The sequence below is a fragment of the Collinsella sp. AM44-11 genome, assembly GCF_003467145.1.
In the GTDB taxonomy this organism is placed as follows: domain Bacteria; phylum Actinomycetota; class Coriobacteriia; order Coriobacteriales; family Coriobacteriaceae; genus Collinsella.
This window is the reverse complement of sequence record NZ_QSFE01000014.1, coordinates 1-54,980: the sequence shown is the minus strand read 5'-3', so window position 1 is coordinate 54,980 and position 54,980 is coordinate 1. Positions and strand designations below refer to the sequence as shown.

At 60.6% G+C, this 54,980-nt stretch carries 42 protein-coding genes and 2 tRNA genes; 36 read left to right on the top strand and 8 right to left on the bottom strand.

What is annotated here, in order from left to right; translation table 11 throughout:
- Window positions 1-7 precede the first annotated feature (7 nt).
- From DW943_RS08780 to DW943_RS08760, 6 genes are all read left to right on the top strand, one after another.
- Window positions 8-84, top strand: a tRNA-Met gene (locus tag DW943_RS08780).
- A gap of 230 nt (window positions 85-314) precedes the next feature.
- Window positions 315-461: a hypothetical protein gene (locus DW943_RS10520; protein ID WP_158563771.1), complete on the top strand. Its 147-nt coding sequence runs from the start codon at window positions 315-317 to the stop codon at window positions 459-461.
- Entirely contained in the window at window positions 404-781 is a 378-nt protein-coding gene (locus DW943_RS10815; protein WP_158563772.1) for a restriction endonuclease, read from the top strand. Before DW943_RS10520 ends, DW943_RS10815 begins: the two co-directional genes overlap by 58 nt.
- Window positions 782-789: 8 nt before the next feature.
- Window positions 790-915, top strand: a complete 126-nt coding sequence (locus tag DW943_RS10750; RefSeq protein ID WP_233509096.1) for a hypothetical protein — start codon at window positions 790-792, stop codon at window positions 913-915.
- Window positions 916-1,058: 143 nt separating this feature from the next.
- The gene (locus tag DW943_RS08765) at window positions 1,059-1,364 is read left to right on the top strand and encodes a PTS sugar transporter subunit IIB (RefSeq protein WP_117778683.1); all 306 of its coding nucleotides are present in this window, start codon (window positions 1,059-1,061) and stop codon (window positions 1,362-1,364) included.
- A gap of 14 nt (window positions 1,365-1,378) precedes the next feature.
- On the top strand, window positions 1,379-2,641 hold the full coding sequence (locus tag DW943_RS08760; RefSeq protein ID WP_117862785.1) for a PTS sugar transporter subunit IIC: 1,263 nt from the start codon (window positions 1,379-1,381) through the stop codon (window positions 2,639-2,641).
- A 254-nt stretch (window positions 2,642-2,895) separates the two neighbouring features.
- Here DW943_RS08760 and DW943_RS08755 read toward each other — a convergent pair whose 3' ends face one another.
- The 3 genes from DW943_RS08755 to DW943_RS08745 all read right to left on the bottom strand — a co-directional run bounded on the left by DW943_RS08755 (window position 2,896) and on the right by DW943_RS08745 (window position 6,678).
- Window positions 2,896-3,255 (bottom strand): PTS lactose/cellobiose transporter subunit IIA, encoded by a 360-nt coding sequence (locus DW943_RS08755; protein ID WP_158566023.1) that lies wholly within the window; start codon window positions 3,253-3,255, stop codon window positions 2,896-2,898.
- Between the two features lie 96 nt (window positions 3,256-3,351).
- Complete coding sequence (locus DW943_RS08750) at window positions 3,352-4,764, bottom strand: family 1 glycosylhydrolase (RefSeq protein ID WP_117756952.1); 1,413 nt, start codon at window positions 4,762-4,764, stop codon at window positions 3,352-3,354.
- 15 nt (window positions 4,765-4,779) lie between these two features.
- Window positions 4,780-6,678, bottom strand: a complete 1,899-nt coding sequence (locus DW943_RS08745; RefSeq protein WP_117862784.1) for a transcription antiterminator — start codon at window positions 6,676-6,678, stop codon at window positions 4,780-4,782.
- A gap of 230 nt (window positions 6,679-6,908) precedes the next feature.
- Between DW943_RS08745 and DW943_RS08740 the strand changes: the two genes are divergently transcribed.
- From DW943_RS08740 to DW943_RS08675, 14 genes are all read left to right on the top strand, one after another.
- Window positions 6,909-7,664: a ChbG/HpnK family deacetylase gene (locus tag DW943_RS08740; RefSeq protein ID WP_117862783.1), complete on the top strand. Its 756-nt coding sequence runs from the start codon at window positions 6,909-6,911 to the stop codon at window positions 7,662-7,664.
- Between the two features lie 92 nt (window positions 7,665-7,756).
- The gene (locus DW943_RS08735; protein WP_199572860.1) at window positions 7,757-9,001 is read left to right on the top strand and encodes a glycoside hydrolase family 1 protein; all 1,245 of its coding nucleotides are present in this window, start codon (window positions 7,757-7,759) and stop codon (window positions 8,999-9,001) included.
- Between the two features lie 69 nt (window positions 9,002-9,070).
- Window positions 9,071-10,498, top strand: a complete 1,428-nt coding sequence (locus DW943_RS08730; protein ID WP_158566145.1) for a DUF4038 domain-containing protein — start codon at window positions 9,071-9,073, stop codon at window positions 10,496-10,498.
- Window positions 10,499-10,598: 100 nt separating this feature from the next.
- Window positions 10,599-10,675 (top strand) — tRNA-OTHER (locus tag DW943_RS08725).
- Window positions 10,676-11,157: 482 nt separating this feature from the next.
- Window positions 11,158-12,600, top strand: coding sequence for an ATP-binding protein (locus tag DW943_RS08720; protein ID WP_117862780.1), 1,443 nt, complete (start codon window positions 11,158-11,160; stop codon window positions 12,598-12,600).
- 337 nt (window positions 12,601-12,937) lie between these two features.
- Window positions 12,938-14,968: a bilirubin reductase, long form gene (gene bilR, locus DW943_RS08715; RefSeq protein WP_233543641.1), complete on the top strand. Its 2,031-nt coding sequence runs from the start codon at window positions 12,938-12,940 to the stop codon at window positions 14,966-14,968.
- Between the two features lie 448 nt (window positions 14,969-15,416).
- Entirely contained in the window at window positions 15,417-15,812 is a 396-nt protein-coding gene (locus tag DW943_RS08710; protein ID WP_089573462.1) for a helix-turn-helix domain-containing protein, read from the top strand.
- A gap of 287 nt (window positions 15,813-16,099) precedes the next feature.
- Window positions 16,100-16,603 carry a hypothetical protein gene (locus DW943_RS10710; protein WP_233543640.1) on the top strand — a complete coding sequence of 168 codons (504 nt, stop codon included), beginning with the start codon at window positions 16,100-16,102 and terminating at the stop codon, window positions 16,601-16,603.
- 36 nt (window positions 16,604-16,639) lie between these two features.
- Entirely contained in the window at window positions 16,640-18,982 is a 2,343-nt protein-coding gene (locus DW943_RS08705; RefSeq protein ID WP_233543639.1) for a proton-conducting transporter membrane subunit, read from the top strand.
- Between the two features lie 12 nt (window positions 18,983-18,994).
- Entirely contained in the window at window positions 18,995-19,579 is a 585-nt protein-coding gene (locus tag DW943_RS08700; RefSeq protein ID WP_089573464.1) for an NADH-quinone oxidoreductase subunit B family protein, read from the top strand.
- A complete protein-coding gene (locus tag DW943_RS10510; protein WP_089573465.1) occupies window positions 19,579-20,295 on the top strand; it encodes an NADH-quinone oxidoreductase subunit C in 717 nt (238 codons plus the stop codon). Before DW943_RS08700 ends, DW943_RS10510 begins: the two co-directional genes overlap by 1 nt.
- 5 nt (window positions 20,296-20,300) lie before the next feature.
- The gene (locus DW943_RS08690) at window positions 20,301-21,389 is read left to right on the top strand and encodes a nickel-dependent hydrogenase large subunit (protein ID WP_117862778.1); all 1,089 of its coding nucleotides are present in this window, start codon (window positions 20,301-20,303) and stop codon (window positions 21,387-21,389) included.
- A gap of 7 nt (window positions 21,390-21,396) precedes the next feature.
- Entirely contained in the window at window positions 21,397-21,738 is a 342-nt protein-coding gene (locus DW943_RS08685; protein WP_117862777.1) for a 4Fe-4S dicluster domain-containing protein, read from the top strand.
- Between the two features lie 467 nt (window positions 21,739-22,205).
- The gene (locus DW943_RS08675) at window positions 22,206-28,760 is read left to right on the top strand and encodes a Spy0128 family protein (RefSeq protein ID WP_117862776.1); all 6,555 of its coding nucleotides are present in this window, start codon (window positions 22,206-22,208) and stop codon (window positions 28,758-28,760) included.
- A 609-nt stretch (window positions 28,761-29,369) separates the two neighbouring features.
- Here the strand turns inward: DW943_RS08675 and DW943_RS08670 are convergent.
- From DW943_RS08670 to DW943_RS08660, 3 genes are all read right to left on the bottom strand, one after another.
- Window positions 29,370-29,999 carry a response regulator transcription factor gene (locus DW943_RS08670; protein ID WP_089573468.1) on the bottom strand — a complete coding sequence of 210 codons (630 nt, stop codon included), beginning with the start codon at window positions 29,997-29,999 and terminating at the stop codon, window positions 29,370-29,372.
- On the bottom strand, window positions 29,996-30,754 hold the full coding sequence (locus tag DW943_RS08665) for a sensor histidine kinase (RefSeq protein WP_147348650.1): 759 nt from the start codon (window positions 30,752-30,754) through the stop codon (window positions 29,996-29,998). The genes DW943_RS08670 and DW943_RS08665 overlap by 4 nt, the downstream gene beginning before the upstream one ends.
- 114 nt (window positions 30,755-30,868) lie before the next feature.
- A complete protein-coding gene (locus DW943_RS08660; protein ID WP_117862774.1) occupies window positions 30,869-31,141 on the bottom strand; it encodes a hypothetical protein in 273 nt (90 codons plus the stop codon).
- Window positions 31,142-31,351: 210 nt separating this feature from the next.
- Between DW943_RS08660 and DW943_RS08655 the strand changes: the two genes are divergently transcribed.
- The 6 genes from DW943_RS08655 to DW943_RS08630 all read left to right on the top strand — a co-directional run bounded on the left by DW943_RS08655 (window position 31,352) and on the right by DW943_RS08630 (window position 39,766).
- Window positions 31,352-32,290, top strand: coding sequence for an ABC transporter ATP-binding protein (locus tag DW943_RS08655; RefSeq protein WP_089573470.1), 939 nt, complete (start codon window positions 31,352-31,354; stop codon window positions 32,288-32,290).
- A 9-nt stretch (window positions 32,291-32,299) separates the two neighbouring features.
- On the top strand, window positions 32,300-33,487 hold the full coding sequence (locus tag DW943_RS08650; RefSeq protein WP_117862773.1) for an ABC transporter permease: 1,188 nt from the start codon (window positions 32,300-32,302) through the stop codon (window positions 33,485-33,487).
- Window positions 33,474-34,679 carry an ABC transporter permease gene (locus tag DW943_RS08645; RefSeq protein WP_117862772.1) on the top strand — a complete coding sequence of 402 codons (1,206 nt, stop codon included), beginning with the start codon at window positions 33,474-33,476 and terminating at the stop codon, window positions 34,677-34,679. Before DW943_RS08650 ends, DW943_RS08645 begins: the two co-directional genes overlap by 14 nt.
- Window positions 34,680-34,968: 289 nt before the next feature.
- Complete coding sequence (locus tag DW943_RS08640) at window positions 34,969-35,682, top strand: ABC transporter ATP-binding protein (protein ID WP_117564507.1); 714 nt, start codon at window positions 34,969-34,971, stop codon at window positions 35,680-35,682.
- An 8-nt stretch (window positions 35,683-35,690) separates the two neighbouring features.
- Window positions 35,691-38,357: an ABC transporter permease gene (locus DW943_RS08635; RefSeq protein ID WP_117862771.1), complete on the top strand. Its 2,667-nt coding sequence runs from the start codon at window positions 35,691-35,693 to the stop codon at window positions 38,355-38,357.
- A gap of 203 nt (window positions 38,358-38,560) precedes the next feature.
- Complete coding sequence (locus DW943_RS08630; RefSeq protein ID WP_117862770.1) at window positions 38,561-39,766, top strand: DUF362 domain-containing protein; 1,206 nt, start codon at window positions 38,561-38,563, stop codon at window positions 39,764-39,766.
- Between the two features lie 251 nt (window positions 39,767-40,017).
- On the opposite strand, the gene DW943_RS08625 is transcribed toward DW943_RS08630, so the two are convergent.
- Complete coding sequence (locus DW943_RS08625; protein WP_117862769.1) at window positions 40,018-40,983, bottom strand: alpha/beta hydrolase; 966 nt, start codon at window positions 40,981-40,983, stop codon at window positions 40,018-40,020.
- 186 nt (window positions 40,984-41,169) lie between these two features.
- On the opposite strand from DW943_RS08625, the gene DW943_RS08620 reads away from it, so the two are divergent.
- The 8 genes from DW943_RS08620 (at window position 41,170) to DW943_RS08585 (ending at window position 50,386) form a co-directional block, all read left to right on the top strand.
- Complete coding sequence (locus DW943_RS08620; RefSeq protein ID WP_199572858.1) at window positions 41,170-41,853, top strand: hemolysin III family protein; 684 nt, start codon at window positions 41,170-41,172, stop codon at window positions 41,851-41,853.
- A 108-nt stretch (window positions 41,854-41,961) separates the two neighbouring features.
- Complete coding sequence (locus tag DW943_RS08615; protein ID WP_117862768.1) at window positions 41,962-43,335, top strand: hemolysin family protein; 1,374 nt, start codon at window positions 41,962-41,964, stop codon at window positions 43,333-43,335.
- A 24-nt stretch (window positions 43,336-43,359) separates the two neighbouring features.
- Window positions 43,360-44,193 carry a hypothetical protein gene (locus DW943_RS10705; RefSeq protein ID WP_233543638.1) on the top strand — a complete coding sequence of 278 codons (834 nt, stop codon included), beginning with the start codon at window positions 43,360-43,362 and terminating at the stop codon, window positions 44,191-44,193.
- Between the two features lie 136 nt (window positions 44,194-44,329).
- A complete protein-coding gene (locus tag DW943_RS08605) occupies window positions 44,330-44,719 on the top strand; it encodes a YtxH domain-containing protein (RefSeq protein ID WP_117778776.1) in 390 nt (129 codons plus the stop codon).
- Entirely contained in the window at window positions 44,719-45,474 is a 756-nt protein-coding gene (locus DW943_RS08600) for a PRC-barrel domain containing protein (protein ID WP_117634575.1), read from the top strand. The genes DW943_RS08605 and DW943_RS08600 overlap by 1 nt, the downstream gene beginning before the upstream one ends.
- Before the next feature lie 72 nt (window positions 45,475-45,546).
- On the top strand, window positions 45,547-46,953 hold the full coding sequence (locus DW943_RS08595) for a polysaccharide deacetylase family protein (protein ID WP_233543637.1): 1,407 nt from the start codon (window positions 45,547-45,549) through the stop codon (window positions 46,951-46,953).
- 317 nt (window positions 46,954-47,270) lie between these two features.
- A complete protein-coding gene (locus tag DW943_RS08590) occupies window positions 47,271-49,115 on the top strand; it encodes a magnesium transporter (protein ID WP_117735884.1) in 1,845 nt (614 codons plus the stop codon).
- Window positions 49,116-49,189: 74 nt separating this feature from the next.
- Complete coding sequence (locus DW943_RS08585) at window positions 49,190-50,386, top strand: Nramp family divalent metal transporter (RefSeq protein WP_099432833.1); 1,197 nt, start codon at window positions 49,190-49,192, stop codon at window positions 50,384-50,386.
- A gap of 111 nt (window positions 50,387-50,497) precedes the next feature.
- Here the strand turns inward: DW943_RS08585 and DW943_RS08580 are convergent, their stop codons facing one another.
- Window positions 50,498-52,714 carry an acyltransferase family protein gene (locus tag DW943_RS08580; protein ID WP_117817884.1) on the bottom strand — a complete coding sequence of 739 codons (2,217 nt, stop codon included), beginning with the start codon at window positions 52,712-52,714 and terminating at the stop codon, window positions 50,498-50,500.
- A gap of 187 nt (window positions 52,715-52,901) precedes the next feature.
- On the opposite strand from DW943_RS08580, the gene DW943_RS08575 reads away from it, so the two are divergent.
- Window positions 52,902-53,897: a ribokinase gene (locus DW943_RS08575; protein WP_117735886.1), complete on the top strand. Its 996-nt coding sequence runs from the start codon at window positions 52,902-52,904 to the stop codon at window positions 53,895-53,897.
- 4 nt (window positions 53,898-53,901) lie between these two features.
- Window positions 53,902-54,876, top strand: a complete 975-nt coding sequence (locus DW943_RS08570; protein WP_117564514.1) for a nucleoside hydrolase — start codon at window positions 53,902-53,904, stop codon at window positions 54,874-54,876.
- Window positions 54,877-54,980 lie beyond the last annotated feature (104 nt).

Sequence of the window (54,980 nt, the reverse complement as noted above, 5' to 3'; positions counted from 1 at the left end):
CAGACATTGCGGGGTGGAGCAGTCTGGTAGCTCGCCGGGCTCATAACCCGGAGGTCGTAGGTTCAAATCCTGCCCCCGCGACCAAGAACTTGCAGCTCGGAAGCATAATTGCTTCCGAGCTTTTTCTTTATTGGTTTACTTTGCGGGTGAATTGCGGGTGAATCCTGTGGCAGTTTATTTTGTGAAGCATATAAACCATTGATAATCGCGGGCCGGGCGGTTTGACTTGTCGACCGATAAACTCCAATTAGAAAGAGTTCCGGCGGTCCTTAGCTAAAATAGTGACGTCTGAATAACAACAAGGGAATCGCTATATGAAGACCGTCTACGATGCCCTTGATCCCATCGTCAACGGGTCGGCAACGACCAAGGAGAAGGGCGACAAGTACGAGGCGGCCTGCGTTTGCTATCTCAAGAACGACCCCTTCTACGCGCTGTTCTTTCCCGTGTCGGGACGATAGCCCAGGCACTCGAATGGGACGATTGTCCCGTCCACGACACCCAAGACAACGGAATCGACCTCATGGCCCAGACCGCCGAGGCGGGGGAATGGTGGGCGATTCAATGCAAGCGCTACGACGGCGGCGCCGTCTACATGGGGCGCGAGTGGCGCGAGGCGTGCGGGCCCGGGGTCAGGCGCTCGATGTCGAGGAGGGCCCGGAGCCCCGACAACGCGCGTGCCGAGGGGTTCTTCGGCACGCTCAAGTGCGACTTCTTCGAGGGCAGGGGCTGGACCGGCGTGCCGTTCGAGGAGTTCTCCCGGCCGCTCCTTTTGTTATAGCTGCCTATGTGGGCATTTGGCTCGCACTTGCGGTTTACGCGTTTGTTCTGTCGCGCCGCGCCAAGCGCACCGAGCGCGACCTCGGTGCGCTCAAGCAGGCCCTCGTCGCCCGCGAGGAAAAGCTCAAGCGCTAAAGGGGCCTACCCACCCTTGCCGGATTCGAACGTGGCAAGAACGGCTATGGAGTGGCCGTACTTCCCCTCATATAGTGGTGTCATCGAAGCTTCGCATGCACTTCGAACGGTTCCACGATAACGATAACGAGAAGGGGAAGCCGATGAAGAAGATTATCCTCTTGTGCAATTCCGGCATGTCTACGAGCCTCATGGTTCAGAAGATGAAGGATGCCGCCGCCACCGAGGGCCTCGAGTGCGCCATTGCCGCTTACTCCACTGATAAGGCGGCAGAAGTCGCCTCGGATGCCGACTGCATTTTGCTGGGCCCTCAGATTCAGTTCCAAGCCGATGAAGTTCGCGCGGCATGCCCGGGCGTGCCGGTTACCGTCATTGACATGGTGGCGTACGGCACGATGGATGGCAACGCTGCGCTTGCCCAGGCCAAATCCCTTATGGGTGAGAACTAGGAGGCGCGTCGCACATGGCATCCATGAACGGTATCATTGCCAAGATTTCTTCTTGGGGTAACGCTGTCAGCAAAAATACGATTCTCCAGGCGATTTCGTCGGGCATCATGTCGATGTTCCCCATCATCATCGTCGGATCGTTCGCAAGCTTGTTCTCGGGCATTCCCATTCCGGCTTATCAGGAGTTCCTTACAACGAGCGGCGTCAATGTGGCGCTTTCTGCCGTGGTGAACGCAACCACCAACATGCTCGGCCTGTTCTTCACCTACGGTGTTGCGCGCTCGTACGGTGAGAACATCGGGGTTAAGGCTCCTGCCGCCGGTGTGCTCGCCCTTGTTGTCTATGTTGCGCTGATGCCTACGTTGACTTCAGAAGATGGTGTGACGTCGCTTGCTTTTGACTATCTGGGCACTAAAGGCATGATCTTGGGCATCGTTATTGCGTTCCTTGCAACGAAGCTCTTCCACCTTATTGTTTCTAAGAACATTGTTATTAAGATGCCCACTGGCACGCCCGACTTTGTGTCCAACAGTTTCGTTTCGCTCATTCCCGCGTTTGCCATTGCGCTGTGCGCTATCGTGGTGCGCATGATCTTTGCGCTGACTCCCTGGGGCGACGCGTTCAGCTGTTTCTACGCTCTCATCCAGATGCCCATCCAGGGCCTGATTGGCGGCAACATCGCTTCCGTTGTTCTCATTAGCGTGATCATGTGCCTGCTGTGGTGCTTCGGCATTCATCCCGGCTTTATCACGAGCCTCATCGGCCCGCTCTTCATGATGCTCGATGGTGCCAACCAGGCCGCCTACGCTGCTGGCGAGGCTCTCCCCAACATCATCGGTATGAACTTCAATTACATTACGACCATCGCAATTGCCTACCCCGCCGTTCCCATTGCCATCCTTTTGGTCGCCCGTTCCGCTCAGCTGCGTACGGTCGGCAAGGTGGCGCTGGCGCCCGGTTTCTTTGGCATCAACGAGCCGATTATTTTCGGCCTCCCCATTGTGCTGAACCCCGTGGCTGCTATTCCGTTTATCGTGACGCCTCTTGTCAATGTCATTGGAATGTACGCACTGCAGTCCCTGGGTATTGTGGCAAAATGCGTCGGCATCCTGCCGTTCAACATCCCGGTGGTCATCACTGGCATGCTTTCCGGTGGTATCAGCATTGCCATCGCTGAGGTCGTGTTTCTCATCATCGATATCTTGATTTGGATTCCGTTTATCAAGGCGATGGACGCCACCAGGCTCAAGGCGGAGCAGGAAGCACAGGTGGCATAGTAACAAGTCCCCTTCATATTGCCGCGTTTGTTTTGCGAGGTGGGAGGTGCTGCAGAAGCGCTGCCCACCTCGTTTTGTATACCGACGCCGCGTATTGCGCGGGCTCGATTCGTAGCGCCGTATGGATTGGACGGCGCGGACGACACCTCCACCACAAGGACGACGCCTCCCCACAAGAAGGGCCCCGGGCTGAATGCCCGGGGCCCTGTACTTGGCGTTGCCGATTATCTCTAGCCGGTTATGGCGCACAAGATTTACGCTGCGTTGACCTTCTTCTCCAGTTCATCGATACGGTTCTGCATGGCGTCGATCATGCGGTACAGGTCAACCAGCTCGCGTGCAAAAGCCTTGGTGACCTCGGTCGCCATGAGCTGATCCTCTGCATGAACTTGAATAAGCGATGCCGGGGCATTGACTCCCTGAGCTGCGGAGGAGATCATTTCCAGATGAACGTCGTGGCTTTCCAGAAAGTTTGCATCGCCATCTGCAATGAGGGCGGGAGACTTATCTGCTCGGCCATCTTTCGCGTGCTTGATGGCCTCCATGTAGGCGCTCTTTGCAGTGCCTGCCGTGCTGATGAGCTTAAAAACTTGCAGTTCTTCATCGGGAGTCATGGTGCAATATCCTTTCTGTTGTTGTGCGAGCGCAACAAGGCAGCGTTGCGCTCGCTTGTCCATGTGACATAAACAGCCGTGTGACTGATTGGCGAATTACAGGTTCGTACCATTCGATGCGATGACGTCGCGATACCAGAAGAATGACTTTTTAGGAATGCGCTCAAGCGTGCCAGCGCCCTCGTTGTCCCGGTCGGCATAGATGAAGCCGTAGCGCTTCTTCATCTCTCCCGTGCCGGCGGAGACGAGGTCGAGCGCGCTCCAGGGCGTGTACCCCATCAGGTCCACACCGTCCTCATCGACCGCGTCGATCATGGCAGCTATGTGCGCGCGAAGGTAGGCGATGCGATAGTCGTCATCAACGCGCCCATCTACCACCTCGTCTGCTGCGCCGAGGCCATTTTCTACCACAAAGAGCGGCTTTTGGTAGCGGTTGTAAAGCAGGCGGAGTGTCAGACGCAGGCCCATGGGGTCGAGCTGCCAACCCCAAGCGCTCGTTTCGAGGTAGGGGTTCTTCACGCCGCTCACCATGTTGCCGCCTGTCTTTTCGGCGTCGGCTTCGGTGCCGCTTTGCACCATCGATGAGTAGTAGCTAAAGCCAACGAAGTCTACCGTACCGGCGCGGAGAATCTCGTCATCTCCCGCCTCGCGCACAAGGGTAACCCCGCGTCGCCCCATGGCCTTGCTTAAGAAGGAGGGGAGATAGCCGCGCACCTGCACATCCGCAAAGGCGAGCATATCGTTTTGGAAATCGTCTGCCGCCTTCGCGTCGAGCGGGTGGCAGGTTTTTGGATACACAATGCCCGCGAGTGTCATGCAACCGACCTTGAGGCCGGGATCGATCTCGTGCGCTCGGATGACCGCCTTAGCGCTTGCGACAAATTGGTGGTAGACCGCCTGATAGATGGTGGGCCAATAGCCCTCGTCTCCCGGTCGCTTATTGATGCCGGTGGGCGACCACGGATTGTACTCGGCAACGTTGATCTCGTTGAACGTGAGCCAATAGCGCACAGTATCGCCGAACTCCCGGAAGCATATATCACAGTACCTCGCGAAGAAGTCCACGAGACGCCTATCGCGCCAACCCCCGTACTTTCTCACGAGGCCAAGTGGCATCTCGTAATGCGAAAGCGTAACAACAGGTTCTATGTTGTAGCGCTTAAGCTCGGCAAATACGCTACGGTAGAAAGCGAGGCCGCGCTCGTTGGGCTCGATCTCGTCGCCTTCGGGGAAGATGCGGCTCCATGCGATGGAGAGGCGCAGGACCTTGAGTCCCATCTGGGCAAAGAGCGCTATGTCTTCCTTGTAGCGATGATAGAAATCCACGCCGTCGTGGCTCGGGTAGTAGACCCCTGCCTCAACGTCGGTCGTTATACGTCGAGGCGTATCGACCGCGCCGGCGGTCATCACATCGGCAACCGAGAGACCCTTGCCGTCTTCTTGATAGGCCCCCTCACATTGATTTGCCGCCAAAGCGGCTCCCCATAGAAAATCAGCTGGTAACGCCATGCGCACCCCTTCCTTCTAGCCGCACAGGGCGCGCATGAGGGTTTCGTAGTTGCCACCCTCTACGATGCAGCGTACCCGCTTCTCGTCGGTAAGAAGCCGTGCGGTCGTCTGATAGAATCGTTGGGTCTCGTCTGCGGTTGAGTCGCAGATCGACGTAAGGATGATGAGTTGGACGTCATTGGTTTTCCAACGGATGGGGCGCTTGAGAACACCCACGACCACGAGGTTTTCGTCGGGAAGCACCTCTACGGGATGAGGCAGAGCTGCCAGGTTACCAAAATCGGTGCTTCCATGTTTCTCACGCTCCAACACGGAGCCGAGGAAGTTGTCCGGTAGGGGTCGCACTTGTCGGACGAGTTCGCAGAGTTCGGCGAGCGCGTCGTCTCGACGCCGCGACGTGAGGCCCGTGAAAAAGAACTCTGGCCGGTAGAACCGGCGTAGATATGAGCTATCCCCCAGTTCAAGTCTACGACGTACGCGGTTCATATCGCGCGCCTCAAGGAAGCTGTTCACCTGCATGATGGGCTTGGGAACCGCTCGGTCAATGGGGACGGACGAGAAGATGTAGTCGAATGTATTGAGGTCGATGTGGTTGAGCTCAAAGACACTGCAGACGGTGAGCTCGCTGATGTAATCGCCGAATGCTTCTTCAAACTGATAAGCAAAAAAGCGCGAGCTCGATTTACCCGTCGCACAAACCAGGAGCACACGGCTCTTATGAGGAATTCGTCGCTGCATGACGAGTCCCATTTGAAACATTATGGTGAAGTAGGCAATCTCGTGCTCGGATACGGGGCGTCCGTAGTGAGCAGCGAGTGGCAATGCCGCCTGCTGCGCCAGTGCGTGGGCGAAGGGGTAGGTGCGGCGTGTTTCTGCAAGCAGGGGGTTTGTGATTTCGATGCCATAGCGCATGCGTATATCAAATGCAATGAGATGGTTTCCCAGCATAAGGCGCAGACGCAAATTATCGCTGAAGTCGACGCCGTACATATCGTAGATGGCGTCGAGCATAGGGTCGATGAGACGCTGGATATCCTCCGAGATAACGAGGTTCCCATCGAGTCCGAATGCGTCGTGGCGCACGACACCGCCGGCAACGAAGGCAGCTATGAGCTGGGCCTCGCCTTCGGTATCGTCAAGCGGGATGTCGTGTTCTTCCAGCTGTTCTATAACGACGTGCGCGCAATGTCGGTCATGCTCCGCGCTCTCCCAGGTGTTTCGCCCGGAGACGTCCTCTATGATGTGGCCACGGTGGCAGCGTGCGCTTGACACCACGAGATAGAGAATGAATGTTTCGAGGGCAGCCTCGGACATTACGACGTTTTCGGCAGCAAAGGTCTGCACGACAAGGTCTCCGATGATTGCCGCGGCTTGATCTTGTACGCTGCGGTAATCATCAAAACCGACCGTATGGAATCGCAAGCAGTGCATGATTGCCTTGCGGAAGGCAAATTCGTCTCCGATGGCTCTCATCCCGTATCCAGGGACACGCTCCACCGTGAGGCCGGAGCGTGTGAGGATAGACTCTGCATGGCGAATTTCCTGCGAGAGTGTCTTGGTAGAGACAAACAAGGCTTCCGACTCGTCCGCGAGCTTGAAGAACGATCCGCTTATGAAGCGCTCTACGAGATACATAAGACGCTCTTCGGCGGTTTCAGGCGTGTGGCGGGCAATGCGTTGTAGGCTACGCTGTCGCCAGGCATGGTAGCGCTCAGCGTCGTTCATCTCGAGGCGGTATCCGTGGCGTGGCTTGGAGACAAGCTCGGCGCCACTTTCTGCAAGATTCTGCCGGAGCGCCTTAAGGCGCGCGCGCGTCGTCTTCTCGCTCTTTTGAATGTGTTGGGCAAGTTGTTCTGCCGTTACATAGTCGCTCTGCTCGATGAGCTCAAGAAGATTGAGGAGCTCCCTATCCATGTCGCCCCCTAGGGCATCGGGGCATTTCGCCGCATTCAGATATCGTTGATAGAAATACTATACGAGCGCTGCGCCTAGCAGCTCAATTGCCTCATTTACCGGATTGCGCGCGGAAAAAGCCGTCCTTGAGCGGACGGGGACGTCCTATACCATGGGTGGCAAACGGCAGAGTACAACCGATGGCGCAAAGTGAGTCTGTTCTCGCTGTGCGCGTAAAGGAGGCGCTTGGTATGAAGGTCATTTTTAGGGCAGACGACCTGGGCATGAGCGAGGGCATCAACTACGGTATCGCCAAAGCCATCTCTTGCGGACCGATTAAGAGCGTTGGGCTCATGCCCAACATGCCTGCTGCCTCCCACGGCTTCGACCTCGTTGCTGCAAGCGGTGTGAGCGTGGGGCAACATACAAACATCTGTCTTGGTAAGCCGGTTTCTGACCCCGCGTCCATTCCCTCGCTCGTGGATGAACACGGGGAGTTCTGTTCTAGCAGAACCATCAGGGCGCGCACGGAGGACACCATCGTGCTCGAGGAAGCGGAGCGCGAAATACAGGCGCAGCTCGATCGGTTTCGTGCGCTGACCGGGCGCGACCCGGCGTACTTTGAGGGCCATGCCGTGTTCTCCCCGACGTTTTTTCAGGCGCTTCAGAACGTCGCGGAGCGCAATGGGCTCTTCTATATCAACCCCATGGATCCGGTCTGGAGTGAGAAGTGGGGTGTGGTGTGTGCAAAACCCTATCACCTCGATGATCGAGGCCTGTACGATCCGCGCAAGTACTTGTTTGACGACGAGGCCGACATTGCGCGTCACGCCTGCAGCATGCTCGTATTCCACCCGGGGTACCTGGATCAATATGTGCTCGACCACTCGTCCTTTACCTTGATTCGTCCCATGGAAACGGCGTTTCTGGTGAGTGAGGAGCTTGAGCAGTGGATCGAACAGAAACACGTGCAGTTGGTGAATTTTGAAAACTACTGCGAGGACTAGGATGTTGCGCAAGTCGCAGCTAAGAGCGGGGGCGCCATCTGGCTTCGGACGCCCGTGCTGTAACGGTGGCGTACCATAGAGAAAGGATGAATATGAATAAACCCGACCACTTCCTCTGGGGCGTGTCGACGGCGGGGCACCAGACCGACGGCGGCGACGCGGCTGCCGACACCACCTTCTTGGAGCATGTGGAGCCGACGGTTTTTAAGGAGCCCGCGGGAGACGCCTGCCGCAGCTGGGAGCGTTGGGAGGACGACCTCAACTGTGTTGCTGAGATGGGGCTCAACGCGTATCGCTTCTCCGTTGAGTGGTGTCGCATCGAGCAGGAGGAGGGCGTCATCGACCAGGCGGCCCTCGATCACTACGACCGCCTGATGGATGGTTGCCTGGCGCGCGGTATTCAGCCGGTGCTCACGCTTTGCCACTTTACCTGTCCTCATTGGTTTGCCAAACGGGGTAGTTGGCTCGCGCCCGACGCTGTCGACCTCTTTGCGGCGCATGTGCGGCGCGTTATGGAGCTCGCCCGCGGCCGCGCCGCTGCGGTGGTGACACTTAACGAGCCCAACCTCAACCAGCTCCTCGCCAACGGTGCGATGCCTCCCGAGGCGTTTGCCTTCCAGCAGGTGGTGCTGCATGCCGCAGCGGCAAAGGCGGGCGTTGCGCATTACCGTGCGGGCAACGTGCAGGACATCGACGAGTTCGACGCTATGGACGAGGCTATGGCGCGCGCTCATCGCCGTGCTGTGGAGGTGGTGCGTGAGGTAGCGCCGGGTACCCCTGTGGGGCTCTCGCTTTCAGTAGTGGACGACGACTGGGCCACACCCGCCGGCCGTGCAATTTGCGAGCATAAGCGCGAACTCTGCTATGGCAAGTGGGTTGATGCCATTCAAGGGGATGACTTCATCGGCGTGCAGAACTACGAGCGCATGGTCTTTGGCGACGAAGGGCTCATCGCACCCGATCCTATCCAGCCCATCAACGGTATGGGCACGCAGGTGGAGCCCGGCTCGCTTGCGGGTGCAGTGCTCTACATCCACGAGCTCACGGGCCTTCCAGTCATGGTTACAGAGCATGGCATCTCTACCGAGGACGATCATCTGCGCTGCGACTTCATCCGCGCATCGCTGCCCGCGCTTGCGGGGCTTGTGCGGCGCGGGCTGTCAGTGCTGGGGTACTTCCACTGGACGCTTATGGACAACTTTGAGTGGATTTCTGCTTTTGACAGTCGACTGGGGCTTTATGAGGTCGATCGTCGTGACGGTACGTACGACCGCATCGCAAAGCCAAGCGCGCGCGTGTACGCGGATGTGGTTCGCACGCTCAATGGGCGGATGTAGATACGTTCGCGCAAGGAGATGGGCACGCGGCGCCTATATCGGTGTTGCGAAGGAAAGGGGAGATGGCGTATGCAGGCGCTGCACGTAAGCGATAACGGCAGGTATCTTGTGACGGAGGACGGCGCGCCCTTTACATGGATAGCCGACACCGCTTGGACGCTGCCGCAGCGTATAAAAGCCGATGACGTGGAATACTATCTGCGTCGCCGTAAAGAGCAGGGCTTTACTGTGCTGCAGATGGTTGCCCTTGACCCCGAGCGCGATGTGCTCATGCGCTCACCCGCGGGCGAGCCGGCACTTATCAACGGTGGCCTCGAACATCCCAATGAGCGCTATTTTTCCTATCTTGATTGGGTGCTCGATCGTGCTGAACACTACGGCTTTCACGTGCTTCTGCTTCCTGTGTGGGGGCAGTTGGTGACAGGCGACAACTGGATGGGTGGCACGTTTGGTATAACGGTGACCGACGAGAACGCCTACGACTTTGGCAAGTGGATTGGCGCGCGGTATGCCTCACGAAAGAACATCGTGTGGTGTTTGGGCGGCGACCGGCAGCCGGTTCACCGCGGTGTTGATTACCGTTCGGTGTGGCGGCGTATGGCAGAGGGCCTTACCGAGGGCGTCCTCGGCAGCCCGCTGCCCGCTGATGCGCCCCGCGAGGCGTGGCGCCGGTTGCCCCTTGCCTATCATCCAAGTTGTGAAGACCAAAATCACTGCTCGTCTTCTACCTATTGGGGCGATGACGAGCGATGGCTTGCGCTAACCATGCTGCAGTCGGGTCATGGCCCAGGCGTGTGCAGTTGGAAGCTTGTCGAGGCGGAGGATGAACAGCCTGGTTCCGCGCGTCCCGTTTGGGATGGCGAGCCTGCGTATGAGGACATGCCCACGAGTTGGCCGCCGACCGGTTCACGTCACGGGGCATGGATGGTGCGACGCCGAGCGTACTGGTCGGTGCTCGCCGGGGCGTTTGGGGTTACCTATGGACACTGCTCGGTGTGGAGCTCCATTGCCGAGAAGGAACGAAATGATATGTTTCACGTGGATTGGTTTGAAGCGCTCGACGCCGAGGGAGCAAATCAGATGCGCTATCTGCGAGCCTTCCTCGATGAGTCTGGTGTTGTTGGCTCCCTTCCGTGTCCGCATGCCGTGGTTTCGCCTGAGACGGATGATTTGGCTGCGCATGTGCAGGTGAGTTGTGCGGAAGATGGCGCGCGACTTTTCGCTTACTTGCCCAGCGGCGGCACCGCGTGCCTGCAGATGCCCGAGGGCTGGGTGACAGCATGGTGCTGGTGGTACAGCCCGCGCAACGGTGATATATGTGGTCCCGTGCCGGAGATCGTAGCCGACGGGTGCGCTACTGTGCGTGCCCCGAGCGCGGGAGAAGGCGAGGATTGGTTGCTCATGGCCGATGCGGAGCGCAGCGAGGCGCCAATATATCTCGGCTCGTACGGGGGGCCTGTGGAGGTTGGAAAACTTGATAAAGTGTTCGCGTGGTAAGACTGGATGTGGAGCAACCTTCACAACCTTGGGCAGCCGGCTTGCAATCGCGCAGGCGGGAGCGTAATAACTCTCTTGCGCACATGAGGCGCCCAGACATTGCGGGGTGGAGCAGTCTGGTAGCTCGCCGTTCTCATAACCCGGAGGTCGTAGGTTCAAATCCTGCCCCCGCGACCAAGAACTTGCAGCTCGTCGGCCTAGCCGGCGAGCTTTTTTGTTATTCCGGGACTGTTCTCTCAGCCCAATTCCCAACATCTCAAACAAAATCTCGATCTGTAACATCTAGACCCGATTTGGGCGGCCAGGTGTTACAGATCGAGATATACCGGTGGGTTGGGTCCCGTTTGTCTAAATCTGTAACACGAGGGACGGATTTTGCCGAGTTGTTGTTACAGATTGAGATTTTGTTGTTGCTCTCCTTTATGAGTGAATCTTGACTCTTTTTATTATGTGAGGCGGACGGGCTATCGATAATCACGGGCCGGATGGATTGACTTGTCGATTGATAGACTCCAATTGGAAGGAGCTGCGACGACCCTTAACGATCCTTAACTAGAAACAGTGACGTCTTAAAAACAATAAAGGGGCCGCTATGTAGGGGCCGTCTATACGATGCCTTTGACTTACACTTCTTTATGGAGCCATGTAAGGAGGCGGCAATGCAGCAACCCATTGCGACAAACGATGTGATTCTATTTTCCACTCTCAGGGAGAATCAGTACTTCGATCGAAAGAGCGCCCGCAAGGATGACAAGGAGATTGCGAAGCATATTAGTGCATTCGCCAACTCGGCGGGAGGCAAGCTCGTTATCGGTATCGAGGATAATGGTGAGGTAACGGGCTTCAAGCGTAACGGCGCGCGCGACATTGAGAAATTCGAGCGCGCTGCGCTCACGACTTGCACGCCAACCCCTATTGTCCGCAAAGACCGAATCCCCGTGGTCAATTCTTCGGGCGAGGAGGACTTCGTTCTCGTTTTGGACATCGATGCCTCGACCAACCACTCTGTTGCTCGCGTGAGCGACGGCGAGGTTTTCTTGCGGCAGGACGACAAGAGCGTGAGGCTCAGCCGCGAACAGGTATTTGCCCTCGAGTACGATAAGGGGCAGAGAATCTTCGAGGACGAGCTTGTTGAGGATTCCTCCCTAGATGACGTGGACCATGAAGTGCTTGATCGCTACAAAGGGATTCTTGGAACCGAAGTTTCCGACGAGCAGGTCCTTAGAAGTCGTCGTTTTATGCGTGACGGAAAACTGACCGTTGCTGGAGCCCTGCTATTCGCGCTGGATCCGTCCGCGATGATGCCACAGGCGCGAGTCCGTGTCCTGCGCTACGACGGCGTCAAAATGGAGACGGGTGAGCGTCTCAACATCACGAAAGAGCGAAGCTTCTGTGGGCCGCTGCCTAAGGTTATCCAAGACGCCTACGAACTCATCTCGAGCATGCTCCGCGAATTCCAATTCCTGGGGCCCGATGGGAAATTCCAGACTGTGCCCGAGTATCCTGAGTTCGCCTGGTTCGAGGGATTGGTCAACGCGGTGACGCATCGTGACTACTCGTTCCGCGGCGACTACATCCGGGTCTCGATGTTCGATGACCGTTTGGAAATCATCAGTCCAGGCGCGCTTCCCAATATCGTGACGCTCGACAACATGAGGACTACTCGTTACTCGCGCAACCCACGCATCGCACGCACGCTGGTCGAATTTGGTTGGGTCCGGGAGCTAAACGAGGGCGTCAAGCGCATTTATACCGAGATGCAAAACTCCCTGCTCAATGACCCGGTCTACACGGAACCTGGTGGGGCAAGGGTCCAGCTAACGCTTGAGAACAATATCGTTGCCAGAACCGTAAGGAGAAGCGAGGCTCTCGAGGACAAGGTATCACCGGAGGTGATCGCCTCATTGGGGGAGTATGAGCTCGCTGCCGTCAGGCTGGCCTTTGCGAACGGAAGGGTGACAGCAAGGGAGCTTGCGGCGCACATCGGAAGAAACCGCCGCACAGCAAGTCGGGTGCTTGGTAAGTTAATTGAGGAAGACGGGCTGCTCGAATGGCACGGCTCATCCCATAACGACCCAAAACAGTTCTACACGATAAGGTAAGGTGGTCGATCTATTTCGCACCTCTGTCGCAGTAATGTCGCACCTCTGTCGCAGTAATGTCGCACCTCTGTCGCAGTGGCATCGACGCAGTGGCATCGATAACGCGTGAATATAGTCCCTTGGCAAATCTCAAACATAATCTCGATCTGTAACAGTAAGACCCGGTTTTTGCTGAGTAACTGTTACAGATCGAGACAAACCGACGGGCCGCCCCGCCCCATCCACCTGCCGCTACCTGCTATCTGCCGATTTCCGTTGCGTTACCGTGCTCCCATGCCATATCCTCTAGATAACTACGCGGCATCATCGCCGCCGCGCCTACAAGAGAGGAATGTCCATGACCGCACCTGCATCCAAGCTGCTCCAGCCCATTACGGTTGGCCCCCTTGAGCTCAAAAACCGCATTATGTTCCCGCCGCTTACCACCGGCTACGAGGAGCGCGACGGTTCCATCGGCGAGCGCAGCCTGGCTTTTTACGAGCGCCTGGCCCGTGGCGGCGTGAGCTACATCGTCATCGGCGACGTTGCTCCCGTTATGACCGCGAGCCCCACGCCCAAGTTGGCGACCGACGCCCAGATCCCCACGTTTAAGGCGCTGGCCGACGCCGTCCACAAGCACGGCGCCAAGGTTGCGCTGCAGCTGTTCCACCCCGAGTACGACGTGCCCGGCGTCGGCCGCATGGTCATGGGTTCCATGGCCGCCGCCAAGGCCGCGCAGGAGGCCAAGGCCGCCGGCGACGAGGAGACCTTTGCCGCCAAGATGGCCGAGTCCAACGAGATTCGCAATCAGGCCTACGCCAAGCTGCACCACGACATGCAGCACTTTGTGAACGAGGCGAGCGTGGAGCAGCTCACCCAGATCAAGGAAGCCATCGCCGCCTCGGCCGCTCGCGCACAGCAGGCTGGGATCGACGCCATCGAGGTCCACGGCGACCGCCTGGTGGGTTCGCTGTGCTCGGCCATCCTCAACCAGCGCACCGATGAGTACGGTGGCTCGTTCGAGAATCGCGTCCGTTATGCGCTGGAGGTCGTCGCCGCCATTAAGGAGGCCGCGCCGCAGCTGATGGTGGAGTACAAGCTCCCCGTGATCATGGAGAACCCCGACGGCACGCCGCGCGGCAAGGGCGGCCTGCAGCCCGACGAGGCCTGCGAGTTTGCCAAACTGCTCGAGGGTGCGGGCATCGATATGATCCAGGTTGCACAGGCCAACCACACCGGCAACATGGGAGACACCATTCCGCCCATGGGTGCCATGCCCTACAACTGGACGCTGCCCGTGGCCGAGCGCGTCAAGGCCCTGGTCTCCGTGCCGGTGGCAACCGTGGGCCGTGTCGTCTCGGTCGAGGCCGGCGAGAAGATTCTGGAAGACGGCGCGGCTGACATCATCGCCTACGGCCGCTCGCTCATGTGCGACCCCGACATTGCGCTCAAGGCCGCCACGGGTGAGCCCATCCGCGAGTGCCTCAACTGCAACAAGGGCTGCGTCGACGCGATTCAAAACCGCAAGTACATCTCGTGCGTGCTCAATGCCGAGAACGGAGACGAGGCGACCATCGCCATTAAGCCGGGCGAGGGCGACAAGAAGATCGCCGTGGTGGGCGCCGGTATCGCCGGCCTGGAGGCCGCGCGCGTGGCGGCCAAGCGCGGCTACGACGTGACCGTCTACGAGGCGAGCGATCATCTGGGCGGCCAGATTGTGCTGGCAGCCGCGCCTCCGCGCAAGGACGAGATCATGCGCTCGGTCGAGTACTACGAGAAGATTCTGCCTGGCCTGGGCGTAAAGGTTGAGCTCAACCACACCGCCAGCCCCGCGGACCTCAACGCCGCCGATGCCGCGATTGTGGCCGTGGGCGCTCACGACGTGGTCATCCCCGTTCAGGGCGCCGATTCGGACAAGGTCGTCTCGAGCTGGGACGTGCTGGCCGGCAAGGTGGAGCTCAGCGGGCGCGTCGCCGTTATCGGCGGTGGCCTGGTGGGCACCGAGACTGCCGAGTACCTGCTGCAGCACGGCTGCGAGGTGGCGATCGTCGAGATGCTCGACAAGATTGCCGCGGGCGAGTCCGAGACCATTCTGCCGCTGATCATGAGCGACTTCGCCGCCCACAACGTGGAACAGCACGTTAAGACCCGCCTGACCGCCGTTACCGACGAGGGCGTGGAGGCCGTGCGCACCACCGAGGACGGCCCCGAGGAGCCGGTGAAGATCGCCTGCGATTACGTGGTGATGGCCGTGGGCTCCAAGGCCAACGCGTTTGACCTGGATGGTGTGACGGTGCCCGTGACCTGCGTGGGCGACTGCTCGGGCGAGCGCACCGCCGACATCGCGAGCGCCATTCGCACGGCGTATCACGCGGCCAACGAGCTGTAGCTAACATCGCGGCGGGGCGGGGCGGTAGCACGGATCCGCCTCGCCCGGCTGTGTCCCGTCGGGTGTCAACCGGTGCGGGGCCTGCAAGCGCAGCAGGCCCCGCCCTTTTTGTTTTGCTCCGGTGGATGGCAATGCGCGGTAATCATGAGGAGTAAGGACGTCTACTGCCTTGCCGATTACTCAAAATTATTGGGGGAGGGGTTAATAATCATATCCGCTATAGCAAAGGACATAAAGAGGTGTCAATTTTGTTGACAGGCGAATGACGATTGGCTGCGAGTCAGCTACCAGCGTAAATAATCGATAAAGAAATGTCGTAAATTGGTGCCAAATGCCCAGATAACGCCGCGTCTATTTTAATTAACTGCTTTGAGCAAACAGTAAAATGCTACTATCTAACTTGCACGTAAGAAAGCAGATTAACGGTTAAGGCTAAGAAGTGGCAGGTATGTCGGAAGCAACTAGGACTCGCACGCATGCGCCCGAGGTTAGGCAGCGCGCCGTCGAGATCCTCCAAGAGGGGGTCGGTCATCGCGCCCTCGCCGCGGAGCTTGGCATTCCCCAGGCCACGGCTCGTCAGTGGGCCCGCGCGTATGCCGTAGGCGGTGCCGACGCCGTTCTCAACGCCGGTTCGCATCATCACACCTATTCGTACGAAGTTAAGCTCGCCGTGGTCAAGGACCGCTTGGAAAACGGCTTAACAGTTCGCGAGGCCATGATCAAGCACAAGATTCCCAGCGAGTCTTCGGTCAAGGCTTGGTGCCGCCAGTATCGCGAGAGCGGTGAGTCCGCGCTGGTTGATAAGCCGCGCGGTCGCAAGCCGCGCGTTAAAAAGGCGGAATAGCGAACGGGATGGTGCGCCCACAGGGGCGCATTTTTCTTGCCGCGCCAACTTTTTGGACCGTCGTGAGCCTACTGGAACATCCTCCAAAGTGGTTAATAAACCGCGCGCAGTGGCCCGTGCGCCCGCCGCCGCGATAGGGGGAGCGTCGCCTCTCTGCTCCAAAGCGGACAGACTCGTTACCCCGTACGCCTAAAACTCCCCAGTTGACCGAAAACCCGCCGCCGCTACTCCTCAACTGAGCTATAACGTTAAACAATTGCAGCGTTTTTGCATGGGGGAGTGATGGTATGACGCTACTGTATTTCCTTACCCTGTTTCCGCTGGTACCGGCGCTGGGCATGCTGCTCGCGCGCGGTGACCGCGCCCGCGATGCGCTAGGGCTTGTAGGCTCTGGCATCATTATGGCGGTGACGGTTGTAGTCGCCGTCATGTTTTTTGGCACGGGCCCGCAGAGCTTCGAGGTTGCCCCCGGCACCTCGCATGTGCTCTCGATCATCAGCTCCGTCATCGACGTGATCCTGTGCGCTGTCATCCTGTACAACGCGCGTAAATATAAGAGCACGCTCACCACGGTGCTCGGCGTGGTGCAGCTGGTGGGTTCGCTCACCTTTGCAGCTATGACGCTGCCCGCGACCGAAGCCGTCACGGCAACGCCACTCTACCTTGACTACATGAGCGTGATCATGGTCCTCGCCGTCGGCATTGTCGGCAGCCTTATCTGCGTGTACGCCCTGGGCTACATGAAGGACTTCCAGGCCCATGACGAGCACGAGGCAGCGCTGCGCGGGTAGGCGGCGCCCGACCGACGCTCGCAGTTCCTGGCGCTTATGTTCCTGTTCCTCTCAGCCATGTTCGTCATCGTGACAAGCGACAACCTTGAGTGGCTGTTCTGTGGCTGGGAAATCACCACCGTGTGCTCGTTCCTCATGATTGGCTACACGCGCACGCCCGAGGCCATAAAAAACGCTTTCACCCAGATCATCCTCAACATGCTGGGCGGCATCGCGTTTTTGGCCGGACTCATGTACCTGCACGTTAACGGCATGCCGCTGACCATCTCGGGCATGATCGAGCTTTCCGGCGCCGGAACCGCGCAATCCGCGCTGCTGGTGATGCCGGTCGTTCTGCTGTCGCTCGCCGCACTCACCAAGGCCGCACAGATGCCGTTCCACACTTGGCTGTTGGGTGCCATGGTTGCCCCCACGCCCACGAGCGCCCTGCTGCACTCGTCCACCATGGTCAAAGCCGGCGTGTTCCTGATGGTCAAGCTCAGCCCGCTCTATGCCATCTATCCCGTGACCGGCTTTATGGTCACGAGCGTGGGCGCCATCACGTTTTTGCTCGCTGCCCTCATGGCCATCTCGCAGAGCAACGCCAAACGCGTGCTTGCGTACTCCACCATTTCCAACTTGGGCCTTATCAGCGCCTGCCTGGGTGTCGGCGCGCCAGAGGCCGTGTGGGCCGCGATCTTCCTGATCCTGTTCCATACGGTGGCAAAGTCGCTGCTGTTCCTGTGCGTGGGCACGGCCGAGCATCATATCGGCAGCCGCAATATCGAGGACATGGACGGCATGTTCAGCCGCATGCCGCACCTGACGCGCCTGATGATGCTGGGCATTATGGGCATGTTCGTGGCACCGTTTGGCATGCTCGTGTCCAAGTGGGGCGCCCTGGTGGCGTTTGCCCAGACCGGCAACGTGCTCATGATCATGGTGCTTGCCTTTGGCTCGGCCGCGACGTTCTTCTTCTGGGGCAAGTGGCTTGCCAAGCTTTCGGGCGTCGACCCCACGGCTCAAAACGTTGAGGTCAATGTCCATAAGACCGAATGGATGGCCCTCAACACCATCGCCGCGCTGCTGATTCTGTGCTGCGTGGCGTTCCCGGTTATCTCGAGCGGTCTGGTGTCGCCTTACTTGGCCATGGTGTTTGGCCGCGTGCCGTACGTTATTGGCAAGGATGCCATGTATCTGATGGTGGTTATCGTGGCTTTTATCGCCGTGGTGCTGCTGACTTCATTCCGCGTGAGCAACAAACCGCACGTAAACGTATATCTTTCGGGTGTGGGAACCGACAATCACCGCCATTTCCGCGGCTCGATGGGACGCGAGGTGAAGGCCGAAAAGCGCAATTGGTACTCGGTGGACGCCCTTGGCGAGAAGCGTATTGGCCCCGCGGGTAGCGTCGTGTGCTGCAGCATTATCTTGTTTGCGCTGCTGTGTTGCGCGTGGATTGGGCCCGAGCGGCTTGCCATGAGCGCGCCCTCGGTGCTGCGCGGCAAGTATTTCGAAGGCTCGGGCGTCGTGGGCATTTTTATTGGCACCGTGGCGTTTGCTTTGCTGGCGCCGCTTGTGGGTGGACTGATCGACGGCCTTGACCGCAAGCTTTCGGCCCGCATGCAGGGCCGTGTGGGTTCGCGCCTGCTGCAGCCCTTCTACGACGTTGCCAAGCTGCTGCGCAAGGCCCCCGCCAGCGTAAACACCATGGACGATACCTATATGGCGTGCGCGCTCATCTTTACCGTCGTGGGCGGCGGCATCTTTGTGTCGGGCTCCAACACGCTGCTGTGCGCTTTTATGGTGACGCTCGCCGCGATCTTTGTGGTGTTGGCGTCCGCCTCGACGCAAAGCCCGTTTGCCCAGGTTGGCGCCGACCGCGAGCTGCTGCAGGTCATGAGTTACGAGCCCGCCGTTCTGCTGATGAGCGTGGGCCTGTACCTTGCCACCGACAGCTTCGATTCCATCGCCGTGACGGGGCAGTCGGCCCCCATCATCGTGTACAGCGCGCCCATCTTCCTCGCACTGCTCGCGGTGCTTACCATCAAGCTGCGCAAGTCGCCGTTCGATCTTTCGTACTCGCATCACGCGCATCAGGAGATTGTCCAGGGCGTCGCCACCGAGATGAGCGGCGGCACGCTGGCCAAGATGACCCTTATGCACTGGTGCGAGACCGTGCTGTTTTTGATGTGGGTGGGCATGTTCTTTGTTTGGGACAACCCGATGAGCTGGGTCGTAGCCCTGGTCGTGATGGCTGTGACGTATTTTGTCGAGGTACTGATCGACAACACCTTCGCACGCAGCACCTGGCGTAGCTGCTTTAAGCTCGGATGGGGCGTGGCGCTGGTGTTTGGCCTGCTCAACCTTATGCCCATCCTCGTCGACGTGTTTATTTAGGAGGCGGCATCCATGGATCATAAAATGTCGCGCTCGCCGTGGGTTATTCATTACGACGGCTCGAGCTGCAACGGATGCGATATCGAGGTGCTGGCCTCGCTCACGCCACTGTTCGATGCGGAGCGCTTTGGCGTGGTCAATACCGGCAACCCCAAGCATGCGGACATCTTTTTGGTGACGGGCTCGGTCAATGCCCAGAACCTGCCCGTCGTGCGCCAGATCTACAACCAGATGCTCGAGCCCAAGTGCGTGGTGGCCTGCGGCATCTGCGCGTGTTCGGGCGGCGTATTCCGCGATGCCTATAACGTGATCGGCGGCGTGGACCGCGCAATCCCCGTGGACGTGTACGCGCCCGGGTGTGCCATTCGCCCCGAGACCGTGATCGATGCCATCGTGGAGGCGTGCGGCATCCTGGACCAGAAGGAGGCCGTGATGCGCGCCGGCGGCGATCCGCTTACCGTGGGCGGTGCCGCTACCTGGGACGGTGGCGTTGAGCTGGGCGAGGACGGGTTTGTGGCCGCGGCTGAGGCCGGCGACGCGCCCGCCGCTGGCGACGCACCTGCTGGGACACCCGCCGCTGCAAAGGAGGCCGAGTAATGCAAAAGGCTATCTATACCACCGTTGGGATCGACGAGCTCCTGTCGCATGTCCAGGCGCTCAAGGGCGTCGGCGCGCGCTTTGTGCAAATGCACACCGAGCGCAACGTCGACGACGGCTCGTATCGCTTGGTCTATACGTTTATCAACGTTCACGCTGCTCAGGAACATATTGCGCAGGACGGCAGCTATGCGATCGAGAATCTGGTGGTTGAGGGCATCGACCAGTACCAGGAGATTCCGTCCATCAGCTCGTATTACCCCGCGGTGTTCCCGTTTGAAAATGAGGCCCACGACCTGTTTGGTCTTGCCATTACCGATATGCAGATCGACTTTAAGGGCTTTTTCTACCAGGTTTCGACTGCCGAGCCCATGAGCGTTATCACGCCCGAGGTGAAGGCCGCGCGCGAGAAGGCCATGAAGGTCCGCGCGGCTGCCGAGGCCAAGGCGCGCAAGGCCGCTGCCGAGAAGGCCGCCGCGGCTGCGGCTGCTGCAGGGGAGGGCGTTGCGGGCGCCGGCGATGCCGCGGGCGCCGCTGCTCAGCCCGCTGCGGCTGCCGGCTCCGATACTCAGCACGATGGGGCTGCTGCGAAGGCGGCGCTCAAGGCCGCCGAGATGGAGGCAAAGCTCGCCGCCATGGATCCCGAGAAAGCGGCCAAGGTCCGCGCGGCGCTTGCCGCCAAGGCCGCCCGCGACAAGCAGAAAAAGGAGGCGTAAGGTCCATGGCACATCGCTCCGTTATTCCGTTTGGCCCGCAGCACCCGGTGCTGCCCGAGCCGCTTCATCTGGACCTGATGATCGAAGACGACCGCGTCATCGAGGCAATTCCGCAGATCGGCTTTGTGCACCGCGGACTCGAGAAGCTCACCGAAAAGCGCGACATGCATCAGTTTGGCTACATCGCCGAGCGCATCTGCGGCATCTGCGCCGTGGGCCATAGCTGCGGCTACGCCAGCGCCTGCGAGCGTATGCTCGGCATCGAGGTGCCTGGTCGCGTGCAGTATATCCGCACCATTCTGCATGAGCTTTCGCGCATTCATTCGCATCTGCTGTGGTTGGGTCTGCTTGCCGATGCCTTTGGTTTTGAGGCGCTGTTCTATCGTTCGTGGACCCTGCGCGAGCAGATTCTCAAGATCTTTGAGAGCACGTGCGGCGGCCGCGTGATTTTGTCGATCAACGAAATCGGCGGCCTTAAACACGACATTGAGGACTCTGAGCTGGCGGGCATTGTCCAGGCGCTCGATGCCATGCGCCCCGACTACGAGGCCCTGGTGCATACGTTTTTGGACGACAATAGCTGCGGCGAGCGCCTGCATGGCGTGGGCGTGATCAGCAAGAAAGACGCGCTGGAGCTTTCGATGGTCGGTCCGTTTGGGCGCGCCTCGGGCGTGGACTACGACGTGCGCATGTTTGGCGACGGTGCCTATGCGGACCTGGCTGCGTTTGAGCCGGTTGTCGCTACCGATGGCGACTGCTATGCCCGCTGCCAAGTGCGTTGCGCCGAGGTCACGCAGGCCATGGACATCATCAAGGAGCTTGTGGGCAAGATTCCGCACGACGGGATCGGCGGGCGCACCAAGCTTACGCCGGCCGACGGCGCACGCGGCGAGGTTGTGATTGAGCAGCCGCGCGGCGAGGCGTATTACTATGTGCGCGGCAACGGCACCAAGAACTTGGACCGTTTTCGCGTGCGCACGCCGACGTCGCAAAATCTGGCGGGTCTGACGCATGCGCTGCAGGGCGTGCTCATTGCCAACGTGCCCATGATTATCCTGACCATCGACCCCTGCATTAGCTGCACGGAAAGGTAGGCGCGGCATGAGTTTGCTGACATTTGCCAAGACGGCCTTGGGTTCTATGGTCAAGCAGCCGGTAACGGTGTGCTATCCGCAGGAGAAGCTCGCGGCACCCGAGCGCCTGCGTGGGCACATCGTTAACGACATGGACGTGTGCATTTGCTGCGGCATGTGCGCGCGCCGCTGCCCGGAGGGCGCGCTCGCGGTTGATCGCAAGGGAGGAACGTGGTCGATTGACCCGTATGCCTGCGTGGTATGCGGCGAGTGCATCGAGAGCTGCCCCAAACACTGCCTGACTATGGACACCGCCCGCACTCCAGTCGCGGCGGACAAGACTCCCACGGTAGAAACCAAGCCGGAATAGCACTGGGATGGGGCCGGTGGGGCAAAATTGCCCCACCGGCCCCGCGCTTAAACGCGCGGCTGTGCCGCCGCGAACAAAACTATGCCGGATTACTACGATAAATCGCCTACCCCCAACCGCGCCGCATTTGGCAAAATCAAAACCACAGGTAGACGGCTTGCGGTTTTGCGAAAAAGTCACGCGTGGTCGGGGATCTTATTTTTATCGTAGTAAACCGGCATAGTTTTGAAATGGCGCCATATCGGTGACGGCCCTTGATCCCCCAAGGACGGAGGAAAACGGGCCCTTTTGCCCCGTCCATCTTGAGTCGCACCTATTTTCCTGCGAAAACGCCGTGTCTCAACTTTGGTGAGACATTTGTCTCACGCCCAAAACAGAATCTGGAACATGTGTCACCTGCCCTAATTGTGTCTCATTCCGTAACTTTAGGCTGATGCAAGGTCTGAGACCGCGAGAAGGGAGACGCGATGAGTAAGTACACGAGGGGTCTCTTGGCGGTGATACTGGCCGTAGTGCTGGTGTTGCCGGCTGCAGCATTTGCCATGCTGCCCGAGGCCAACGCCAGGTCCAGCACCGGAATGGACGGACCGACGGCGAGCAAAAAGATAGTCGACCCCGACACTACCGGCCGCTGGCAATACTGGGCGTCGGGCGGCGAGCAGGACCAGACGACACGTTATGTAGGCCGAATCTGGACGGACAAGACGGTCGAGCCCGCAGAGGACGAAAAGTCCGACTTTGTGACAACGCTCTCCACGATGTCTTCGACTTCTGACACAACGTCGCTGGTCACTAAACCGCTCGATATCGTGATGGTGCTTGATGCCTCCGGGTCGATGGATGAGAGCATGGGCGGCAACGATCAGACCAAACGCATCACCGCACTTAAGAACGCTGCCAGTTCCTTTATCGACGCCATTGCCGAGCAGAATGCAAAGATCGATGCTTCCAAGCAGCATCAGGTTGCCATCGTAAAGTTTGCGGGAAGTAGGGCTGATTGGGTCGGCAACGACACGTATTGGGAGTCGGGGTATAGGTACAACTACTCGCAGACCATGAAGAAGCTGACGCCCTGCACGGGCGATGACGCGACGAGCCTTAAGAGTGCGGTCAACTCCATCAGTCCTAATGGCGCCACGCGCGCCGACTATGGCTTACAGCTGGCTGATGGGGTATTTTCGTCTGGTCGCGCCGACGCCAAGAAGATCGTTGTCTTCTTCGCTGATGGTTCACCTACGAGTTCTAGTGGATTCCAAGCAAGTGTTGCCGATAGCGCCGTCAAAAGCGCCAAGAGTCTCAAGAATAAAGGTGCCGACATTTATACGATCGGCATCTTTAATGGTGCGAATCCCGCTGCCGATCCTACGAACTACTGGACGAGCAACGAAAACAAGTTCATGCACGCCGTGTCGAGCAACTATCCAAACGCCACGTCCTACACAACCAATGAGCTTGGTAAGCGCACGGAGAATTCCGATTTCTACAAGGCTGCGTCGAACGCCGATGAGCTCAAGAAGGTGTTTGATGATATCTCGAGCTCTATCACCTCGGGCAAGGGCTCTCCCACTCAGATCGAGGATGGTTACGACGAGAGCAAGTCCGGCTACATCACCTTTAGTGATGAGCTGGGCGACTTTATGCAGGTCGATACGTTTGTCAGCGCTCAGATTAATGGCGTCCCCTTTGATGAAGTGACCAAGACAACCAAGGGCAATACGGACACGTACGAGTTTTCGGGCGTGGCCAAGGACCTGGTCATCACCGTCGAGCGCTCTGCCAATGCGCAGCAGGGCGATATCGTGACGGTCAAGATTCCCGCATCACTGATTCCGCTGATCCGCTATCACGTGGACATGGAAAACGGGATCTTTGAGCGCACGTCGCTCAATGACATCAAGCCTATTCAGATTAAATACACCTCGAGCGTCAAGGACGCCGCGCGTAACAACCTGTTTACGCCCGATGACGGACTCAAGAAGTATATCGAGAAACATAAGGGTGCCGACAACCAGACGGTCTACTTCCTGGCCAACAAGTGGTCGGGCGGCGAGCTGGGCGATGTTGTCGCCGAGTTTGAGCCCGCCGATACCAACAGCTACTATTACTTCCAAAAAATCACGCCTATCTACACGGACAAGGAATGCACCCAGCGCGCGACGGTAAAGCCGCAGGGCAACGACGTCTATTACTACAAGGACGAGTTTGTGGCGATGGGCGCAAACGGCAAGCCGAAGGACGACTATGCCGTTGTGGAGTTTGAGGGGCACGAGATCGCCAGCTACGACGGCGCTCTGGTCAAAGATGACGGCTATTGGTCCTTTAATAAGGGAACCGCGCGCTTGGCCTATATCGACCAGCTGCATACCACCAAGGACGATGTGGAGGCGAACGGCAACAAGACCGAGACCGCGCGCGACGTGCTTAACCCCAGGTGGAATGACCTTTCCTCCGTTGCGACTTCCACGCACGTGCATTCGCACCTGGGCAACAACGGCAAGATTATCTTTAGCCTTGCAACCAAGCCGACAGCGGTTGATACCAAGACTGACTTTGGTCTGACCAAGGTGCTCGAGGGCCGCAAGTGGGCGGATACGGATGCGTTTGAGTTTGAGCTCTCCGCGACGTCCGACAACAATGCCCCGATGCCCGACCCCGCGACCGTAACTGTGACCAATGCCGATCTCGACAAGGGCAAGGCAGCCATTAACTTTGGCAAGATTACTTATGCCGAGCCGGGCGAGTACACCTATGAGGTCCGCGAGGTCAAGGGCGACGCCGGTGGCATTACCTACAGCAAGAACGTTGCCACGTTCAAGGTGACTGTGACGGTTAACGCCAAGGGCGAGCTTAAGGCCGACGTTGAAAAGATCTCGGGCGAGACCGAGTTCAAGAACACCTATAGCGTGAAGCCTGTCGAGGACCAGATCACCGCGACCAAGGTCCTGACCGGGCGCGACCTCAAGGAGGGCGAGTTCTCCTTCGAGCTCGTCGAGGGTAACAAGGTCGTCGCCAAGGGCACTAACGCTGCCGACGGCACGATTGCCATGGACAAAATCACTTACGATAAGCCTGGCAATCACACCTACACGCTGCGCGAGAAGCTCCCCAACGAGGCGGGGCTGAGCAACGGGATTACGTACGATAAGACGAACTACACCATCAAGACGAGCGTCATCGACAACGGCGACGGCACGCTTAAGGTGACCCATGCGCTCGAGGGCACCAAGCCGGCACGCTTTGAGAACAAGTACAACACTGCCCCGAATAAGTCCAGCGTCACCGACCAGATCACCGCGACCAAGACCCTGACAGGCCGCGACCTCAAGGAAGGCGAGTTCTCCTTCGAGCTCGTCGAGGGTAACAAGGTCGTCGCCAGGGGCACCAATGCGGCCGACGGCAAGATCACGATGGACAAGATCACCTACACTGCGGCTGGCGAGCACACCTACATGCTGCGCGAGACCAAGGTCGACGCCGACAACGGTATCACCTACAGCACCGCGGCCCACACCATCGTGACCACCGTCACCGATGATGGCAATGGCAAGCTCACGGTTAAGCATGAGCTGCAGGACGTCGAGAAGGCTATCTTCGAGAATGCTTACAGCGTTACTCCCGTGAACTCCAGTGTCACCGATCAGATCACCGCGACCAAGTTCCTGACCGGGCGTGACATGACCGCCGGCGAGTTCTCCTTCGAGCTCGTCGAGGACGGCAAGGTCGTCGCCACCGGCAAGAACGATGCCGACGGCAAGATCGTCATGGACAAAATCACCTACGACAAGGCCGGCGAGCATACCTATATCCTGCGTGAGGCCAAGGGCGCCGAAGGCAACGGCATCGCCTACGACGATAAGACCTATACCGTCGTGACTACGATCACCGATAACGGCAAGGGCAAGCTCGTGGCGAAGCACGAGCTGAAGGATGCCAAGACTGCTGAGTTCGAGAATTCCTACAAGCCGAACCCCGGCGAATTTAGCGTCACCGACCAGATCACCGCGACCAAGGTCCTGACCGGGCGCGACCTCAAGGACGGCGAGTTCTCCTTCCAGCTCGTCGAGGGCGACAAGGTCGTCGCCACCGGCAAGAACGCCGCCGACGGCACGATTACGATGAGCCCCGTGAAGTACGAAAAGGCCGGAACGCACACCTACACGCTGCGCGAGGTCAACGGTGGAACCACTAGCAAGGGCATTACCTACAGTGACGCCAAGTTCACCATCGAGACGACCATCACCGATAACGGCGACGGCACGCTCAGCGCCCAGCATGTTCTGAAGAACGCCGAGGCTGCAATCTTCAAGAACACCTACAGCGTGACCCCGCTCGACACTGAGCTCGACTTTGGCCTGAGCAAGGCCATTGACGGCCGCGACTGGACGGACGCCGATAAGTTCAGCTTTACCATCAGCGCAGCCGAGGGTACGGACGCCCCGCTGCCCGACCCCGCAACCGTGACCGTGAGCAAGAAGGACGCGAAGGACGGCATCGCCGCCATCAACTTCGGCGAGATACGCTACACGGCTGCCGGAACCTACAAGTACGAGATTCGCGAGAACGCGGGCAATGCGGCAGGCATGACGTATGACGGACATGTCGCGACCGCCGAAGTGACCGTGACTGATAACGGCAAGGGCGTCCTGACCGCCAACGTCACCAAGAAGGAAAGCGGCCGCTTCACCAACACGTACCGCACTGAGCTCGATTACGCCGCGGCCGGCGGCCTTAAGCTCAGCAAGACCCTCTCCGGCCGTCCCATGACTGAGGGCCAGTTTAGCTTTACCGTGACGCCCGCCGACGAGGCTTCGGCTGGCGCACTTGGCCTGCTGCCTGGGGCCAACACTTTCAAATCCCCTGCGACGGCAGAGGCAACGGTCGGTCTGATTGACATTCTGGCGGGCCATGAGGTCAAGTTTAAGCAGGCTGACGCCGGCAAGACCTTCAAATACACCGTGGCCGAGAAGAACGACGGCAAGCCCGGCTACACCTACGACGATGCCGCGCGCACCGTGACGATCGCTATCGCCGACGATGGTGCCGGCACGCTTACCGCTACGACGACCGTTTCCGGCGGCCCTGAGGGCACGCATGAGACGATCTACAAGAGCGGCGAGAACAAGGTTGAGAGCGCTGTGGTCCCGTTCAAAAACAGCTATAGCGCATCGACCGATAAGCCTGCGCAGATTGTCGCCACCAAGACCCTGACCGGTCGCCCGATGGTCGACGGCGAGTTCTACTTTGGCATCGCCTATGCGGGCGAGACGGAAGCCATCGAGGGTACGTGCGTTACCAACGTTAACGGCCAAGTGAGTTTTGGTGCTCTGCATTACACGACCGAGATGCTCGCCGACCTGGTAAGCGCCAAACGCGCCATCCGCACCGACACGGATGCCAAGCTTGCGTGGACCATCAACTACACGGCCTTCGAGTACACGTCTCCGCTCGCAGCAAAGGGCATCACGGCCGCAACGCCGAGCTTTAGCTTTAAGGTCATCGTCGTCGACAACGGTGACGGGACCCTGACGGCGACGCCCGCCTACGACGGAATTCAGCCCTTGTTCGAGAACGTCTACGGCGCCGAGGCCGCAGATGCCGCACTCGCCGGCACCAAGAAGCTCCAGGCTGCCGAGGGCCTGACCCCGGCCGATATCACGGGCAAGTTCACCTTCACCGTGACTGCCGACGAGGCCGGCGCTCCGATGCCCGAGCGCACGATCGCAACCAACGACGCGGCCGGCAACGTGGACTTTGGCAAGATCCACTTTACGCTCGAGGACCTCAACCGCGCCCTGGGCGTGACGGACGATGCGACCGATAAGGCCGAGGCAGACGAAGCTGACGAGGCCGAGGCCGACGAGGCAGAGGCTGAAGAGGCCGACGCCGACGCTGATGCCAACGCCGACGAGCCCAGCGACGAGTCCGAGCCCGCGGCTCCCATCGCTCCGCGCTCGCACACCTTTACCTACACGGTGACCGAGTCCGGTAGCGCCCCTGGCGTGACTAACGACGCCAACACCGCGCGCAAGGTTTCCTACACAGTGACTGACGACCGTGCCGGACACCTGAGTGTCGTGCGCAACGGCGACGACGGTGCGGCCTTCACATTCACCAACACCTACAGCGTGACGCCCACCGATTCGTCCGTGACCGATCAGGTCAAGACGGTCAAGCGTCTGACCGGACGCGACCTTGCAGCTGGCGAGTTCACGTTTGACCTGCTCGAGGACGGCGTGACTGTCGCTAGTGGCACCAACGACGCCAGCGGCAACGTTACGCTGAGCCCGATCCGCTACGAGGCGCCCGGCACGCACACGTACACGCTGCGCGAGGCTTGCCCCAACGCGCTCGGCCTGTACAAGGGCGTCACCTATGACGGTACGACCTACACCGTCGTGACCACCGTCTCCGACAATGGCGACGGCACGCTGACCGCGACGCACAAGCTCGAGGGAACCACCGAGTCGGCTGGCTTTACCAACAAGTATCACGCCATGCCCACGCAGGTTTCCATCGGCGCCATCAAGGTGCTCGAGGGACGCGAGCTCAAGAAGGACGAGTTTAGCTTTAAGCTCGTTGGCGAGGACATCGAGTCCACCGTCACCAACGATGCCGACGGCAAGATCAACTTCGACAAGTTTGAGTACGACGCGCCTGGTGCGTACGTCTACACCATCAGCGAGGTCAAGGGCGACGAGGCCGGTATGACCTACGACAAGTCCGTCTTTACCGCGACCGTCAACGTGGTCGACGACGGCGAGGGCAACCTCAAGGCGAACGTCGCCTTTACCAAGGGCGACAAGAGCGTCGAGGGTATCGTGTTCAACAACACGTACAAGAAGCCCGAGACCCCTACGCCGACGCCCGACCCCGGCACGCCCAAGACCGTGACGAACATCGTCAAGACGGTCAAGGGTTTCCTGCCCACCACGGGTGACCAGCAGGCCGCTGCACTGCTCATGGCATTTGTTATTGCCATGGCCGGCGTCGGAGCCCTGGTCTGGGGTATCCGTAAGCGCTAGGCACGCTGGCAGCGCCCGGGGCCAAAAGGCCCCGGGCGACCGGCGGGGAGCCAGAACATAGCCCCACCCCCCCCACCCCCAGCCGCCACGGAGACGTCTCCCTTTTCCGTGGCGGCACTTTTGTGCGCAGGGGAGGAAGGGCCGCCACGAAATCGGCCCATCTACTACGTTTATCCCCTTACCCCCAACCATGCCAAAAAACGCGAAAACAAAACCGCAGGTAGAACGCCTGCGATTTTCTGGAAAACGGGGGTATGGTTGGGGGTATCGAGTCAAACGTAGTAGATGGGCCGATTTCGTGGTTGGCGCCGCCAAATGATCCCCCGGGGACGGAGGAAAACGGATCATTTTTGGCCCCACGCGGCTGGTGGGTGCGTTCGTGCAGGACCGTTCAAACAGAACCATGCCGTTTTCGGGGCTAAACTCAGGACTCCCATCCATACCCGCGTTTTCTGCAAAATGACGGCTCGTCTACCTGCGGTTTTATTTTCACGAATATCGGCATGGTTGGGGACTCGTGACTCAGCCCCGGAAACCGGCATAGTTTTGAAATGGCATTAAATCGGTGGCAGCCATTTTGCTATGCCGGAGCGGTTGATCCTCGGGCAACTACCCTCGCAGGTAGGCGATGGCGATCTGCGTGCGGTTGCGCAGGCCCATTTTGGCTAGGATCGAGCTGATGTGGTTGCGCACGGTGCCTTCGCCCATATAGGCGGTGGCAGCGATCTCCTTGTTGTCGAGGCCGCGGGCGATGAGCTCGGCGACTTCGAACTCGCGGTCGGTCAGGCCGGCAAAGGCCGCGGGCCGGCGGGTCGCGCCGGCCTCGTCGTCCGCCCCATCAAAATCGATGTCCTCGATCGCCTTGCCCTCGAGCACGCGTTTACCGTCCATGACCTGCGCCAACGCTGGCGGGATGACGGCGACATCGGTTTTAATCAGGTAGCCGCGGGCGCCCAGCTTGAGCGCCGACACAATGTACTCGTCATCCGAGAACGTCGTCAGAAATACCACGCGCGCCGCAGGGTCGCGCTCAAGGATCTCGCGCGCGGCCGAAAGGCCGTCGCGTCCCGGCATCTGGATGTCGAGCAGCGCGATGTCGGGCGCGTGCTCGGCGCAGAGCGCGACCGCGTCGTCGCCATTGGCGCCGGTGCCCACTACCTCGATCTGCGGCTGGGCGCCCAGGATAATCTTGAGCGAATCGACCACCAAGCGGTCGTCGTCGACAACAATGAGCCTCATCGGGCCTCATCTCCTTGCTGTTTGGGAACGGTGGCAAACACACGCCAGCCGCCGGCGCCGGCGCGCGGGCCGGCGGCGAAAGTGCCGCCAAGCGCCTCGACGCGCTCGCGCATGGAGCCGAGCCCCATGCCCTCCGCGGCGCCGCGGCCGCTTGCTTGGACCCCGCCCGTGCCATCATCGGTGACGATGAGCTGGTAAAACGACGGATGCTCCATGCACCGTACGGCGACGGTCTGGGCGCAAGCATGGCGCATGGTGTTGGAGAGCGCCTCGCGCAGGACCGCCGCAAAGCAGTTGGCGACGTTTGCGGGCGCATGTTCAGCCATAACTTCAAGCTCAATCTGCGGACCGCCGTCCGAGCGCGCGCCTTCAACAATGCGTTCGAGCTGCACGGAAAGGTCGACGGCGTTGTCGTTGAGCGCGTGGACGCTGGTGCGCACAAGCTGGAGCGCCTCGTCAACCGTGTGCTTGACGTCGGCGAAATCGGCGGCGACGCCGGGCTCGTCGGCGTGGACCACGCGCAGGGCTTCGGCCTGCAGTGAGGCGCGCGTGAGCTGGTGCCCGACGTTATCGTGAATCTCGCGCGCGATGCGGGCACGCTCGTCGAGCGTCGCGAGTTCGACCTCGTAGTCCTGTCGATCGGCAAGGTCGCGGTTGCGCGCTTCGAGCGCGAGGGCTCGTTCCTGCAGTTCGTCGCGGATGCGGCGCATACGCTGCTGCTCGCGCTCCAGCTGGGCGGTACGTAGCGATAGCAAGGTGGCGGCAACCGAAAGGATGGCGGTCAGCAGGAGCGTTCGGGCGGTGAGCGCGTCGGTGCGAAGGTCCGCGACGAGCGCAAAGACAAAGGCGATGCCAATGCCCAGCGCGACTCAGGCGTGCTCACGGCGCACCCGCCGCGCGATGTCATAGAGGGCGAGAGGCGCAAACGGCACAAACGGCGGCACGAAGACAGCCGCGATGATGTAAGCGTAACTCGCGGCCTCGCTGGCGCGACGGGCGCGCTCTCCCTGCGCGAGCTCGGCCAGCGAGGTGGTAATAACGCCAAGGCAAAACGCCGCGACCAGGCGAGCGTCGACAGCAAGGCCCATGGCGGCTGCGATGCAGCACGCTAGCACGATCGATTTGTCGAAAAGCCTGTTCATATGGGTATTGTACGCGAAGCTGCGCGTGGTGGAGGGGCCGCCTGCGCAACCGTGACATTCCTCCCGCGCGGCAAAGCGGCGTCGATCGCTCGCGCGAGCGGGGGTTTTGCCTCCGCCCCCTCGCACTCGTGACAAAGCTCACTGGCGCGCGCCGGCGGGTCCTGCGATGATGCAATCGTACCGGGCCGTAATCAACAGAAGGGCCGCCTCATGACAGACATTGTCCACGTCGAAAACCTCGTCAAGCGCTACGACGACCTTATCGCGCTCGACCACTTTAACCTGAACATCGCCCCCGGCGAGATCTTTGGCCTGCTGGGCCCCAACGGCTCGGGCAAAACCACGTCCATCAACTGTATTCTGCAGCTGCTTGCCTACGACAAAGGCACCATCGAGCTGTTCGGCGAGCCCATGACGCCCGCCCGCTACGACCTCAAGCGCCGCTTGGGCGTGGTGCCGCAGCAGGTGGCAGTGTTTGACGAGCTCACGGTGCGCGAGAACATCGACTATTTCTGCAGTCTTTACGTCAACGACCGCAAGCGCCGCCGCGCGCTGGTGGACGAGGCGATCGACTTTGTCGGCCTGGGCGACTTTACCAAGTTCCGCCCCGGCAAGCTCTCGGGTGGCCTGGCGCGCCGTCTCAACATTGCCTGCGGCATCGCGCACAAGCCCGAGCTCATCTTTTTTGACGAGCCCACGGTGGCGGTCGACCCACAGAGCCGCAACGCCATCCTGGAGGGCATCTGCCGCCTGCGCGACGAGGGCGCCACGGTGGTGTATACCAGCCATTACATGGAGGAAGTCGAGCAGATTTGCAGCCGCATCATGATCATGGACGGCGGCCGCGTGCTAGCGCAGGGCACCAACGACGAGCTCAAGCGCATGATTCAGATGGGCGAGAAGATCGTAATTGAGGTCGGTGAGGTTTCGAGTGCGGCGCTCGGTGCCGTTGCGAGCCTGCCGCACGTCCTGGACCTTGCGGCAACCGCGGGGCAGCTCACGTTTTCGTGCGAGGCGAGCCCACATAACCTCACGGATATCCTCGATGTGCTTCGCTCGCACGGCGTGGCGCTCGGTCGTATCTATTCCGAACCTCCCACCCTCAATGACGTATTCCTCGAGATCACCGGCCGCGAGCTGCGCGACTAGGGGGTGGCCATGTTCAACACCATCACCACCACGCTCAAGACGCTATTGCGTCGACCGAGTACATGGGTCTGGGGCGCGATCTTTCCCATTGCACTTTCAACGATGTTCATGTTTATGTTCGCGAACCTGAGCTCTGACGGAAAGGTCGACCCGGTGCCGGTTGCCGTCGTGACGGACGAGGCCTGGGATGCCTCGACCTTTAAGGACGTGGCAGCTTCGCTTGCCAAGGCAGGCGACGATCAGCTGCTCGATGTGAGCGAGTACGAAGACTTGGCTGTCGCGCGCAAAGCACTCAAGGCCGGCGAGGTCGCGGGCATCTATACGGTTGATGCCGCGGGCACGCCCAGGCTCACGCTGCTGTCGAGTTACGACAGCTCGCGCGCCTCGTCGGTGCTCACCGACCGCAGCATCCTTGAAACGGCGGCAAGCTCGTATACGCAAAATGTCGAGCTCATGCGCCAGATTGCCCAGGACAACCCGGCGACGCTCGCCGATCCGGCGGCGGTTGCGCACGCCCTGTCGCTCGAGGGCGGAACCCGCCGCGTGAGCCTGACTCGTGCCACGCCCGATGGCACGGTCATCTACTACTACGCGCTCTTTGGCCTGGTCGCGATGATGTCTGCCGAGTTTGCCGCCTTGAGCGTCGTCGATTTGCAGCCTAATCTGTCGGGCCTTGGCGCGCGCCGCTGCGTGGGCGGTCTTTCCAAGACGGCGTCGCTGGCCGGCATTTTTGTCGGCTCGTGGCTGGTTTCCTTTGCATCGATGGCGGCTGCGATCGGCTACGTGCGCCTGGTCGTGGGCGTCGACTTTGGCGGGCGCGAGGGGTTGTGCCTGCTGGGCGGGGCTGCATCCGCGCTTGCCGCCACGGGCCTGGGGCTTTTTGTGGGCACGCTTCCCGTTAAGGGCGGCAAGGCATCCAAGTCGGGCATCCTCACGGGCTTTGCCACCACGTGCGCCCTGTTCGCCGGCCTCTACGGCGAGCCGGCGATGGCGCTTGCCGACGACGTCGCCCGCGCTTGTCCGGTCGAGTGCTGGCTCAACCCCGTCAAGCTCATCTGCGACATGTTCAATCGCCTGTATTTCTTTGAGGACCTGGGGCCCTTCGCTGTTCGCGCCGGCGCGCTCGTCCTGATGGCCCTGGTGTTTGTCGCCGCCGCTACGCTGATCTTTGGAAGGAGCCGCTATGAGCACCTTTAAGACCGCGCTTCGCATGGCGCTGGCGCACCCGTTCTACCTGCTCATCTATACGGTGTTCATCTCGCTCATGGGCGTATTCATCGCGGCTTCGGTGAGCTGGAACTCGTCGCAGCTTACCGAGTACAAGCCCTACGACACCAACGTGATCGTGGTCGACCGCGACAATAGCGACCTTTCGCGGGCGCTTACCAAGCACCTGGGCTCACGCTTTGACCTGGTCACGGGCGTCGGCGACGACACATACGACCTTGCCGACGCGCTCTCCAAGAGCAACAGCGCCAAGGGCAGTGCCGATTGCGTGTTCTTTATCCCGGAGGGGTTTGAGGACGATCTTGTTGCAGCCGCCCGTGCGGGGGAGGCCCTGCCCAAGCTCGACGTGACCTATGGTTCCGGCACCATGGCGGCGGCGCTTTCGTCCGCCGAGGCCTCGCGCTGGATCTCGCTCGCGGGCGCTGCGGCGGCGCTTGAACCCGCTGCCTCCAACGGTGACGTCGCACGGGCCGCCGAGCACGCGGCCGCAAAGCGCGCGGAGGTCCAGATCGAGCAGGTCAAGGTCGACTCGACTGCTGCTACCACGCTCGAGTCGTACTTCAACTTTGGCGCGTACGCGATCATCTCGTCGGTCATCGTGTCGGTGGGATTGGTGTTCTCGGGCATGAACGAGCCCGAGCGCGTGCGCCGCATGGATGCCAGCCCGGTCTCTGAGCGCCAGCGTTCGCTCGCTGTGTTCGCGGCCGCCGCCGTGCTCACCGTCTGCATCTGGCTCGTGTCGAGCATGATGGGCGTCGTGGGCTTTGCCAGCGCGGTTGCCGAGGTCGGCGTGGGTCGCGTGTGCCTGGCGCTGGCGGCAACGTTTGCCCTGGCGTGCACGCCGCTGGCTGTTGGCTTTACGCTGTCGAGCCTGGGCGCGCGTGAGGAGCTGCTCAACGGTGTGGGCAACCTGCTCGGCATGCTCATGACGTTTTTGGGCGGCGCCTGGATGCCGCTTTCGATGATGGGCTCGGCCGTGCAGACCGTGGCGCATTTTGTGCCGACGTTTTGGGTGAACGACGCGATCAGCAAGGCGCTCGCCGCGGACCTGACGTCCACCGTGCTGGGCGACATCGCCTGCGATCTGGGCGTCACGGTGCTCTTCGCCGCCGCCATCGCCGCCGTAGGCCTAGCCCTCGCACGCGCCAAATCCCACGCCTAGCCACCTAGTCATTGGGGACGTTCTTAAACGACTGGTCGCTGGGGACAGTCTTTGCCGATTCGCCGGCTCGCCGGCCGGGCTGGCAAGGACTGTCCCAATATGTCGGCACTTGGGGACGTTCCTTTCCTGCCGGCACTCATTGGGGACAGACTTAAATGAGCGATTTCACTCATTTAAGTCTGTCCCCAATGAGTAGGTTGGAAAAAATTGCGCCTGTCGCTTAAAAATAGTTCACCTGGGTTTACTATTACCTTAGAAAAGTAGCAGAAGGCTAACAACGGGGGATAGCATGGCGACAAAGCGTGCCTACGTCCAGGTCAACGGACTCAAGAAACACTATGGCGACGGTGATGCACGCCTGACGGTGCTCGACGGCATCGACACGTCCATCAACCGCGGCGAGATCTGCGTCATGCTGGGGCCCTCGGGCTCGGGCAAGTCGACCTTTCTCAACCTGATCGGCGGCCTGGAGGATGCCGACGGCGGCTCCATCATGGTGGACGGCTGCGATCTCACGGCGCTCAAGCCCGCCGATCTGGGCGAGTACCGACGCCGCGAGCTGGGCTTTGTCTTCCAGTTCTACAACCTGGTGCCCGACCTTACCATCAAGGAAAACATCGAGGTCATGGCGCACCTGTCCAAAAACCCGCTCAATGTCGACGATCTGCTGCGCTCGCTGGGCCTCTACGAGCACCGCAACAAGTTTCCGCGCCAGGTCTCGGGCGGCCAGCAGCAGCGCTGCGCCATCGGCCGTGCGCTCGTCAAAAATCCGGGCCTGCTGCTGTGCGATGAGCCCACGGGCGCGCTCGACTACAAGACATCCAAGGAAATCTTGCGGCTCATGGAGGATGTCAACCGCACCTACGGCTGCACCATCATCATTGTCACCCACAATGCGGCCATCGCGCACATGGCCAATCGCGTGCTGCGCCTGCGCGACGGGCGCATCGTCGAGGATGAGCTCAACGAGTCACCCGTCGCGGCCGCCGAGCTCGATTGGTAGGCGGCGCCATGACACCTCTCGCAAAACGTCTCCCGCGCGAGCTGCGCCGCAATATCGGCAAGTACCTGGGCATCTTTTTGCTTATGTGCGGAAGCATCGCCCTCACGTCGGGCTTTTTGCTCGCGGCGCATTCCATCGGCTGCCTCATTGACGACATGCGCGATGCATACACGATCGAGGACGGCCGCGTGACTACCTCCTTCGAGGCCACCAAAGATCAGCTCAAGGCTGCCGAAGACGCGGCTGAGGACGTCGGCGGCGTTACGTTCTACAAGAACTTCTCTATCGACGCCATCATCAAAAAGACTGCCGGCGACGACGGCACCAAGCGGACCCTGCGCACCTATGCGCACCGCGCTAAGGTGGACATTGCGTCCTACTGTGAGGGCAAGGAACCCAAGGCGGACGACGAGGTGGCCATCGACCGCGTCTTTGCCACCAATAACGACCTCGCCATCGGCGATAAGGTCGAGCTTGAGGGCCGCACCTACACCATCTGCGGCATCATGACCCAGCCCGATAGCCAGGCGTTGTTCCTCGACAATTCGGACTTTACGGTGAACACCATCACGTACGGCGTGGCCGAGGTCACCGACGCCGGCTTTGCCGCGCTCGAGGATGCCGGTGGCGCGCCTGCCTACACCTACTCCTTCACCTTTGCCGATCGCGACCTCCCCACCGCGGATCGCATTGATGCCGAGCAGGATATGGTCGAGGCGCTGACCGACGCCGATGCGCGCGTCGACGATCTTGTCGATGCCGATTCCAACCAGGGCATTGGCTATGCGCGCGACGACGTGGACGGCGACTCCATGATGTGGATGACGTTGCTCGACATCATCATCGTGATCATGGCATTTGTCTTTGTGGTGCTCACCGACGCCACCATCGAGGAGGAGAGCGCCATCATCGGCACGCTGCTCGCCAGCGGCTATCGCCGCCGCGAGATTGTGCTGCACTACCTCGCGCTTCCCGCCATCGTGGGCGTGCTCGCGGCGCTTTTGGGTACCGCGCTCGGCGTTGCGTTCTTTACCGAGCCCATGCGCGGCCTCTATTACGGTTCGTATAGCCTGCCTCCCTTCCAGGTGTACTGGAGCTGGGAGATCTTCGTGAAGTGCGCCGTGGTTCCCGCCGCCGCGCTCATCCTCATTACGCTGGTGGGCCTGCTCCGCAAGATGGGCAAGACGCCGTTGCAGTTCCTTCGTCACGAGGCGAGCGGTAAGTCGGGTACCAAGCGCGGTCTGCAGCTGCCGGAACGCATGGGCTTTGTCTCCCGCTTCCGTCTGCGCGTTTTCCTGCGCAACCTGGGCAACTTCGCCACGCTCTTCGTGGGCATTGCGTTTGCGTCGCTGCTACTGCTCTTTGGCCTGGCGATTCTGCCCACGATGACGCACTATGCGGACAACCTGGAGACGAGCCTGGTCGCCGAGCACCAGTACACACTCAAGGCTCCGCTAGAGCTCGAGGGCACTGCCGAGGAGCGCGAGCAATGGTCGGCACTCGAGCGCTTGCAGTCGGTTGACGGCGCGCTGCTTTCTGCCGCTCAGGATGCCGATGACGAGCTTGACGACGCGGCCGATGCCGCGCAGACGGCAGCCGATGCCGCGACCGCATCTCCGTCTGCCGAGAGCCTGACTGCAGCGCAGGATGCGCTTGCTAAGGTCAAGGACAAGAAGGATGCGCTCTACGCACGCCTCGACGATCTTGCCGATGCCCTCGGCTGCGACCGCGATGAGGCTATCGACCTGATCGACAAGGCCTCTAAGATCGACACTGACAACGACGATATCCACCCGGTCAATACGACCGACAACGGCGCGGGCGCAATCGCGCAGGCCGAGAAATACGCCGTTTACCAGCTGCAATACGACCGTGGCGATGGTAATGGCGAGGAGACGATTTCCGTCTACGGCATTTCATCCGATTCGCGTTATTGGAAAGACCTCGACGTCGGCGATGGGCGCGTCGTCTTTGGCGGCGGTCTGCTCGATAAGTTTGGCTGGAGCGAGGGTCAGAAGGTCACGCTCAGCGACAAGTACGAGGGCGAGCATTATTCCCTTGAGTACGCGGGCAAGGACTGTGCCTGGGGCTCCAAGTCGGACATGAATATCTATATGAGTATCGACGACTTTAACGAGCTGTTCGACAACGACGCCGCCTACTTTAACGGCTATGTGAGCGACGAGAAGCTCGACCTCGATGCTCGTTACTTTGCCGGCGACACCACGCCCGACGACATGCGCGCCGTGGGCGACCAGTTCATCGGCATGATGAGCAAAATGATCGGAATGATGATCGGGCTCGCGGTGTTTATCTTCCTGCTGTTTATGTACCTGCTGACCAAAGCGGTGATCGACCACAGCGCCCGTTCGATCAGCTACATGAAAGTCTTTGGCTATCGCGATAGTGAGATCTCGCATCTGTACATCCGCTCGATCACGCTGTGCGTGGCGGCGTCGCTCGTGCTGAGCCTGCCGGTCATTATTGGCTCGCTCACGGCCATCTTCCGCTCGATGCTGCTCGCCTACAACGGCAATATCGAGATCTACGTGCCCGCTTGGTCCATGGCTGCATGCGTCGGCATTGGCTTTGCGACCTACCTGGTCGTGGCGCTGCTACACACGCGCTCTATCAAGCGCGTCGGCCTGGCCGAAGCCCTCAAGGTGCAAGAGTAGCAATTGGGGACGTTCTTAAACGACTAGTCATCGGGGACAGTCTTTGTCGGATTGCCGGCTCGTCGGCCGGGCTGGCAGGGACTGTCCCTGACGGCACTCATTAAAGTCTGTCCCCAATGAGTGGCCGTGCTTGACTTCAACCCCACTTCACCGGGTACCATCCTCTATGTCTGTAACGCCATATAGACCGAGGGGATATATCTATGACCGCAACCGCACCCGCAGCACCGGCAAAGGTGTACTTCACCAACCTGCGCACGCATGCTCGCGAGAGCCAGCTCGACAAACTCAAGCGCCTCATTCGCCGCGCCGGCATTGAGCAGATCGACTTCGAGAACAAGTTTGTCGCCATCAAGATTCACTTTGGCGAGCTGGGCAACCTGAGCTTTTTGCGCCCAAACTACGCCCGCGCCGTCGCCGACGTGGTGAAGGAGCTGGGCGGCAAGCCCTTCCTCACCGACTGCAACACGCTCTATGTGGGCAGCCGCAAAAACGCGCTCGAGCACATCGATACCGCCTACCAGAACGGCTTTACCCCGTATGCCACGGGCTGCCAGATCATCATCGCCGACGGCCTCAAAGGTACCGACGAGGCGCTCGTCCCGGTCGAGGGTGGCGAGTACGTGCGCGAGGCCAAGATCGGTCAGGCGCTCATGGATGCCGACATCGTGATCAGCCTCACCCACTTTAAGGGCCATGAGCAGGCTGGCTTTGGCGGTGCCATGAAGAACCTGGGTATGGGCGGCGGTAGCCGTGCCGGCAAGATGGAGCAGCACGCCGCTGGCAAGCCGAGCGTCGATACCACCAACTGCGTAGGTTGCCGTGCCTGCGAGAAGATATGCGCGCACAGCGCCATCACGTTTGACGGTACGCGTGAGCGCGAGCTTGCCAACGGCAAAACCCGTACGGTTCACGTTGCCGCTATCGACCACGATCGCTGCGTGGGCTGCGGACGCTGCATTGCGGCGTGCAACCAGGACTGCATCAAGCCCGACTATGATGCCGCGGCCGACGTACTCAACTACAAGATCGCTGAGTACACCAAGGCCATCGTCGACGGCCGCCCGAGCTTCCACATCTCGCTCGCCGTGGACATCAGCCCCAACTGCGACTGCCATCCCGAGAATGACACGCCCATCGTCAACGACATCGGCATGTTCGCGAGCTTCGACCCGGTCGCCATCGACCAGGCCTGCGCCGACGCCGTCCTGGCGTCCGAGCCGCTGCCTAACACCGAGCTTACCGACAGCGCGGCCAAGATGGAGCATAATCACGAGCATCTGGAGGGCGAGCAGGCCAAGGATCCCTTCTGCATCACGCATCCCGACACCGACTGGCGCTCCTGCATCGCGCATGCCGAGAAGATCGGCCTGGGCACGAGCAAGTACGAGCTCATCGAGGTCAAGTAGCTCTTAGCTATTGGACAAAACAAGCGCCTTTGTGGCGCAAGTCGAGCAAAAGCCGCCCGTGAGCACAGCGCCCACGGGCGGCTTTTCGGAAGTATGCGGCAAATTTCGAGACCGCCGAGCACACGACGTTTTTTGGCAACAAAACCCCTGATAAATTGTTGATAAAACTGCGGTCTGGTCGGCAGTTCCAGATTTTGCCGCATACTTCCGAAAATAGGGGGCCAGATAAAGCCCCGGACGTTGCTTTTTGCCTAAAAATTCTCGTCGAGGAAGTCGTCGACCGTATTCCAGTAGAGCTCGGGGTCGACTTGCGCGCTCTTGGCATGGGTGGCGCCGTGGATAGTGAGCTTTTGCTTGACCTTGCTGGCGCACGCCTCGTAGTTTTGGTCGAGCATGCTGTATGGTACAAAGGTGTCTTGGTCACCGTGGATAAAAAGCATGGGAACCGTCGCGCGCTTGAGCTGTTCCACGCTGCTCGCCTTATGAAAGTCGTAGCCTGCGCGCACGTTGCATACCAGGTTGGCCACATCGAGCAAGGGAAAACTGGGCAGGCCAAATACATCCTTGAGCTGCAGAGAAAACTCGTCCCAAACGCTTGTATAGCCGCAGTCCTCGATAATGCATTTCACATTTGCGGGCAGAGATCCCCCCGCTACGTTCATGGCAGTCGCCGCGCCCATCGACTCGCCAAAGACCAGGATGCGCGCCTTGGGATCGGCCGCAACAATCCGCCCGATCCACGCGACGACATCGAGTCGCTCGGGCCAGCCCATGCCGATGTAGTCACCGCCGGAACGCTCGTGGGCGCGGGCGGCGGGTGCGAGTACGTTCATGCCGCGGTCGTGGAATCGCTTGACGTATCGGGCCATACCGATGGGCTCGTTGGTATATCCATGCAGGCAGACGGCGTAGTCGTGCGTGCTCTCCGACGCAGCAAAATACCAGGCGGCAAGCTCGGTCCCGTCGTCCGCGGTGAGGCTGCTGCTCTCGCGGTTTTCCTTAAACCACGCCCGTGCCTCGCCCTCCTCGGCGTCAATCTGCTCGCCCTTTTCGGCGTCCTTGCCGTCCTGCATCATCTTCATGGTGTAGGGCGCTTGGGGATTCAGGGCAAAGTCGAACAAGAAGTTGCCGGCAAATCCGAGCAGCGCAATGACAACCACCAGTGCAACGATGCCGGCTATCTTGAGCTTTCGATGGGAATGTGCGTTTTGAGCCATACGGTATTCTCCTATAAGATGTTAATGCATCAACATTTAATGCAAGCGCATTATGGACGTTCACCGTTGATGCGTCAACAGGCAAAGAATGGGTAAACAAAGGGTCACGTATGGTGCAAATTTCGCACGCACCCAGACGCTTTGATATAGTGTTGAGAACTCTTTACGTTGGAGGATGTAACCGGCATGTCCGATTCGAGCGACAGTTCTAAGCCGCGACCCAAGACCACGGCCGTTCCACACTACACGGTGGGTGAGGAGATCATGAACTCCGTCACCCATGGTGTCGGCTGTCTGCTGGGTATCGCGGGCCTGGTGCTCCTGATTGTATTCGCTGCCCTGCGCGGCGGAGGCCCGGCCCACATGGCTGCGGCAATTGTCTATGGCGTCAGCATTATCCTCGAATACCTAGCCTCCACGCTCTACCACGCGATTCAGCCCGCGCGCGCCAAGCGCGTGTTTCGCATCATCGACCACAGCTGCATCTACTTGCTTATTGCCGGCAGCTATACGCCGTTTTGCCTCATCACGCTCGCAAACGACGGCGGCCCTGCGCTGTTCTTTGCCGTATGGGCCATCGCCATTATCGGCATCGCCCTCGAGTGCTTTATGTGCGAACGTCAACCGCACTGGGTAAGTGGCCTGGTCTACTTGCTGATGGGCTGGCTCGTTGTCTTTAAGCTGCCCGAACTTGTGGCACTGCTCAACCCCGTGGCACTTGCCCTGCTCGCCGTCGGCGGCGTGTGCTACACCGCGGGCGTGCCGTTCTATATCGCCAAAAACGTGCGCTATCTGCACAGTATTTTCCACTTGTGGGTGCTCGCCGGCAGCATCTTCCAGTTCATGGCGGTGATCCTCTTCGTAATCTAGCGACCGCGCCCATGCCCTCGCTTCCACGGGCGACCGGCGCAACTGCCCTATCCGTCACCTACGCTTACTACCCAACGTCCCGAATCTTGGAGGTTCGAGAAACTCCCGATGGACATAACCATCTCCCTTATCACCACCCTCGTTTTGACCCTCATCAACGGCTACTTCTCTATGTCCGAGATGGCGCTCACCACGGCCAAGCGCGCCGTGCTGGAGCATGAGGCCGAGGAAGGCGACAAGCGCGCCGAGCGTGCCATTAAGCTGGCTGCCGACTCCGACCAGCTGCTCGCCACCATCCAGGTCGCCATCACGCTCGTGGGCTTCGCCTCGTCCGCCGTTGCCTCGACGAGCCTGTCCGACCCGCTCGCCACGTGGCTCATGAGCTTTGGCATCGCGCCGCTCTCCGCCATCGCGCGCGGCCTGGCGCCGGTCATCATCACCGTCGCGGTCGCCTTCGTGTCCATCGTGATCGGCGAGCTCGTCCCCAAGCGCATTGGTCTGGCCAACGCCGAGGGCGTATCCAAACAGGTCGTGGGGCCGCTCTCCGTGTTCCAAAAGATCGCCCGCCCGCTCGTGTGGCTGACCGGTGCCTGCTCCGACGGCCTGGCCCGCATCCTGCGCATCAAGAGCGCCGATGACCGCCAGAACGTCTCGGAGGAAGAGATCAAGTACATGGTCTCGGAGCAGGACGACCTGCTCGACGAGGAAAAGCGCATGATCCACGAGATCTTTGACCTGGGCGACACCGTGGCTCGCGAGGTCATGGTGCCGCGCGTGGACACCACCATGTGCGAGGACGACGAGACAGTCGCCGACGTGCTGTCCACCATGCGCCAGACCGGCTTCAGCCGCATCCCCGTCTATCACGAGGACCCCGACAATGTCGCGGGCATCGCGCACATCAAGGACCTGATCCAGCCCGCGCTCGACGGCAAGGGCGACCAGCCCATTGCCGACTTTTTGCGCGACGCCACCTTTGTGCCCGATACCAAGGACATCCTGCCGCTGCTGTCCGAGATGCAGACCTCGCACGACCAGATCGTGGTCGTCGTGGACGAGTACGGCGGCACGGCCGGCATCATCACCATCGAAGATATCGTCGAGGAGATCGTCGGCGAGATCGAGGACGAGTTCGACCCCGACAACAAGTATCTCACGCGCCTTTCGCGCCGCGAGTGGCTCGTTGATGGGCGTTTTTCGTGCGATGACGCGATTGAGCTTGGTTGGCCGCTCGAGGAAAGCGATGATTATGAAACCATCGCCGGCTGGATCTTGGAGCTTTGCGACTCGGTGCCCGACATCGGAGAGGTGTTTGAGGTCGCGGGGTACAAGTTTAAAGTGCAGTCGATGCGTGGCCAGCGCATCTCGCTCATTCGCGTGATCGCTCCGGCCGAAACCGATAAGAAGGATTCCGAGTCTTCGGTAAACGAGCCGGCGGCGTCGGGTGCGGGCTCTGTGGACCCGCACGATGGCGACGAGTAGGACAAGGAAGAGTAGGGGAGAGTTATGGCAGGCCTGTTCAACATCCTTAAGGTCACCGTCAGTGAGGACAAGATCTGCGCGCATGTGCTGGTGAACCCCGGCATGCCGCTCATGACCTCGGAGGACATCGAGGCCACGGCGCGCGTGTACTACCTGGTGCCCGCGATTGCCAAGCACCTGTGCCTGGGCGATTCCGGCCGCGAGTTCCAGGACTGCATGGGTCAGACCGAGCTCTGCCATCTGCTTGAGCATGTGACGGTCGAGCTCATGAACGAGACCGGTCTCGCTGGCAGCATTTCGTGCGGCCGCACTCGCGTGAGCGAGCACGACGAGCGTGTCTTTGAGGTTGAGCTTTCGTGCCCCGACGATGCGTTGGCCATCGGCGCGCTGTCGTCGGCCACCTTTATGATGGACTGGGCGTACCTGCACGCCGACCAGCCGGCTCCCGATGTGGACGGTACGGTCGCGGGCCTGCGCAACCTGGTGCTGGGCATGCGCGCCGAGGCCGAGGGCAAAGATCCTCACGAGGCCGTCGCTGCTGCGAACGACGAAGATGCTGTCGAGGACGAGGGCGCTGACGAGGGCGATGTGCCGGTCGACGCCGAGCCCGTTGCCGATGCGACCGCCGAGCCCGTTCCCACCGAGCCCCAGGGCGTCCCCAATTTTGACGACGAGCCCCAGGTGGCGATTGATACCGAGGGCGCGGTTGCCGAGAGCCACGAGGCCTCCGCTGCCGTCTTTGGCGGTGCGGCGACGGTTCCGGCGGGACCTGCGCATGAGGGCGGCCTGCCGCTCGTGGACGGCGCCGGCGAGGACCCGGGTGCCACGGTGGCCATGCCGGCTATGCCTCAGGAGTAGGCCTACGCGTTTATCACCATCACGTACCTGCGCCTTTGCCGTACGCAGATGAGCGGAGCGGCAAGTGATGCGCTGCGGGTATAATGGACAGCATTCAAACGGTGGGCACCGACGTGCCCGCAGGAGAGGAATGATCATGGGTAAGACTTTCAGCTTTGTCTCCGGCGCACTTTTTGGTGCCGCTGCCGGCGCTATTATCGGTGTTGCTCTGGCCCCGCGCTCGGGCGCCGAGACCCGCGCCATGGCTGCCGATATCGCCAACGACGCCTGGGACAATATGCGCGACACCTACGAGCACAGCGCCGAGGAGGCCCGTGCCGCGGTGAATGACTTTGGCCCGATGGTCGACGCCAAGACCGACGACCTGCGTGCCAAGGTCGACCTGGCCCGCGAGCGCATGGACCAGCTGCGCGAGCAGCTCAACGACGCCATTTCGGGTGGCAACGTGACGCCTGCCGCCGACGTCGTGGTCGAGAACGCCGTCGAGGCTGATGCCGAGGCTGCGGAGCCCTCGACCGAGGCATAATGCGCGCCGGGGATTTTGTCGGCGCCAAGATCTATCGCAAGCCTACCGAGGACAAGCGCACCAAAAAGGACGGCACGCCGCGCAGCCCTAAAAAGCTCGGAAAGATTCACTTTCCGGTCTTTACCCCGGGCGGTACGCGTGTGGTCGGCTTTATGGTCCGCCAGTCCGATATCGCGGGCATGATCGAGCGTCCCGACCGATTCGTAGCGCTCGACGCCATTGGTGTCTACGAGGGCGCCATTGCGGTCGATGACGTTAAGGACACGTACGATGCCGCCGCGGCCAAGCGCCTCGATATCAACCTGGACGATTGCATCATCTGGGTTGGCATGGACGTGCGCACGGAATCGGGCGATGTCGTGGGCTACTGCTCGGACGTTGAGTTCAAGCCGCGCTCGGGCATCGTGCAGGCATTCTATGTGACTGCTGGTGCTGCTTCGAGTGTTTTGGTTGGTGACACGCAGGTGCCGCCGACGATGCTGCGCGGCTACGAGAACGGCGCGATGATTGTCTCGGACGAGGTCAAGGCGCTCGGGTATTCGGGCGGCGCGGCCGCCAAGGCTGCCGAGGCCAGTGTCGTGGTGGGCGACAAGGTCAAAAAGGGCGCCAAGGTGCTCGATGACAAGGGATCGGTTGCCGTGGACAAGGGCAGCCGCGCACTGGGCAAGCAGCTCGGCAAGACGCGCGGTATGTTCAAGGCCTTTAAGGACGAATATCAAAAGGCGAGCGGAGGCTCGTCAAAAGCTACAAAATAGCGACGTACCAAATGATGGGAGGCAAGCCGGAGACCTGTTGCTCCGGCTTGCTGTGTTTATGGGGGAGGGCACATGCGCCAAAACGGATCCAACTTAAACGGGCGTTCGGGTGCGCGTCCGACGGCGCGCCGCGACCTGGGGCAGCTGCCCAGCGGTCAGCGCCGTCGCCGCCGTAAGCCCGGCGCGATGTACCTCAACCATAGCCGCGGGTTTAGCGACCGCAGCGCGCGCATCGGCAACGGGCGCTCGCCGCGCCGACCGTCCCGTCTGCCCTATGCGCTCATCGCCGTGGGTTGCGCACTCGTACTGTTTATCGCTGCCGTCGTGGGCTACGTCAACCGCAGCGTGGACGTGGAGCTCAACGGCGAGAAGACCGCGGTGCGCGTGGGCTCTACGCTGCAGAATCTCATCGACGACCAGGAGTTGACTGACACCTACGACGCAGGCGACCTGCTGGCCGTCGATGACAGCGTGCTCAAGCGCCATGGCGGCGAAAAGCTGTCGGTTAAGGTGGACGGCAAGCGCATAAAACAGGGCAAATGGGATAGCCGCGAACTTGAGGGTGGCGAGAAGGTGACGGTCAAGGATGGCCGTAACACCTACGAGAAGCATGAGGTTCAGGCTACGGTTATCGAGCCCAAGCTCAAGGTCGAGGGCACGGGTGCTATCGAGTATGTGCAGACGTGGGGCGTTCAGGGCCGCTCGGAGGTGTGGGTCGGCGAGCAATCGGGTAAGACGCAGGACCGCGGCGAGGTTGTGCCCGCCACCGATTGCGTCGTTGCGTGCGCCAGCGTGGCGCCCAAGGGTAACGAAAAGTACGTTGCGCTGACGTTTGACGAGGGCCCGAGTGGCGCGACCAAGCAGATCTTGCAGGTGCTCAAGGAGAAAGGCGTCACCGCGACGTTCTTCCTGTCGGGCGATGCGGTCGAGGCCTCGTCCGCCACGGCCAAGGCGATTGTCGATGCCGGGTGCGAGATCGGATCCAACAGCTACAGCGACGATTCGCTCAAGGGTCAGGACCGTGAGGCGGTACGCGAGCAGATCGCGAAAGGCACCGATGCGATTAAGTCGGCGACCGGCGTGAAGACGATGCTGCTGCGTGCTCCCTACGCTGCCTTTGACGAGCAAAACTGGATTGATGCGATGGACCTGGTCTCCGCCGTGGTCTCGTGGAATATTGATTCGGGCGACTGGCTGCTCAACGGTGCCGACGAGCAGGTCTCAACGGTGCTCGATTCGGTGACGCCGGGCAATATCGTGCTGCTCACCGATAGAGACGAATGCGCCGAGCAGACGCTTGAGGCACTGCCGCAGATTATCGACGGTCTTGTCGCCGACGGCTACAAGATCGTGACGCTTAGCGACCTGGTCAAGACGGACACGTCGCTGAGCAAAAAGCTCACCTCGCTGACGAAGGTCACCATGCCCAAAAACGCCGTGTTGCCCCAGCTCGCCGAAAATGACGACACCACGGAATAGTCGCTTAAGAACGTCCCTAATGACTATGTCACGGATGCGTTAGCGTTAGGTATGCCTGCAATGTGCAGCGCATAAACTCGCTGCCGCAGCGCGATGCTGATGCTATAGTTACTGCGGATAATAAGGGTCAAGAGAAAGGTTACAGGTGAAATCCAAACCTCGACCATACAGTCGATGACCCCATGCAGGTGCTTTTTGCGCATGCACGGGGTGTAAGCGTCGAGCGGCGTGCCGCCCGCGCATGCGTATACATATCCAGAAGCCTCCGGACGCCGCACGCGCGGCCGCGTCCGGAGGAATAATGATGGGGAGCACCATTGAATTATCTGAGTGAGATGCTCAAATTGCCGGTCTTGGACGTCGACGGCGAAAAGCTCGGCGTGGTCAACGATTTTGGTATTGCTACCGGCGAAGTTTTTCCGCACGTGACGTCGCTCGCGTTCCGCGGCCCCGGCAAGACGCCGTTTATGATCAGCTGGCGCAAATGGGTCGACCGTATCGACGAGACGGGCGTGTATCTCAACACGTCTGCCACCAATATTCGCTTCTCGTACCTGCAGCCGACCGAGCTCCTGCTGGCGCGCGACGTGCTCAATAAGCAGATCGTCGACACGCAGGGCATGAAGGTCGTGCGCGTCAACGACATCAAGTTTTCCATGTCGGGCGAAAACCAGCTGCGCCTGTTGGGTGCCGAGGTCGGTGCCCGCGGTCTGCTGCGCGCGATCAGCCCCGCACTCGAGCACGTCGTCGAGGGCTTTATGAAGCACCTGGGCAAGCCGCTCAGCGAGGACATCATCGCTTGGTCCTACATGGACCTGCTCGACCGCTCGACTAAAAACATCCAACTCTCGGTGTCGCACAAGACGCTCGGCGAGCTGCACCCTGCCGACATCGCCGACATTATCGAGCAGCTCGACCCGCGCCTGCGTGCGCAGGTGTTTGCGCAGCTCGATACTGCCCAGGCCGCCGAGGCCATCTCGGAGTTCGATGACGACGAGCTTATGACCGAGATGCTCGAGGGCCTGTCCGACACCGACGCATCGTCGATGCTGGCCATGATGGACCCGGACGACGCTGCCGACCTGATCGACGAGCTTGATTACGAGAAGGCCGAGAAGCTCCTGCGCCTGATGGGCGTCAAGGAGGAGAAGGCGATTCGTAACCTGCTGGGGTATGAGGACAACACCGCCGGCCGCATTATGACCTCGGAGTTTGTCTCCCTGCCCGCTACGGCAACGGTCGGTGACGCCATCGAGGCGATTCGCGAGCTCGACGAGGACTTCGAGAGCGTCTATTACGTCTATACCGAGGATCCGAGTGGCATGCTGACCGGCGTGCTTTCGCTGCGCACGCTGATCGTAGCCGACCGCGACGCCACGCTGGGTCAGTTGGCCTATCGCGACCTGGTCTATGTGTCGCCCGACGAGGACCAGGAAGACGTGACGGACGAGATGACCAAGTACGACCTGGTCGCTATCCCCGTCTGCGACGAGAACCGCCACATCCTGGGCATCGTGACCTTCGACGACGCCATGGACGTTATCGCCGAGGAGCATCAGGAGGACCTGCAGATCGCCGGTGTCGGCTCGGGTGACAGCGCGTCCGACGACTCGACGAACGTGCTCAGCTGGTTCGTGCATCGCCAGTACTGGGTTGTTGTATGGGGCATCGCATCGTGCATCATGGCGACCGTGCTGGGAACGGCGCTCGGCTCCGCGCATCTGGTGGTGTTCCCCATGTGCGCCATGCCGCTCGTGCTGCTGGCGGCCTCGCGCATGGTGTCGTTCGTCAAGAACTACTTCCTGGAGTATGACGGTCACGACGACGAGCCCAAGCCGTATCTGGGGTTCTTCTTCCAGAGCACGGGCATGGGCCTGATTCTGTCGCTCGTGACCTACCTGTGCGCCCAGCTGGTGCGCACCGCTGCGTTCCCCGATGCGCCCATGTTTGAGGAGCAACTCTTTACCGGGTGCTTTAATATCGCTGCCATCATTTGCCTGGTTGGCAACATGAGTGCCGTGATTTACCTGATGGTGCTGTTCTGGCGTGACGAGCATGACCTCAACACGTCGGGCACCGCCATGAACGTCATTGCCGTCATGATCTCGTGTGTGGCGTATTGCATCGCCGCGGTGCTGCTCGCCATGTCGGTCATGGGTTAGGTGGTCGCGTGCAAAATACCAAGCAAAAGTCGGGCACCAAGCAAAAGCTGACCATCGCGGCCATCTTTGGCGCTATGGGTCCCGGTCTGCTGGCGGCGCTTTCGGGCAATGACGCCGGCGGCATTGCAACGTATTCCAGTGCGGGCGCCAGCTATGGCTACAAGATGCTCTGGATGCTTCCCGTCATGACTGTGCTGCTCATCGTGACGCAGGAGACCGCGGCGCGTTGCGGCTGCGTGACGGGCAAGGGCCTGGCATCGCTCATTCGCGAGCGCTTTGGCGTGCGCAAGAGTGTACTTGCTATGGCGGCGCTGTTGATCGCCAACACGGCTGTGACCATTTCGGAGTTTGCGGGCATCGCCAGCGGTCTTGCTCTCTTTGGCGTGCCGGCGAGCATCTCGGTGCCGTTGGTGGCGCTGCTGGTATGGATGCTTACCATGTCGGGTAGTTTCCAGCGCATCGAGAAGATTTTGCTGCTGGTAAGCTGCGTGTTCGTGACCTACATCGTCGCCGCGTTTATGGCCGGCCCCAACTGGGGCGAGGTCGCGGTCGACTTGGTCGTCCCCAATATTCAAAACGACCCCAGCTACGTGTCGCTCGTGGTCGCAACGATCGGTACCACCATCGCACCGTGGATGATTTTCTTGGCGCAGAACAACGTGGTCGATAAGAACGCGGGCGAGGACGACATCGTGCTGCAGCGTATTGATACCGTGAGCGGCTCGCTTGCTGCCGATGTCATTGCCGGCTTCATTATCATCACGACCGGCACGGTATTGTTCCCGGCGGGTATTCAGATTAGCGATGCTGCCGATGCTGCCCGCGCGCTGGAGCCTATTGCGGGTCAGTGGTCCACGGTACTGTTTGCCTCGGGCCTGGTCGCGGCGAGCTTCTTGGCTGCCTGCGTGCTGCCGGGCGTTACGTCGAGCGCTATCTGCGAGGCATTTGGCTGGGAGCGCGGTGCCGACCGCAGCTGGGACGAGGCCCCGGTCTATCGCGGCATCATTACGGCCATCATCGGTATCTCTGCCGTGCTGGTGCTTATGCCCGGCGTCGATTTGTTCCAGATTATGATGACCTCGCAGGTCATCAATGGCGTGCTACTGCCCGTGGTTCTGGTGTTCCAGGTGGTTATCGCCGCCGACCGTCACATTATGGGTGCCAACCGCAACGGCCGCGTGTGGAATGTGCTCACGTGGGCGACTATCGCCGTGATTACGGTGCTCACGGTCGTCATGTTTGTCCTGCAGGCGATGGGTTACAGCGCTTAGCGCCTCTTTTGGACTCCAAACAGGCCGCCGCCATGGGCTGCGGCCTGTTTTTTTGCCCGCGACCTCTTGGGGCCGACTCTAAAAGAGTGATTTTGGGTTGTTTGCTGCAGGTTACTTGTCGGTGCCCAGCTTGTGCGGCTTGAGAGCGAGCGCATTGACGAGCGCGTCGGTGGCAGACTTGACGGCCGCCGGCTGCGGATCGTTGACGTGATCCTCGGGATGCACGGGCAGGTCCTTCTTGACTGCATCGTGGATCAAGTTGAGGTACTCAGTCACGCCAGTGGTCGACAGGTGCGTGCCATCGCCATCGAACAGGTCGTTGCGATTGGCACTGTATCCGTACCAGTCGATAACGCGCACGTTCTTGTAGCGCGTAGCAGCGTTGGCGATGGCCTGGTTGGTAGAGCCAACCCACGGCTGCGGGCTGCGCGTGTTCACAAACACCACAATACGCTTATCTCCTGCATCGGTCATGATGGCGTCGATCTGGTCGTCGGTTACCAAGCCGTTGGTGCCCAGTGCAAAGACCACGATCTTGCCGGCAAGGTTCTGTTGGAGATAGCCCTCAAATGTCGCGCGGCCCGCATCAAACTGGCGGCCCTTTTCGGCATCGATGTGACTGTGGGGGAACACGCCGTCAAAGGAATCAACGGCGCGCAGCGACACGGAGTCACCGATCATCAGCAGGTCGTAGGATCCGTCGGGGAAGCCGTCGTTGTCCTTGTCGGTGCCGTCGGCCGCCTGCTGGTCGGTGGGCGCGGTGTTTTTGGCTTCCTTGTTGAGGACTTCGGCGCCCTCACCGCTCAGTGCGGAGGTCTCCGGCACAAAAATCAGGCCGCCCAGCGCGATAACAAGCACAATCCCGCAAGTGGCGCACACGGGAATATGCGCGCGCACCCAGTTGGCGGGCGTGGTGGTGCCGTCGCGGAATTCGGATACGGTGCGCCCAAAGGCACCCTTTCTAAACGGCGTCTCGATAAAGCGATATGAGCATTCGGCTACGGCGACCACCAACAACACCTGCAAAATGTACTGCCACCACGGCGTATCGTTGATGTTGGCGACCGGGTTCATGAGCAACAGTAGCGGATAGTGCCACAGGTAGATGCTGTACGAGCGCTTGCCAACCCACACGAGCGGCTCGGCGGACAGCGCGCGGGCAACCATTCCCTGGGGCTGCACGCAGGCCGCGATGACCATGAGCGTGAGGATGGAGCATAACAGCGTGCCGCCGCGATACTGGAACGCGGTGTAGCCGTTGGTGAGCGCGACCATGGCGGCAAGGCCAACCAGACCCACGACGCCCAACACATCGATGGATGCGGGCGAGGACCAAAAGCGCACGAGGGCGCTCGGCTGTGCCGGGACGGTCTCGGCTGCGCCGTCGGTCGTAGCGTCATGCTTGCTTTCGGCGTTCTTGCCGTGCTTGGCGGCGCCAGCCAGGCGATTGAGCCCCAAACGATGAGCGAGACACACCGGCGCCAGGTCGCGATCGGGGATAAAGGCCATCCAGGCGCCCAGCAGCAGCGAGAAGACGCGGGTGTCGGTGCCGTAGTACACGCGGCTGGGGTCGGCGGCGGGGTTATAGAGCACCATCATGGCGATGGCGGAGACAGCAGCCAGTCCCAGAACCATGCGGCGCGTGTTGGGCTTGCTCATGTGCATGGATACCATAGCGAGCAGCAGCGGGGGCCAAACCAGGTAGAACTGTTCCTCGATGGCGAGCGACCAAAAGTGCGTAAGCGGCGAGGGATCGCCCAGGGCATTGAAGTACGAGACGTTTTGGGCAATCTGCCACCAGTTGTTGAAGAACAGCAGCGACGGCAGGATGTCAGGGCGCATCTTGGTGAGCATCACGTGGTTAAAGATGGTGCACAGCGCGCAGGTCACGAACACTACCGTTACCACGGCGGGGACCAGGCGACGGATGCGGCGAATCCAGAAGCTCTTAAGGTCGATACGGCCGGTCTTAGCGACTTCGTTGAGCAGCAAGCGCGTGATCAGATAGCCCGAAAGCACAAAGAAGATCGTGACGCCAAGCAGGCCGCCCTGAGCCCACGTGAGGTTGAGGTGATAGAGCACCACCGCGACGACGGCAAGCGTGCGCAGACCGTCGAGCGCAGGGATGTAGCGGGACTTGGGGCGAGCAGGCGTCTGCTCCGCGGCGGGAGTGTTGGCGCGGCCCGCGTTGTTGGCAGAAGCGCGATGGGGGCTCGCGGTGCGTCGCGGCTCGTTGGCACGGCGCTCGCCCTTCACGCGTTCGTGCGGCGCCGGCTCGTTGCCCGTGCGGCGTCGACCGCGCGAGCCCGATTGCGAGAATTGTTCCATAAAACATCATCCAATGACGAGAATAATCAGCACGTATTCATTGTAGCTGCCTGCCCCTGTGAATGCTTGCTGCTGGCGCAAGCTCAAGCGCGCGTCCACATCAAAGTGGACTAAAGTTATAGGGGGTGCGAGAGTGCACAATCGTTGGTCGACGGTGGGCGCAAAGCCTGAAGACGAGGAGGTTTCCATGGCGGATCACAGCATCGTTGCGGTGTTCGGCAGCATGAACATGGACCTTTCGGTGGCGTGCGAGCGCATGCCGCGCGCGGGCGAGACCGTCGGTGGCAGCGGTTTTATCACCAACGCCGGCGGTAAGGGAGCCAATCAGGCCGTTGCCGCTGCGCGCATGGGTGCGCGCACGTGCATGATTGGCGCTGTTGGGCGCGATACCTTTGGCGATGCGCTTGTGGCAGGGCTCCAGGATGCCGGCGTGGGCGTTGAGTTTGTGGCGCGTCGCGATGACGTGGAGACCGGTACCGCGACTATCATTCGCTGTGAGAGCGACAACCGCATCGTGCTGTCGCCGGGCGCTAACCATGCGCTTGCGGGCGAGGACGTTGCCCGCGCACTGAGGCGCTTGGTGGCCGACGAGCTCGACGGCGATGCCAGCGAGATTGCCCCGGCTGCCGGAAGCGTCTTTATTGCCCAGGGCGAATGTGACCTTGCAGCAACGGCCGCGGCGCTTTCTTGCGCTCACGAGCTGGGGTTCTATACGATCTTTAACCCGGCGCCCGCCTGCGACCTGCCGGCAGGAGCGTGGCCTGCGGTCGACCTGGTCTGCCCCAACGAGACCGAGTGCCAGGTGCTGACGGGCATTCTGCCCACAGATGATGCGAGCTGCGTCGCCGCGCTCAATGCGCTGCTCGATAAGGGCGCCGGGGCTGCGGTCATCACGCTGGGCGGCGCCGGCTCGGTTACGCTCGGCGATGGCGGTGAGCCGCTGCGCATGCCGGCGCTTTCGAGCGTGGTGGTCGATACGACGGCCGCGGGCGATACATTTATTGGCGCGCTTGCTGCAGCTCGTCTGGAGGGCCTGCCGCTCTTTGAGTGCATGGCGGCGGGCGCTCGCGCCTCGGCGGTGACGGTGTCGCGCCTGGGCGCTCAGCAATCAATTCCCACGCGTACGGAAGTCGAGCACAAGTTTGGTTTAGACGGTTTGGATGTAGACGGAGAAGCGGAGTAGAACAATGGCAACCAAGAAGCTGATCCTTGATCTGGATATGGGTGTGGATGATGCGATGGCGCTCGCCTATGCCATCGCAAGCCCCGAGGTGGAGCTCGTCGGCATCACCACGTGCTTTGGTAACGTGCGCGTCGAGCAGTCGGCGCACAACTGCTTGGCGGTGCTCGACCTGTTGGGTCGTCCCGAGGTGCCGGTGTACCTGGGCGCCGATCGTCCCATGAAGGCGACCGAACCCTACACGCCGCCGGCGTCCACCACGCTTATCCACGGCAAGAACGGTATTGGCGGCGCAAGCGTGCCCGCCTCGCCGTACGAGCCAGTGGGCGCGACGTCGGCCGATGGCAATGCGGCGGTCGATTACCTGATTGATGCCGCGCGTACCTATGGTCCCGATCTGGTCTACGTTGCGACCGGCCCGCTCACCAATCTGGCGCTTGCCCTGGAGCGCGATGCGGCGGCGATGATGTCCATCGGCCGCGTGGTCGTGATGGGCGGTGCGCTTACCGTGCCCGGCAACGTGAGTGCGGGCGCCGAGGCCAACATGGCGGGCGACCCCGAGGCTGCCGACGCCGTGTTGCGCTCGGGCCGCAAGCTCACCATGGTGGGCTTGGATGTGACGCACCGCGTGGTGCTCACACGTCGCGACGTTGCCGGCTGGACGGGCTCGGGCACTATGGCTGGCTGCGCGTTTGCGAGCATGGTCGAGCACTATATCGGTTCGTACGAAATGAACGCGCCCTACCTGGGCGGCTGCGCGCTGCACGATCCGCTGGCGGTTGCCGTGGCGATTGATCCCACACTCGTGGGTGCGCTCGGCTGCAATCTTCGTGTCGACCTGCTGGGCGAGTATCGCGGCCGCACCATCTGCGACGAGCACCGTCTGTCCGATCCAGATAAGAGCGCGCTCGTGGCGCTCACCGTGGACGCCCCACGCTTCCTGTCCGAGTTCAAGGCGCGTATGGCCCGCGTCCTGGGCTAAATGTTTTTCACGCCCCGCCCCAAGTAGTCAATTTGGGACGGGGCTTTTTTAGCTACCGAGCAAATGGTTGATTTCCGATCTCAGCCGAACACATTGAGCAAATA

Bases quoted from the DNA above. Each gene is read 5' to 3' on its own strand.
- DW943_RS10520 (WP_158563771.1), top strand. From the start codon at position 315: ATGAAGACCGTCTACGATGCCCTTGATCCCATCGTCAACGGGTCGGCA.
- DW943_RS08765 (WP_117778683.1), top strand. From the start codon at position 1,059: ATGAAGAAGATTATCCTCTTGTGCAATTCCGGCATGTCTACGAGCCTC.
- DW943_RS08760 (WP_117862785.1), top strand. From the start codon at position 1,379: ATGGCATCCATGAACGGTATCATTGCCAAGATTTCTTCTTGGGGTAAC.
- DW943_RS08755 (WP_158566023.1), bottom strand. From the start codon at position 3,255: ATGACTCCCGATGAAGAACTGCAAGTTTTTAAGCTCATCAGCACGGCA.
- DW943_RS08750 (WP_117756952.1), bottom strand. From the start codon at position 4,764: ATGGCGTTACCAGCTGATTTTCTATGGGGAGCCGCTTTGGCGGCAAAT.
- DW943_RS08745 (WP_117862784.1), bottom strand. From the start codon at position 6,678: ATGGATAGGGAGCTCCTCAATCTTCTTGAGCTCATCGAGCAGAGCGAC.
- DW943_RS08740 (WP_117862783.1), top strand. From the start codon at position 6,909: ATGAAGGTCATTTTTAGGGCAGACGACCTGGGCATGAGCGAGGGCATC.
- DW943_RS08735 (WP_199572860.1), top strand. From the start codon at position 7,757: ATGAATAAACCCGACCACTTCCTCTGGGGCGTGTCGACGGCGGGGCAC.
- DW943_RS08730 (WP_158566145.1), top strand. From the start codon at position 9,071: ATGCAGGCGCTGCACGTAAGCGATAACGGCAGGTATCTTGTGACGGAG.
- DW943_RS08720 (WP_117862780.1), top strand. From the start codon at position 11,158: ATGCAGCAACCCATTGCGACAAACGATGTGATTCTATTTTCCACTCTC.
- bilR (WP_233543641.1), top strand. From the start codon at position 12,938: ATGACCGCACCTGCATCCAAGCTGCTCCAGCCCATTACGGTTGGCCCC.
- DW943_RS08710 (WP_089573462.1), top strand. From the start codon at position 15,417: ATGTCGGAAGCAACTAGGACTCGCACGCATGCGCCCGAGGTTAGGCAG.
- DW943_RS10710 (WP_233543640.1), top strand. From the start codon at position 16,100: ATGACGCTACTGTATTTCCTTACCCTGTTTCCGCTGGTACCGGCGCTG.
- DW943_RS08705 (WP_233543639.1), top strand. From the start codon at position 16,640: ATGTTCCTGTTCCTCTCAGCCATGTTCGTCATCGTGACAAGCGACAAC.
- DW943_RS08700 (WP_089573464.1), top strand. From the start codon at position 18,995: ATGGATCATAAAATGTCGCGCTCGCCGTGGGTTATTCATTACGACGGC.
- DW943_RS10510 (WP_089573465.1), top strand. From the start codon at position 19,579: ATGCAAAAGGCTATCTATACCACCGTTGGGATCGACGAGCTCCTGTCG.
- DW943_RS08690 (WP_117862778.1), top strand. From the start codon at position 20,301: ATGGCACATCGCTCCGTTATTCCGTTTGGCCCGCAGCACCCGGTGCTG.
- DW943_RS08685 (WP_117862777.1), top strand. From the start codon at position 21,397: ATGAGTTTGCTGACATTTGCCAAGACGGCCTTGGGTTCTATGGTCAAG.
- DW943_RS08675 (WP_117862776.1), top strand. From the start codon at position 22,206: ATGAGTAAGTACACGAGGGGTCTCTTGGCGGTGATACTGGCCGTAGTG.
- DW943_RS08670 (WP_089573468.1), bottom strand. From the start codon at position 29,999: ATGAGGCTCATTGTTGTCGACGACGACCGCTTGGTGGTCGATTCGCTC.
- DW943_RS08660 (WP_117862774.1), bottom strand. From the start codon at position 31,141: ATGAACAGGCTTTTCGACAAATCGATCGTGCTAGCGTGCTGCATCGCA.
- DW943_RS08655 (WP_089573470.1), top strand. From the start codon at position 31,352: ATGACAGACATTGTCCACGTCGAAAACCTCGTCAAGCGCTACGACGAC.
- DW943_RS08650 (WP_117862773.1), top strand. From the start codon at position 32,300: ATGTTCAACACCATCACCACCACGCTCAAGACGCTATTGCGTCGACCG.
- DW943_RS08645 (WP_117862772.1), top strand. From the start codon at position 33,474: ATGAGCACCTTTAAGACCGCGCTTCGCATGGCGCTGGCGCACCCGTTC.
- DW943_RS08640 (WP_117564507.1), top strand. From the start codon at position 34,969: ATGGCGACAAAGCGTGCCTACGTCCAGGTCAACGGACTCAAGAAACAC.
- DW943_RS08635 (WP_117862771.1), top strand. From the start codon at position 35,691: ATGACACCTCTCGCAAAACGTCTCCCGCGCGAGCTGCGCCGCAATATC.
- DW943_RS08630 (WP_117862770.1), top strand. From the start codon at position 38,561: ATGACCGCAACCGCACCCGCAGCACCGGCAAAGGTGTACTTCACCAAC.
- DW943_RS08625 (WP_117862769.1), bottom strand. From the start codon at position 40,983: ATGGCTCAAAACGCACATTCCCATCGAAAGCTCAAGATAGCCGGCATC.
- DW943_RS08620 (WP_199572858.1), top strand. From the start codon at position 41,170: ATGTCCGATTCGAGCGACAGTTCTAAGCCGCGACCCAAGACCACGGCC.
- DW943_RS08615 (WP_117862768.1), top strand. From the start codon at position 41,962: ATGGACATAACCATCTCCCTTATCACCACCCTCGTTTTGACCCTCATC.
- DW943_RS10705 (WP_233543638.1), top strand. From the start codon at position 43,360: ATGGCAGGCCTGTTCAACATCCTTAAGGTCACCGTCAGTGAGGACAAG.
- DW943_RS08605 (WP_117778776.1), top strand. From the start codon at position 44,330: ATGGGTAAGACTTTCAGCTTTGTCTCCGGCGCACTTTTTGGTGCCGCT.
- DW943_RS08600 (WP_117634575.1), top strand. From the start codon at position 44,719: ATGCGCGCCGGGGATTTTGTCGGCGCCAAGATCTATCGCAAGCCTACC.
- DW943_RS08595 (WP_233543637.1), top strand. From the start codon at position 45,547: ATGCGCCAAAACGGATCCAACTTAAACGGGCGTTCGGGTGCGCGTCCG.
- DW943_RS08585 (WP_099432833.1), top strand. From the start codon at position 49,190: ATGGGTCCCGGTCTGCTGGCGGCGCTTTCGGGCAATGACGCCGGCGGC.
- DW943_RS08580 (WP_117817884.1), bottom strand. From the start codon at position 52,714: ATGGAACAATTCTCGCAATCGGGCTCGCGCGGTCGACGCCGCACGGGC.
- DW943_RS08575 (WP_117735886.1), top strand. From the start codon at position 52,902: ATGGCGGATCACAGCATCGTTGCGGTGTTCGGCAGCATGAACATGGAC.
- DW943_RS08570 (WP_117564514.1), top strand. From the start codon at position 53,902: ATGGCAACCAAGAAGCTGATCCTTGATCTGGATATGGGTGTGGATGAT.